At 49.5% G+C, this 47,969-nt stretch carries 44 protein-coding genes and 2 pseudogenes (1 of these 46 running past the window's edge); 27 read left to right on the top strand and 19 right to left on the bottom strand.

Annotation, left to right across the window (positions count from 1 at the left end):
* The 6 genes from DFQ00_RS22300 to DFQ00_RS22325 form a co-directional block, all read left to right on the top strand.
* Positions 1-864: the 3' portion of a FecCD family ABC transporter permease gene (locus DFQ00_RS22300; RefSeq protein WP_110898679.1), read on the top strand. The gene continues 183 nt to the left of window position 1, outside the view; only the last 864 of its 1,047 coding nucleotides appear in the window; the start codon falls outside the window, past its left edge; the stop codon is at positions 862-864.
* A 155-nt stretch (positions 865-1,019) separates the two neighbouring features.
* Complete coding sequence (locus tag DFQ00_RS22305) at positions 1,020-1,802, top strand: ABC transporter ATP-binding protein (RefSeq protein ID WP_110898726.1); 783 nt, start codon at positions 1,020-1,022, stop codon at positions 1,800-1,802.
* Between the two features lie 69 nt (positions 1,803-1,871).
* Entirely contained in the window at positions 1,872-2,948 is a 1,077-nt protein-coding gene (cobT, locus tag DFQ00_RS22310) for a nicotinate-nucleotide--dimethylbenzimidazole phosphoribosyltransferase (RefSeq protein WP_110898680.1), read from the top strand.
* Positions 2,945-3,505 carry a bifunctional adenosylcobinamide kinase/adenosylcobinamide-phosphate guanylyltransferase gene (cobU, locus tag DFQ00_RS22315; RefSeq protein WP_110898681.1) on the top strand — a complete coding sequence of 187 codons (561 nt, stop codon included), beginning with the start codon at positions 2,945-2,947 and terminating at the stop codon, positions 3,503-3,505. Before cobT ends, cobU begins: the two co-directional genes overlap by 4 nt.
* The gene (gene cobS / locus DFQ00_RS22320) at positions 3,502-4,401 is read left to right on the top strand and encodes an adenosylcobinamide-GDP ribazoletransferase (RefSeq protein ID WP_244213963.1); all 900 of its coding nucleotides are present in this window, start codon (positions 3,502-3,504) and stop codon (positions 4,399-4,401) included. The genes cobU and cobS overlap by 4 nt, the downstream gene beginning before the upstream one ends.
* A 79-nt stretch (positions 4,402-4,480) precedes the next feature.
* A complete protein-coding gene (locus DFQ00_RS22325; protein ID WP_110898728.1) occupies positions 4,481-6,055 on the top strand; it encodes a cobyric acid synthase in 1,575 nt (524 codons plus the stop codon).
* Positions 6,056-6,257: 202 nt separating this feature from the next.
* Here the strand turns inward: DFQ00_RS22325 and DFQ00_RS22330 are convergent, their stop codons facing one another.
* Positions 6,258-7,958 carry a methyl-accepting chemotaxis protein gene (locus DFQ00_RS22330; protein WP_110898682.1) on the bottom strand — a complete coding sequence of 567 codons (1,701 nt, stop codon included), beginning with the start codon at positions 7,956-7,958 and terminating at the stop codon, positions 6,258-6,260.
* 347 nt (positions 7,959-8,305) lie between these two features.
* Between DFQ00_RS22330 and DFQ00_RS22335 the strand changes: the two genes are divergently transcribed.
* From DFQ00_RS22335 to DFQ00_RS22345, 3 genes are all read left to right on the top strand, one after another.
* The gene (locus tag DFQ00_RS22335) at positions 8,306-9,703 is read left to right on the top strand and encodes an L-cystine transporter (protein ID WP_110898683.1); all 1,398 of its coding nucleotides are present in this window, start codon (positions 8,306-8,308) and stop codon (positions 9,701-9,703) included.
* A gap of 296 nt (positions 9,704-9,999) precedes the next feature.
* A complete protein-coding gene (locus DFQ00_RS22340; protein WP_110898684.1) occupies positions 10,000-10,683 on the top strand; it encodes a queuosine precursor transporter in 684 nt (227 codons plus the stop codon).
* A gap of 223 nt (positions 10,684-10,906) precedes the next feature.
* A complete protein-coding gene (locus tag DFQ00_RS22345) occupies positions 10,907-11,260 on the top strand; it encodes a hypothetical protein (protein ID WP_110898685.1) in 354 nt (117 codons plus the stop codon).
* A 138-nt stretch (positions 11,261-11,398) separates the two neighbouring features.
* On the opposite strand, the gene DFQ00_RS22350 is transcribed toward DFQ00_RS22345, so the two are convergent.
* A complete protein-coding gene (locus DFQ00_RS22350) occupies positions 11,399-12,487 on the bottom strand; it encodes a M24 family metallopeptidase (protein ID WP_110898686.1) in 1,089 nt (362 codons plus the stop codon).
* A 191-nt stretch (positions 12,488-12,678) separates the two neighbouring features.
* Here DFQ00_RS22350 and DFQ00_RS30200 point away from each other — a divergent pair.
* Positions 12,679-12,987, top strand: a pseudogene (locus DFQ00_RS30200) (PQQ-dependent sugar dehydrogenase); the annotation flags it as partial.
* Positions 12,903-13,151, top strand: a complete 249-nt coding sequence (locus DFQ00_RS30205; protein ID WP_279630430.1) for a hypothetical protein — start codon at positions 12,903-12,905, stop codon at positions 13,149-13,151. The pseudogene DFQ00_RS30200 and the gene DFQ00_RS30205, both read left to right, overlap by 85 nt.
* Positions 13,152-13,730: 579 nt before the next feature.
* Here DFQ00_RS30205 and DFQ00_RS22360 read toward each other — a convergent pair.
* A complete protein-coding gene (locus DFQ00_RS22360) occupies positions 13,731-14,468 on the bottom strand; it encodes an MBL fold metallo-hydrolase (RefSeq protein WP_110898687.1) in 738 nt (245 codons plus the stop codon).
* Between the two features lie 65 nt (positions 14,469-14,533).
* Complete coding sequence (locus DFQ00_RS22365) at positions 14,534-15,091, bottom strand: hypothetical protein (protein WP_110898688.1); 558 nt, start codon at positions 15,089-15,091, stop codon at positions 14,534-14,536.
* A 247-nt stretch (positions 15,092-15,338) separates the two neighbouring features.
* On the opposite strand from DFQ00_RS22365, the gene DFQ00_RS22370 reads away from it, so the two are divergent.
* Complete coding sequence (locus DFQ00_RS22370) at positions 15,339-16,202, top strand: SDR family oxidoreductase (protein ID WP_110898689.1); 864 nt, start codon at positions 15,339-15,341, stop codon at positions 16,200-16,202.
* Between the two features lie 132 nt (positions 16,203-16,334).
* Here the strand turns inward: DFQ00_RS22370 and thrS are convergent, their stop codons facing one another.
* The 3 genes from thrS to DFQ00_RS22385 form a co-directional block, all read right to left on the bottom strand.
* On the bottom strand, positions 16,335-18,323 hold the full coding sequence (gene thrS, locus DFQ00_RS22375; protein WP_110898690.1) for a threonine--tRNA ligase: 1,989 nt from the start codon (positions 18,321-18,323) through the stop codon (positions 16,335-16,337).
* A gap of 536 nt (positions 18,324-18,859) precedes the next feature.
* Positions 18,860-20,614: a sensor histidine kinase gene (locus DFQ00_RS22380; RefSeq protein ID WP_110898691.1), complete on the bottom strand. Its 1,755-nt coding sequence runs from the start codon at positions 20,612-20,614 to the stop codon at positions 18,860-18,862.
* Entirely contained in the window at positions 20,611-21,372 is a 762-nt protein-coding gene (locus DFQ00_RS22385) for a response regulator transcription factor (protein WP_110898692.1), read from the bottom strand. The genes DFQ00_RS22380 and DFQ00_RS22385 overlap by 4 nt, the downstream gene beginning before the upstream one ends.
* A gap of 219 nt (positions 21,373-21,591) precedes the next feature.
* On the opposite strand from DFQ00_RS22385, the gene DFQ00_RS22390 reads away from it, so the two are divergent.
* Both DFQ00_RS22390 and DFQ00_RS22395 read left to right on the top strand, forming a co-directional pair.
* Complete coding sequence (locus DFQ00_RS22390) at positions 21,592-22,647, top strand: M23 family metallopeptidase (RefSeq protein WP_208643812.1); 1,056 nt, start codon at positions 21,592-21,594, stop codon at positions 22,645-22,647.
* 168 nt (positions 22,648-22,815) lie between these two features.
* Complete coding sequence (locus DFQ00_RS22395) at positions 22,816-23,319, top strand: GNAT family N-acetyltransferase (RefSeq protein WP_110898694.1); 504 nt, start codon at positions 22,816-22,818, stop codon at positions 23,317-23,319.
* Positions 23,320-23,542: 223 nt separating this feature from the next.
* Here the strand turns inward: DFQ00_RS22395 and DFQ00_RS22400 are convergent, their stop codons facing one another.
* Positions 23,543-24,034 carry a DinB family protein gene (locus DFQ00_RS22400; protein ID WP_110898695.1) on the bottom strand — a complete coding sequence of 164 codons (492 nt, stop codon included), beginning with the start codon at positions 24,032-24,034 and terminating at the stop codon, positions 23,543-23,545.
* Between the two features lie 258 nt (positions 24,035-24,292).
* On the opposite strand from DFQ00_RS22400, the gene DFQ00_RS22405 reads away from it, so the two are divergent.
* The 10 genes from DFQ00_RS22405 (at position 24,293) to DFQ00_RS22450 (ending at position 34,220) form a co-directional block, all read left to right on the top strand.
* The gene (locus DFQ00_RS22405; RefSeq protein ID WP_110898696.1) at positions 24,293-24,712 is read left to right on the top strand and encodes a hypothetical protein; all 420 of its coding nucleotides are present in this window, start codon (positions 24,293-24,295) and stop codon (positions 24,710-24,712) included.
* A complete protein-coding gene (locus tag DFQ00_RS22410; RefSeq protein WP_110898697.1) occupies positions 24,709-25,998 on the top strand; it encodes an ammonium transporter in 1,290 nt (429 codons plus the stop codon). The genes DFQ00_RS22405 and DFQ00_RS22410 overlap by 4 nt, the downstream gene beginning before the upstream one ends.
* Positions 25,999-26,145: 147 nt before the next feature.
* A complete protein-coding gene (locus DFQ00_RS22415) occupies positions 26,146-27,105 on the top strand; it encodes a DUF1963 domain-containing protein (RefSeq protein WP_110898698.1) in 960 nt (319 codons plus the stop codon).
* A gap of 235 nt (positions 27,106-27,340) precedes the next feature.
* Entirely contained in the window at positions 27,341-27,799 is a 459-nt protein-coding gene (locus tag DFQ00_RS22420; protein ID WP_110898699.1) for a DinB family protein, read from the top strand.
* Between the two features lie 136 nt (positions 27,800-27,935).
* Positions 27,936-28,892: an aminoglycoside phosphotransferase family protein gene (locus DFQ00_RS22425; RefSeq protein ID WP_167433802.1), complete on the top strand. Its 957-nt coding sequence runs from the start codon at positions 27,936-27,938 to the stop codon at positions 28,890-28,892.
* Between the two features lie 58 nt (positions 28,893-28,950).
* The gene (locus DFQ00_RS22430; protein WP_110898701.1) at positions 28,951-29,655 is read left to right on the top strand and encodes a response regulator transcription factor; all 705 of its coding nucleotides are present in this window, start codon (positions 28,951-28,953) and stop codon (positions 29,653-29,655) included.
* A 48-nt stretch (positions 29,656-29,703) separates the two neighbouring features.
* Complete coding sequence (locus DFQ00_RS22435; RefSeq protein WP_110898702.1) at positions 29,704-30,840, top strand: sensor histidine kinase; 1,137 nt, start codon at positions 29,704-29,706, stop codon at positions 30,838-30,840.
* A gap of 119 nt (positions 30,841-30,959) precedes the next feature.
* Positions 30,960-31,670, top strand: coding sequence for a hypothetical protein (locus DFQ00_RS22440; protein WP_110898703.1), 711 nt, complete (start codon positions 30,960-30,962; stop codon positions 31,668-31,670).
* Positions 31,664-33,541, top strand: a complete 1,878-nt coding sequence (locus DFQ00_RS22445; RefSeq protein ID WP_110898704.1) for a transglycosylase domain-containing protein — start codon at positions 31,664-31,666, stop codon at positions 33,539-33,541. The genes DFQ00_RS22440 and DFQ00_RS22445 overlap by 7 nt, the downstream gene beginning before the upstream one ends.
* A gap of 133 nt (positions 33,542-33,674) precedes the next feature.
* Positions 33,675-34,220 (top strand): DUF2569 domain-containing protein, encoded by a 546-nt coding sequence (locus DFQ00_RS22450; RefSeq protein WP_110898705.1) that lies wholly within the window; start codon positions 33,675-33,677, stop codon positions 34,218-34,220.
* Between the two features lie 86 nt (positions 34,221-34,306).
* Here the strand turns inward: DFQ00_RS22450 and DFQ00_RS22455 are convergent, their stop codons facing one another.
* From DFQ00_RS22455 to DFQ00_RS22500, 11 genes and pseudogenes are all read right to left on the bottom strand, one after another.
* Entirely contained in the window at positions 34,307-34,765 is a 459-nt protein-coding gene (locus DFQ00_RS22455; RefSeq protein WP_110898706.1) for a threonine/serine exporter family protein, read from the bottom strand.
* 18 nt (positions 34,766-34,783) lie between these two features.
* Positions 34,784-35,560, bottom strand: a complete 777-nt coding sequence (locus DFQ00_RS22460; protein WP_110898729.1) for a threonine/serine exporter family protein — start codon at positions 35,558-35,560, stop codon at positions 34,784-34,786.
* Between the two features lie 274 nt (positions 35,561-35,834).
* Positions 35,835-36,140: a hypothetical protein gene (locus DFQ00_RS22465; RefSeq protein ID WP_110898707.1), complete on the bottom strand. Its 306-nt coding sequence runs from the start codon at positions 36,138-36,140 to the stop codon at positions 35,835-35,837.
* A gap of 220 nt (positions 36,141-36,360) precedes the next feature.
* On the bottom strand, positions 36,361-37,710 hold the full coding sequence (locus DFQ00_RS22470) for a DUF4179 domain-containing protein (protein ID WP_110898708.1): 1,350 nt from the start codon (positions 37,708-37,710) through the stop codon (positions 36,361-36,363).
* Complete coding sequence (locus DFQ00_RS22475; protein ID WP_244213964.1) at positions 37,707-38,222, bottom strand: sigma-70 family RNA polymerase sigma factor; 516 nt, start codon at positions 38,220-38,222, stop codon at positions 37,707-37,709. Before DFQ00_RS22475 ends, DFQ00_RS22470 begins: the two co-directional genes overlap by 4 nt.
* Before the next feature lie 223 nt (positions 38,223-38,445).
* On the bottom strand, positions 38,446-38,868 hold the full coding sequence (locus tag DFQ00_RS22480; protein ID WP_244213968.1) for an NUDIX domain-containing protein: 423 nt from the start codon (positions 38,866-38,868) through the stop codon (positions 38,446-38,448).
* A gap of 93 nt (positions 38,869-38,961) precedes the next feature.
* Positions 38,962-39,492, bottom strand: a pseudogene (locus DFQ00_RS29975) (GNAT family N-acetyltransferase); the annotation flags it as partial.
* A gap of 184 nt (positions 39,493-39,676) precedes the next feature.
* Positions 39,677-40,087 (bottom strand): flagellar basal body rod protein FlgB, encoded by a 411-nt coding sequence (gene flgB / locus DFQ00_RS22485; RefSeq protein ID WP_110898710.1) that lies wholly within the window; start codon positions 40,085-40,087, stop codon positions 39,677-39,679.
* 103 nt (positions 40,088-40,190) lie between these two features.
* Positions 40,191-41,003: an adenosylmethionine decarboxylase gene (speD, locus tag DFQ00_RS22490; RefSeq protein WP_110898711.1), complete on the bottom strand. Its 813-nt coding sequence runs from the start codon at positions 41,001-41,003 to the stop codon at positions 40,191-40,193.
* Positions 41,004-41,185: 182 nt separating this feature from the next.
* Positions 41,186-41,764: an SLOG family protein gene (locus DFQ00_RS22495; protein WP_110898712.1), complete on the bottom strand. Its 579-nt coding sequence runs from the start codon at positions 41,762-41,764 to the stop codon at positions 41,186-41,188.
* An 88-nt stretch (positions 41,765-41,852) separates the two neighbouring features.
* The gene (locus DFQ00_RS22500) at positions 41,853-42,986 is read right to left on the bottom strand and encodes an RluA family pseudouridine synthase (protein ID WP_244213965.1); all 1,134 of its coding nucleotides are present in this window, start codon (positions 42,984-42,986) and stop codon (positions 41,853-41,855) included.
* Between the two features lie 175 nt (positions 42,987-43,161).
* On the opposite strand from DFQ00_RS22500, the gene DFQ00_RS22505 reads away from it, so the two are divergent.
* The 3 genes from DFQ00_RS22505 (at position 43,162) to recQ (ending at position 47,414) form a co-directional block, all read left to right on the top strand.
* The gene (locus tag DFQ00_RS22505; protein ID WP_110898713.1) at positions 43,162-44,169 is read left to right on the top strand and encodes an ATP-binding cassette domain-containing protein; all 1,008 of its coding nucleotides are present in this window, start codon (positions 43,162-43,164) and stop codon (positions 44,167-44,169) included.
* 176 nt (positions 44,170-44,345) lie between these two features.
* The gene (locus DFQ00_RS22510; protein ID WP_110898714.1) at positions 44,346-45,242 is read left to right on the top strand and encodes a hypothetical protein; all 897 of its coding nucleotides are present in this window, start codon (positions 44,346-44,348) and stop codon (positions 45,240-45,242) included.
* Positions 45,243-45,533: 291 nt separating this feature from the next.
* Complete coding sequence (recQ, locus tag DFQ00_RS22515) at positions 45,534-47,414, top strand: DNA helicase RecQ (RefSeq protein ID WP_110898715.1); 1,881 nt, start codon at positions 45,534-45,536, stop codon at positions 47,412-47,414.
* Positions 47,415-47,969 lie beyond the last annotated feature (555 nt).

A 47,969-nucleotide genomic window follows, 5' to 3' on the forward strand; every position in this document is an offset into this window, starting at 1 on the left:
ATTATATGGAAGGTTCGTTTCCCGCGTGTGTTGCTGGCGGTGCTGGTTGGAGCTTCACTGGCGATTGCGGGGGCGGGCTTTCAAGGGGTGCTGCGTAATCCGCTGGCCGATCCGTTTACATTGGGAGTATCCTCAGGAGCTTCGGTAGGTGCTGCATTTCTGATTTTCTTCGGGCTACAGTATGCTCTGATCGGAATCTGGACGCTGCCGCTGGTAGCCTTTTTGACCGGAGCCATTACGCTATGGTTTGTCATGGCCTTGGCTCGTGAAGGGCGTAAAATTCCTACGCACAGCCTGATTCTGGCAGGTGTCGTTATGCAAAGTTTTCTGGCTGCGGTCGTTTCCTTCCTGTCGACCATGTCCAAGCAGACGATTAATGAAATTATATACTGGACGATGGGAAGTCTGGCTCTGCGCGGGTGGTCGTATACGGCCATCCTTTTCCCGTATTTTCTGCTTGGACTAATCTTCCTGTGGAGCCGCGCGCGTTCGCTGAACGTGCTGGCACTCGGTGAACGTCAGGCTGCACATATCGGTGTTGGTGTGGACCGACTCAAGCTGTCTGTGCTCGCTGTGGGCACACTGCTCACAGCCGCAGCTGTCTCCGTCTCGGGCGTGATCGGGTTTGTCGGATTAGTTATTCCGCACATGCTGCGGCTGCTCGTAGGGCCGGACTATCGGCTGCTGGTACCTCTATCCGCGATTGGTGGAGCGATCTTTATGGTATGGGCAGATACGATTGCCCGCTCCTTGCTGGCCCCGACGGAAATTCCACTGGGGGTTGTCACTGCGTTTGTCGGGGCGCCGTTCTTCGCGTACCTGTTGCACCGGAACAAAAAGCTGCAGAAGGGGATGATGCCGTGAAGAAGCAGGTGGAGCAAAAGATCAGGCACCGTGTGAGGCATGGGACCGGGCAGTATACGGAATCAAAGCCGGACCCGAACGCTTCTTCCAGAGCAGAGTCAAACCATCCTGTCAGCACATTCTCCACAAGTGATGCCGAGCATCCTTCCTCCACGATGCTGGTGTCTGTTACAGGCGCGGGGAAATCCTATGGTAATCATCGTGCATTAAAGGATATTAACTGGCAGATTGCAGAAGGAGAATGGTGGGGCGTCGTTGGTGCAAATGGAAGCGGCAAGTCAACGCTGCTGCAGCTTATAGCGGGAACGGAAGAACGCAGTACAGGTCAGATCACGATAGATGGCCGCGATATTGGCTCCTACAGTCGCAAGGATCTGTCGCGTATGATTGCAGTGTTGCAGCAGGACGGTCTGCCGGCGATCTCCTACCCTGTGCGTGATGTTGTCGAGATGGGGAGATATCCGTATCAGAACTGGCTGGGCAGAGAATCGGCAGATGGGGCCAGGGTGGTGGATAGCGTGCTTGAGGAGCTGGGACTGACGGAGCTGGCAGAACGGCCACTGGATTCTCTAAGTGGCGGACAGCGGCAGCGGGTAGCACTTGCCAAGGTGATGGCACAGGAGCCGCGCCTGCTGTTATTGGACGAGCCAACGACATTTCTGGATATTAAATATCAGATGCAATTTATGGAGCTGCTGGCTGCATGGCAGCAGAAAAACAACATTACGATTGTGGCCGTGCTGCATGACCTCAATCTGGCCGCATTGTTTTGTGATCATATTCTGGCCCTGCGGGAAGGCAGTGTGGCCGGGAAGGGCACACCTGCCAGCCTGATGACCGAGGAGCAGATTCGGAACATCTTTCGCGTTGAACCTGTGATGGTGTCCCATCCAGACCATGCCGTGCCCCAGTTGCTGCTGCGGCGGGATATCAAATAAATGTGACGTGATCAACGAAGTAAGCGAAGTGGGAGAACTCCCTATTTTGATGAAGGAAGTGCTGGTTGGATGAAGAATGAACAGATATTGAAACAATGGCTCACAAAAATTGTCGCTCCTGACCTGAACGTGGCGGCGGAAACGTCTGCTCATGTAGATGTTCTTACGAAACCACCCGGAAGTCTCGGGAAGTTGGAAGAGCTCGTGATTCGTCTTGCGGGTATGACGGGCAAAGCTCGTCCACAGTTTGATCGTAGAGCGGTGATTGTGATGGCTGCGGATCACGGTGTGGTGGCAGAAGGCATCAGTGCTTTTCCGGCCGAGGTAACACCTCAGATGGTGATGAATTTCCTGGCTGGCGGTGCTGCGGTGAATGTGCTTGCCCGTCATGCGAGAGCAGAGGTCATCTGTGTGGATATCGGTGTAAATGCTGATCTGGAGCATGCAAACCTGCTCTCCCGGAACATTCGTAAAGGCACCGCCAACATGGCCCAAGGGGCGGCGATGACTCGTGAGGAGGCAATTCAGGCGATCTTAACAGGGGTTGAGGTTGTTGCCGCAGAAGTGGCAAAAGGAACCCAGCTGTTTGTCACAGGAGAGATGGGGATCGGCAATACTACGGCAAGTGCTGCAGTGATGAGTGCACTCACCGGAATTGCACCCGCTGCGGCGGTTGGACGCGGAACAGGCCTGGATGATGCCGGCGTGCAGCGCAAAGCGGCTGTTGTTAGCCAGGCGCTGAGTGTGAACAGACCCAATCGGGAAGATGCGCTTGATGTGTTATGCAAGGTGGGCGGACTGGAGATTGCCGGACTCACGGGCGTTATACTAGCCGCAGCAGCACATCGCTGCCCTGTCGTTATAGATGGATTTATCTCCACTGTTGCGGCGCTGGTTGCGCGACAGCTGGCTCCTCTGAGTACCGCCTATATGATCGCTTCGCATACTTCCGATGAGAATGCACATGCGGCTCTGCTGCGTGAGCTTGAGCTGAAGACGATGCTGGATCTGGATATGCGTCTAGGCGAGGGAACCGGCGGGGTGCTGAGTCTGCATCTGATTGATGCGGCATGCCTCATTCTGAATGAGATGGCGACCTTCACAAGTGCTGGTGTGTCTGATGGATCAGGAGAGGGCTCCCGATGAGTGTACTGGTCACAGGTGGGGCTCGTAGCGGTAAAAGCTCGTTTGCTGAGCGCCTATGTATGCAGCGTTCCTCGGAGGCATGGTATGTGGCAACAGCTCAGGCATATGATGATGAGATGCGTGAACGCATTGCGATGCATCAGAAGCAGCGTGAGCATTCGGGTTATCTCTGGCGCACGATGGAGGAACCGCTGGCGTTACCCGCGCTGATACAGCGTATGGGTGAAGGACACACCGGGACTTCTGCACCGACGATTCTGATTGATTGCTTGACCCTCTGGCTGACCAATGTGTTATTGGCACATGAACACGACGAGAGCCATGTACTTCAGGGACATCTGGATGCACTGGTGGAAGCGGTTCGGGCTTATCCTGGTCTGCTTGTGCTGGTCACGAATGAAGTAGGCGACGGAATTGTGCCAGAGTATAAGCTGGGCCGCATTTATCGTGACCTCGCGGGGGTGCTTAATCAGCGTATTGCAGCAATCTGCGGTGAAGTGTTTCTCGTCACGGTAGGCATAGCGATTGAATTAAAAAGCAAGGAGTATCGCTTATGAAGCAGGGTGCATCCGGCCCGGTCGTGCAGCCTCGGAAGCATGCTGCCGCCGCAGCCTTTCAATTTTTGTCCCGTTTTCCTGTGAAAATGCAGCTTGATTTTGTGCCGCCACTGCTGCGGGAAAGTGTGGTGTATTATCCGCTCGTCGGTGCGGCAATCGGTCTATGTGTCTGGCTTCTGGGCGCACTGAGCGGTCAACTGCTGCCTGCTTTTCCGGCAGCGGTTCTGACCCTGACGTTATGGGTGTGGCTCACCGGAGGGCTTCATCTCGACGGATGGATGGATACGGCAGATGGACTGCTCAGTTATCGCAGCCGTGAACGTATGCTGGAGATTATGAAGGACAGTCGGGTAGGGGCTATGGGGGTTATAGCCTGCGTGCTGCTGCTTATGATGAAGGCTGCTCTGATTGCGGACTTTATTGCCGGCGGCAGCTGGGTGTACGGCGCTTTGCTGATTCTGCCCATGATCTGGAGCCGCTGGTTCATGGTGTACGCGATGTCGGCCTGGCCTAATGCACGCGGAGATGACGGGCTTGCTGTATTGTTCAAAGGGCTTGGCGAGCGCAGGGAGGTCCAGAGATCACGTCGTGCTGCTATCCTGCTTACACTGATTGCAGGGCTGGTTACACTGGCTGTAGTATGGCTGTTTAAACCGGATACAGCGATTGCAGATGCGATGGTCAGCGGGTTTGGAACACTGCCCTGGTGGTTGTACCCTGTGTCGGCTGTTATTGTAATACCTGTCGCATGTTATTATATCGGCCGCTTTGTGGCTTCGCAGATCAGTGCACGGCTTGGAGGGCTCACCGGAGATACATACGGTGCCATGAATGAACTTCTGGAGGCCGCCTTGCTGACGGTGTTAAGCGTGCTTCAAGGACTATTTTGGCTATAGTCATCGTTGTAAATAAACCAGATGCAGAGACAGGGGGAGCAGTGTGCAGGAAAAACAAAAACAATCCGCAGCTGTACTGATGCTGCAAGGAACGGCTTCGGATGTAGGTAAAAGCGTCATTACTACGGCGTTATGCCGGATTTTCAAGCAGGACGGCTTCAGGCCTGCCCCGTTCAAATCACAGAATATGGCGCTGAATTCTTACGTTACAGCAGACGGTAAGGAAATTGGACGAGCTCAAGGGGCGCAGGCTGAAGCCTGCGGAATCGAGGCTACAACCGACATGAATCCGATTCTGATCAAACCTGTGCGGGATATGCACTCACAGATTGTGGTACATGGTGTACCTTTTGCCCAGATGAGTGCATCGGATTACCGTCAGCATTTTCTGCCGGAAGCCAAACAGACGGTGATGGATGCGTTAAACCGACTGCGTGAAGCCTATGATATTGTATTAATGGAGGGAGCGGGTAGCCCGGCCGAGATTAATCTGAAGGATCGGGACATCGTGAACATGAATCTGGCAGGCTGGGCGGATGCACCAGTGATTCTGATCTCCGATATTGACCGTGGCGGTGTATTTGCGTCTATTGTCGGTACGCTTGAACTTCTGGAGCCCCATGAGGCTGCACGTGTGAAAGGCTTCATCATCAACAAGTTCAGAGGGGATCTTTCCTTGCTGCAGCCCGGTCTGGACTGGCTTGAGGAGCGTACAGGCATTCCTGTCCTGGGTGTGCTGCCATACATAAGAGATATACAGATTGAAGCAGAGGATTCGGTGGTGCTGGATTCCCTGCGTCATGGGAAAAGCGAGCAAACGGAGCTGGATATTGCGGTCATCCGATATCCGCGCATTTCTAACTTTACAGACTTTGATGCATTGCTTCGTGAACCGGATGTGAATGTGCGTTATGTGACCTCTCCAGAGGAACTGGGCAGGCCGGATGCCATTATTTTACCGGGTACAAAGGATACCATCGGTGACCTGATTTTTCTGCGGGAGTCGGGGCTGGAGCGTGCGATCCTGAACGATATGGAACGACAGGCTGTTCAATTGGTCGGCATATGCGGCGGATATCAGATGCTGGGACGTCACCTGAAGGACCCGTTTGCAGTTGAGGCCAACCAGATTCAGGAGGCAGAGGGAATCGGATTATTACCGCTGTCTACAACCTTTCTTCAGCATAAACAGACGGTGCGGGCATCGGGCACGGTACAGCCGCTGCATCCTTTCCGTCTAGGTGAAAAGGCGAATGCAGACGGAAATATAGACAAAGCAACACAAACAAGCACGGCTTCTGTACCCGTAAACGGATATGAAATCCATATGGGAGTGACCAAGTGTCATGAACCGGAGCAGGTGACGGCGCTGTTTGAGATTGCTCATGCAGGCGGAGAACCTTTTCTGGAAGGCTGGGGCACTTCGGATGGAAACGTGTGGGGCACATATCTGCACGGCTTGTTCGAAAGCGACCGATTCCGGCGCTCCTGGCTGAACGGTCTGCGCGAAGCCAAGGGACTTGCACCGCTGGAGGAAACATACAGCGCGGATGAGCGTAAGGAGATGGAGTTTGATCGGGTGGCTGCTTCCCTGAGAACGTCTCTGGATATGAAGCGAGTATACGAGATTATGGGTGTAATGCAGCGAGAATAAATAAGAGGACTTCTATAAGCCGACTTCTATAGGAATAATCATCTAATCCAAAGAACACCCCCAAAGGCGGGCAGCCCGTTCGGTTTGAACGAAGCTGCTGCTATGGGGGTGTTCTTTCGGATTCAATCATGTTCTCTAATCATCTGATCATGTGTTCTTGTTTAAATCTTTGGAAGCAAGGTTATAGATATTTGTTCATGCCCTAGTTGATCGTAAACTTCTTCATTGCCGTTTGCAGTTCGACAGCCAGCTCATGCAGGTGGCGAACCGTATTGGAATGAGAGTCCATCTCACCCAGCTGCAATTCTGCCGTAGCGGCAATCTGCTGCATGCTCTCACGTGATCTGGATGTAATCTGTGCTGTTTCCTCCACCGAAGCGCTGACCTCTTCTGCCCCAGCAGAAACCTGCTCTGTAGATGAAGATACCGTCTGGATGGTGAGATTAACATTTTGGATTAATTCATTCAGCTGCTGGAACGCCGAACCCGCCTTCTGCACAACCTCGGCACCAGAACTGATCTCCTGGGTTACGCGGTTCATTGCACTTACGGAGCGCTCGGCGTCTTCGCGAATCGTACCGAGGTAATCAGCGATTTCCTCGGTAGCCGTCTTGGATTGTTCTGCCAGCTTGCGTACTTCTCCGGCGACGACAGCGAACCCGCGTCCGTGTTCACCGGCGCGTGCAGCTTCGATGGAGGCATTGAGCGACAGCATATTAATTTGCTTCGTAATTTCAAAAATGGAATTGACAATGGTACCGATTGCGACGGAACGTTCATTCATCGTTTCAATATAACGCAGCGATTCGCTGGCCGTTGCGCCGACACGCTCCATCTGCTCAACAGCATTCTGTGCAAGCTGATTTCCGTTCGTTGCTTCTGTTGCGGCTTCGTTAATCTGTTCCGAGACTTCTGACGCGGATGAAGCGATATGCATAATACCTTGCGTGATCTCTTCCATGGCTCTTGCATTCTCGGATGCACTGGAAGCAATGCTAACGCTACCTTTTCCAGCTTCTTCTGCGGCCTGACTGGAGTTCTGTACCATGCTCGACATGGATTCTACCCGCTGAAGCAAGTCATTGGAGCCAACGACCACTTCATTGGAAGTAGATAACGCATGGCTGATCATTTCTTTGAGATTATGCGTCATGGTCTGGAAGCTTGCCGCCAGCTGGGCAATTTCGTCAGAGCCCTTCATCTTGAGCTCGGTGGTCAGATCACCTTGAGAGATTCGTTTACTGTGCTCAACGAGTGTGTTGATCGGTCTGGTAACTCTTTTGACCATACTGGTAGAGATGAGCCAGCCCAGCACAAATACCAAAGCGGTGATACCAAGGCACAGCCAGAAAATCTGGGCAATTTTATCCTGAATAAACTTGGCGTCCATACTGACGGCCATGAGCATATTACTTCCCGATATCGGGATGAACGCAGCTTTATGTATACCATATTCATCGGCATAAACGGAACTGATCGCCGTTTGTTTCTTCTCGGTCGCTTCTGTCATTGCTGGCAGGATGTCTACGACATCTCCGGCTTTCATGCCTGAGTTATTGCTTGCTACAATGACGCTCGCCTGATCATCCTGAAGGGCAACAACGTAGGCAGCATCCAGGCTGTGTTGTTTGACTTCGTCGGACAGGGAGCTTTCTAACGTCATGGCAGTACCTTCGGCCCCAGCGCCTCCGCTTTGCACCTGCAAGATTTTGGAGGAGGATGTATTTTTGTAAATATCCTGAATAGAAGTATTCAGAACTTTATCGAATTGTGGAAGCACGTAGTTTTGAATAATATTCATAGAGACAGCGTAGAAACTGATACTGAACAACAGGGAAGCAACCAGCAGCACAAGGAACAGCGTGCTCCTGATTTTGCCAGCGACGGTTCGTTTGCGAAACATACAATCATCCTTTCACGTCATAATCATTAACATTTATCCCTTTTCCTTTATCCTATGGCCTTTTTACTAGCGTACAAAGACCTAGATTACGTATTTATAAAACTTGGGAATAAGCGGATATACCTATTTTACAAAATTAACCGCGGGTTGAATACAACTTTTTTCATAAAACTGCAATTATTTTCATGAAACATGCATTCATAACACCAATATTACATAATATCAATTAATACCTACCAGAATAGTTTGATATGTGTTATATTGATCATTGTCACTTTTGTGGGAAGCATATTAATCGAAAAATCGGTGCTAAACCGGTTAACCATGTCTGAGGAGGATATGAGGTAATGAATACATTTTTATTGATTGTGAATGTCGTAGTCATGCTGGCACTGCTGGGTGTGCTCTACTGGATGCAGAAGAAACATATCTCTTTTACGAAGCGTGTATTTGCGGGGCTGGGTATGGGGGTTGTGTACGGTGTTATTCTGCAATTGATCTACACATCGGGTTCGGATGTTATTGCAAAATCAGTCGATTGGTTTAATCTGGTCGGCTCTGGATATGTTCGTTTGTTACAGATGGTTGTTATTCCGCTCATCATGGTGTCGATTATTTCGGCGATCATGAATCTGAAGGGCAAGCAGAACCTTGGTAAAATGAGTGTTTCGATTATTGCAATTCTGTTGATTACAACAGCGATTGCTGCCGGGGTCAGCATCGTTACAAGTCTGGGCTTCAACCTGACCTCCATTGAGATTCAAGGGGGAGATCGGGAAAATGCTCAGATCCAGAAGGTAGAGGAACGTCTGGCTGATGTGAAGGATCAGACGATTCCGCAGCAGGTGCTGGAGTTTATTCCGACGAATCCATTCGCGGATATGACAGGTGAACGCCGTACGTCCACCCTTGCGGTTGTGATTTTCTCAGCCTTTATCGGTGTGGCTGTACTAGGGCTGGATCGCAAAAAACCTGAGCAGGCGGAAACGTTCCGCGGGATGGTAAATGCCGTTTATGCTGTTGTCATGCGAATTGTTACGCTGGTGCTGAGGCTTACGCCTTACGGGATTTTAGCATTGATTACGAAGGTCACGGCGACAACCAATGCGGAAGAGATATTAAAGCTCATCAAATTTGTGATTGCGTCTTATGTCGCGCTGGCGATTATGTTTGTTATTCACCTGATTATTATCTCCCTGTCTGGCTTTAACCCGGTTACGTACATGAAGAAGGTGCTGCCAACGCTGGTATTTGCTTTTACCTCCCGTTCAAGTGCTGCGGCGATTCCGCTGAATGTGGAGACACAGACGAAGAAGCTCGGCGTATCGGACGGTATTGCAAATCTGTCTGCAAGCTTTGGGGCTACGATTGGGCAAAACGGCTGCGCCGGGGTCTATCCGGCCATGCTGGCGGTGATGATTGCTCCTACGGTCGGCATCGACCCGCTGAGCTGGGACTTTATCGTGACGTTGATCCTGGTCGTTATGATCAGCTCGTTTGGTGTGGCTGGCGTCGGCGGCGGGGCGACCTTCGCCTCCCTGATCGTATTGTCCACGATGAACCTGCCTGTGGCGCTGGTCGGACTGCTCATTTCTGTGGAGCCGCTGATCGACATGGGTCGTACAGCGCTTAACGTGAACGGGTCGATGACATCAGGACTCGTAACGAGCAAAATTTTGAAGGAAAACGATCGGGACACGTTTAACGATCAGAGTCGTGAGCTGGATTCTGCGGCTCACGCGTAAGCTGGCTGGGGCGTGGTTTTGCGCCACAGCTCCTGCATTAGATAAGCAGAGACTCGGCAAAGTGAGCGTTCTGCAATACAGATGGCGCAGAGCCGCCCTTCGGAATTTATCGGAGGGTGGCTTTTGCGCATGTCATTACGCCAGAGGTGCGGAGGGGCGCACGGGGGCGGAAGTCTTATTTTCCAATAGACAAGGGGGGAGGAGATGTGATAGAGTATTCATGTTTTGGCCCTGGGCCAAGCCGCGGTTCGTAACCATCCCGCGTAATCAAAACTAGGAAGGCAGTGTATGTATTCATGTTTAATTTAGGATGGGGAGCGGTATTCGTTCTCGTGACGTATGGCTTTTTCCTCTTGTGTTACCGCTTGTTTGGCAAAAAGGGTCTGTATGCCTGGATCGGCGTGGCAACGGTCATTGCCAACATTCAGGTAACCAAAACGATAGATATTATGGGCATTGTGCTGACGCTGGGCAATACGATGTATGTCAGTATGTATCTGACAAGTGACCTGCTCAACGAGAAGTATGGATCGGGTGAAGCGCGGAAAGCGGTGTGGTTTGGCTTTTTCACACTGATTATGACTACGGTTCTGATGCAGATGGTGTTGGCCTTTGATCCGGCACCGACGGATTTTGCCCAGAGCTCAATGAAAACGTTGTTTGGTTTGCTGCCTCGGTTGGCACTCGGAAGTCTCTCTGCTTATTTTATCAGTCAATTTCTGGATGTGCGGTTGTTCAGCTGGCTGCGCAAGGTTGCTCCGGGACGTAATCAGCTATGGATTCGCACGAACGGCAGCTCGATTATTAGTTCTTTTGTGGACACGCTGGTTTTCTGCACGATTGCGTTTGCATTCATCTATCCATGGGACGTATGGCTGGAGATTTTCCTGACCACGTATCTGATCAAGTTTGTGCTGACTGCGGTGGGAACGCCGTTCCTTTATGCTGCACGCAGCTTTAAGTTCAAAGATGAGGCTTAATTAATATTTTAATGAGCATCATGCAGGATTCCCCTCTGCGCAGCCCTTTGCAATTGGACTGTGCAGAGGGATTTTTGAATTAGATCGCATTATTCATCGAAACAAGAAATAATCCTTTTTACATTTTTATGGAAAAGTTATAATATAAACAACCCGTCGTTAAGAGCGAGCTTGCAGCATAAGTGGGCAATGACTTCATACCAAGGGCAAAGGGGAATTGGACATGTACTCGACACTGCGTTATACACTGGAAAGCGATGGCACGACTTACGAGAATGATGGTATTAATGCCTCGTTATTGGTGGAGTTAATTACCAACCTGGAATTGCAGGAATATGTGGTGCTTGAGCCTTCGGAGCTCGTGGAGGGAAGTATGTATATGCAGGCTGCTGCGCTTGGGGAACCCGGGCAAATGGTGGCAGAGATTCGATTGCAGGAAGGTGAGCACGGTTTCCGGCATTACAGCTATACTACAGCAGATACAACGATGGTCATTCAATGGTTTCTGGATTACTGGGGGAAGCAGCAGCTGCCACAGCTGGAGTCCTGGAAGGATATTACGCTGGAATTGAGTTAATTATAAGCAGTTTCATTGTAATTGAGGAAATTAAAATCATTAAAAATCCCGCAAACCATGCTGTCATGGAATGCGGGATTTTGTTTAGTGTATGTGTCTGTGGCCTGTTTTGTATCCGTATCTGTATCTGTATATAGACTAGTCCGTCAGGATTTGAAGTTCTTTCGGATACGTCGTCAGCACCTCTACACCTGTCTCGGTTACGAGCACATCATCCTCAATGCGCACGCCACCTGCCGCCGTGTAGATCCCCGGCTCAATGGTAAAGACCGTTCCAGCCTGAAGCAGGTCCATATTCTCGCCATGAAGGGACGGATATTCGTGCACATCAATGCCGAGTCCATGTCCAACACGGTGCATAAAGCGCTCGCCATAGCCTGCATCAATCGTCACCTGACGGGCAGCATGGTCTACCGAAGCACAGGCAATGCCCGGTTTAACCACCTGAATAGCGGCTTCGTTGGCAGCGAGTACCGTGTTATAGATGGTGCGCAGTTCCGGCGAGATGTCTCCAAATGCAAAAGTTCGCGTAATATCGGATGCATATCCCCCGGCGTACACGCCCATATCAAACATCAGCAGATCCCCGTGTTGCAGTTCACGATCTCCAGGCGTACCATGCGGCAGGCCGGTTTTGGGCCCGGTCAGGACCATGGTGTCGAAGGAAGGGCCATCCGCTCCCAGCTTTTTCATCTGATACTCCATCTCGGCAACCAGTTCGATCTCCGTCACACCTGCACGTACATGGGTAAGACCTTGGCGCAGCGTTTCTTCAATAAGATAGATGGCGTGGCGAATGCGAGCGACTTCATCCGGTGTTTTGTTGACACGCAGCGCGCGCAGCAAAGGACCGACATCTTCAAAGCTTGAACCCCCCAGTGCGGAGGTCAATTGCTCATAGCGGGAGATGGTGACGTATTCTTTTTCCAGACCAACCCGGCCCAGGCGTCCCTGATATCGGTCAAACAAAGCATAAGGATTGTCAGTGTCCGAATGCGTTGCAATGTTGGATACGGAGGAAGCGGCTGCCGCAGCATCGGCGTCCAGTGCGGGTACAATCAGCAGAGGGTCTTCACCACGCGCCAGCATCAGGCCCATGAAGCGTTCATGCGGATTGCTGGCATACCCGGTGAGGTAATAAATATGTTTGGGATCAGTAATGAGCATAGCGTCTAGTCCTTGCCGGGACAGATCGGCATCGAGTCTTGATAAAGGAGTTTGATTCATAATGGGATGTATCCACCTTTCCATATGTGCTGCATAGGTTCAAATTTGTTGTACTGTTTCTATTATAGAAGATGTTCATAGAATTCCCAATCACAAGTCCGTCAGAATGTGCATGCAATTTGAAAGAAATGGCTGCATAGGTGAGCATCGGAATGCGAGTTGTTATCGTTTAAGCGGGGAGTGAGGACCAGAACAGCCTTGGTGGAAAAGTACTGCGTATTGGTCTCGATGGCTCGATCCCTTCAGATAACCCTTGGCCGAATTCCCCTGTATACAGTATGGGCCATCGGAACGCTCAAGGGCTGGCATGCAACCCGGATAACGGGGATCTCTATGCCACCGAGCACGGTCAACGCAATCATGACGAGATTAATCGGATTGCTGCCGGGGAGGACAGAATTACGGCTGGCCCGAGGTGGAGGGCGATGACGATGGTAGTGGCGCCTATCAGGCCCCGCTTGCGCATAGTGGCAATGAAACATGGGCCCCCTCGGGCGTAGCATATATTACGGAAGGCCCGTGGGCCGGGTCGTTAGTAGCCGCCAACCTGAGAGGGGAGCAGCTGCTGCGGGTGGTATTGTCCGAAGACGGTACAAAGGTCGAGCAGGTGGTTCCTTTTTTAAAAGGGGAGTGGGGATGTATCCGCAATGTGAGTGCCGGTTGAAGATGGCAAGCTGTACGTACTCACGAACAACCGCGATGGGGGCGGCTCACCGGGTGACGGGGACGATTAATTAATCGTGCTTACTCCAGAAGCGTGAGGGGAGATAGACAGCCTATTAGCACCGCATGAAGGACATGAGGGTATTCCCTGGAATCGTCAGAGCCATCAGGGCAGAGTGAGCTACAAGGCATGCTAACGATCAAAGGGAAGCCTGTTTCCGTTTTTTTCGGGCATTTGAAAGTGAACGATCCCCAGAAACGCGATGTTGGTGAAAAAGTGCATTAACAGGAGATTTCAGAGGCCATTCGAGCAAATAAGCTTTCTGGTGATTGTTCGAACATGAAAGGGGGAGAATTCGGTGGAATAAGGCTTCTGGGGATCGTTAAAAATCTGCAAGCATGAGAGGAGCACATACGCTCGTTGCATACACAAAAAAAAGCAGCTAGCCCCGCCAGTCTTCTGACGTGGGAGAGCTGCTGGATGGATGATCATAGCTAGTGATTGAGGCTAAGTGCTGTGATTACTGCGCCCAAGCAATTACAACGCTCAGCAATCACCCTGCCCAAGCCGTTATCATGCTCAGGCTTCCTCGGGATTGTCGGCAAGCTCGGCGATCCGCTGCTCAGGCTCCTTCGTATATTCTCCCCCGTGGTAGCAGAGGACTTTATCCAGCTTCAAGCCGGTGAGCTTCTTCAGACTGCGCAGTGCTTCAGGCATGTCCGGTGTTGCCGGAGGTGCCGGGCCGACTAGCTCGTCGTCAACGACACGAAGCTCATCAGCAGCAAGCAGGAACTGTTGCTCGCCAAAATATAAACACAGGTGACCTGGCGTATGCCCCGGTGTATGAATGACCTGTGTCCCGCCTTGGAGCGGGAGGATATCCCCGTCTGCGAGTGTTCTGCTGATGTTAATCTCAGGCAGCTGCATCAGCAGCTGATCAGCAAGTGCCAGGATCGGGGCGGGCAGCATGGCACGACGCTCCGGCGTGAATTTGATTAGAGGCTGTGCACCTGTGAGATAAGGGATCTCATCTGCATGAGCCCATACTTCCAGACCCGGAATGGCGTCCAGCAGTGCACCCAGATTACCGATATGGTCAATATCCTGATGGGTAACGATCACTCGTTTGATGTCGGAGAGAGAAACATTCATTCCTTCAAGTGTGGACTCAAGCTCGGCGAATTGGCCAATCATGCCTGTGTCAACGAGGGTGTACCCGTCTTCGTCTCGAAGCAGGACGGGATGGATCGGGCTCTTGCCTGTTGGTGTTGGAATATGCAACGGTAACACGGTAATGGATGGGTTCGTTGGGTTCATAAATTTTCCGGAACTGAATCCGGAGCACCTCCTTGAATAGATCTTGTTGTATTCACATCTAAACCTTAGACTTCGTTCACTTGCGCCAAGTCTGCATATTTCAGATGTTTTCTGTATTTTTTCACCGTCTGCAATATTGCTTCGAACGTCTCTTCCTCATTGCTTCCGTCTTTGACGACAGCTACGAACGAGAAGTTTTCGTGAATCAGCCGGTTCCTGGTTTGGAATGCCTGATGAAGCGCAGGACTGCAGGACTCTTTGCCCGGCTTTAGAACAATATGCTGTTTGCCAAGCTCGGCCTCAAGCATTTCCATGTTAGAGCGTGCCCGGTAGGCAGGATTTTTCATGAGCTGGGTCGAATTAAACTTCTTCTGATACGTACGTTTGTAGAGCTGAAGCAGCATCTGCTCCATAATCGAACATAACTCCACGGTTAGTGAAGCATATCTCCTGTTTTTGTGTTTGCGGACAAGCTCGTGCGTTTGTTCTTCATCCAGCCATTCATATGGTTCATATATAGCGGGATCGACATGGTTTCGAATATCGTGATATTCCTGTTCGAGCAGATGAATCTCAAGCTTGGCGAGTTTCTTCACGTGTTTGAATTCCTCTTGGGTCAGCATACAACTTGTCCTCCCATGAATACCGAGATGTGAATGGATAACGATCTGATGAAACGGATGTTACACAAAAAGATTACCTTCACTATGCTCATTAAAGGATCGCCGTAACTTCAGTACATGGAGTGATCTCTACGAGGATAGCTGTTAAAGGATCGTTTTATTATCTCATATTCTGGAACAAAATACCGCACTCGCTTTCGGATCACAAATAATTCACGGAGCCTCCGGTTCAGAAGGGAAGGAAATTATGTCCATTCAGACAGCAATTGTTACAGGAGCCAACTCAGGTATGGGCTTGGCAACCACCATTGAGCTTGCAAAGCAAGGGTATCAAGTCATTATGGCCTGTCGTAGCGAAAAGAGAGGACAGGAGGCGCTTCATCGGGCTTTGCACCAGTCCGGCTCTTCCCGGATTGAGCTGATGCTCTGCGATCTCGGTTCACTGGACAGCATACGCCAGTTTGCTCGCCGCTTCCGTGAGCAGCATGACCAGCTCGATGTACTGGTGAACAATGCCGGCGTAGTGATGATTAAACGCAAGGAGACCTCGGATGGCTTCGAGCAGAGCATCGGCATTAACCATCTGGGACACTTTTTGCTCACCTTGCTTCTGATTGAGCCATTGAAGGCTGCAAAGCAGGGGAGAATTGTAAATGTCTCTTCTGGCGCGTATAAAGTCGGAAAAATTCATTTTGATGATCCGCATTTCCACAAAGGGTATAACCCGATCAAAGGCTACGCCCAGTCCAAGCTGGCTAACGTGTATTTTACCCGCTCGCTTGCACGCAGGCTTGCGGGAACTTCCGTTACAGCCAATTGCCTGCATCCGGGCGCGGTAGGAACCAGTATCGGGGTAAACCGAAGCACCGGATTCGGCACCCGTATCATGGCTTTTGCAAGCAAGCTTCCGTTTTTCTTGACGCCGGAGGAGGGGGCCCGGACCGCAATCTATCTGGCAACGAGTCCAGATGTCGCCGGGGTGACCGGACAGTATTTCTATCAGCAGAAGCAAGAGCAGCTGAAGCCCCATGCTCTGGATGATGCGGCTGCCGAGCAGTTATGGACGTGGAGTGAGGAGCAGGTTGGGCTACAGCCTGACGAAAGGCTGTAACAAGTTCATCGGGGTGTCTGATTATAAGGGCCCATCATGCTACTTGAAGCCAAGTTATGTCCCGTCATCTCGAGTCACCCCAACCCCACGCCACGCCATGTCGTACCATGATCCGGCAAGAAGCATCCTTGCTTAAGCTTTGTTCTTCACGGCTTGCTGAATGATTTCGATAAAAGCATCAACACGCTGCATGCCTTGCTCTCCCTGACCGTAAGCGCGGACAGAGGCGGAGGAGGCATCTTTTTCTTGTTCCCCCAGCACCAGCGAATAGGGCACCTTCTGCAGCTGGGCTTCGCGAATTTTGTAACCGAGCTTTTCACTGCGCAAATCAGTCTCCACGCGTATTCCGGCCGCCCGCAGCTGGTTCTGTACCCGAAGTGCATAATCTGCATAATGATCCGATACGGGAATCAGCTTCACCTGAACAGGAGCCAGCCAGAGGGGAAATGCCCCAGCATAATGCTCTGTCAGAATGCCGATGAAGCGGTCAATCGAGCCATAAATGGCTCGGTGGATGACAACCGGGCGATGCCGGAGGCTGTCTTCACCGATGTATGTCAGATCAAATTTCTCGGGCATTTGAAAATCAAGCTGGATTGTTCCGCATTGCCAGCTGCGCTTGAGCGCATCGAGAATGTGGAAGTCAATCTTCGGTCCATAGAAGGCGCCGTCGCCCTCGTTAACCCGGTATTTCACACCACGGGCATCCAGCACGTTACGCAGTGCCTGCTCCGCCTGATCCCATAATTCTTCCGAGCCCATGGAGTCCTCGGGGCGTGTGGACAGCTCGATTTTATAATCAAATCCGAAGATGTCATACATGCGTCCAATGAGGGAGATGACCCGGTTAATCTCGTCTTCAATCTGTTCAGGCATCACATAGAGATGGGCATCGTCCTGACAGAACGTCCGCACCCGCATCATGCCATTCAGGGCACCTGAAAATTCGTGACGATGGACCTGACCAAATTCCATCATGCGAATGGGCAATTCGCGATACGAATGCAGTGTATTTTTGAAAATCAGCATATGTCCGGGGCAGTTCATCGGTTTCAACGCAAAAGTAGCATCATCCACGTCCGCAAAATACATGTTGTCCTTGTAGTGCTCCCAGTGACCCGACTGTTCCCACAGACGGTTGTTCATCATGAGCGGAGTGCGAACTTCCTGATACCCTTCCTGCAATTGCATTTCCCGTGAGAACTGCTCCAGCTCTGTGCGGACAGTCATGCCTTTGGGCAGGTAGAAGGGCATGCCGGGGGCTTCTTCCGAGAACATGATCAGCTCGAGCTCTTTGCCCAGCTTGCGGTGATCCCGCTTTTTCGCTTCCTCCAGCATATGAAGGTGATCCTCCAACCGGGCTTTATTCGGAAAAGCAGTGCCGTAGATTCGCTGCATCATTTTGTTGTCCGAATTCCCGCGCCAGTACGCCCCGGCAACATTCAGCAGCTTGAACGCTTTGATACGTCCAGTTGAGGGAAGATGAGGGCCGCGGCACAGGTCGAAAAACTCACCTTGCTCATATATTGACAACTCAGCATCCTCCGGCAGATCGCGAATCAGTTCCAGCTTATAAGGGTCCTGAATGTCTTCAAAGCGCTGAACGGCCTGCTCGCGACTCAGCACTTTGCGGCGGATCGGAAGATTTTCCTGAATGATCTTGTGCATTTCACGCTCAATCACATCAAGATCGCTGATGGATAGAGATTGTGGCAGATCCACATCGTAATAAAATCCTTCCTCGATAACAGGGCCAATGCCGAGCTTCACCTGGTCTGCCCCGAACAACCGCTTCAGTGCCTGTGCCAGCACATGAGCTGTGCTGTGACGATACCTGTGCACACCTTCCTCGCTGTCCAAAGTGACGATAATCAATTCGCAGTTCTGCTCCAGTGTTTCGTTCAGATCAGCATTGCGGCCATTCACGATTCCGCCGATAGCCTGCTTGCCAAGACTTGTGCTGATGGAAGCAGCAACCTCTCCAATTGTAATGCCCGCTGCATAAGAGCGTATTGCTCCTCCTTGCAGCTGAATTTCAATCAACGCCTGAGGTATTGCAGCTTGCGGATTACCTGAGGGTGCAGCGTTGTTTTCGAATTTCGGTTTGTTCTCTTGACTCATGTGAACCACTCTCCAATATGTGTGATGGAAGCGCAAAAAACACCCGTCCCGGAAAAGGGACGAGTGCGCTTGGCTCGTGGTTCCACCCTAATTTGGTTATGGTGCATTCCGCTCTCGGCCCGCCGCCGCAAAACAGGAAACATCATAACCCTCATTGGAATCCGTTAACGGGGATCAGGCGGTGAGCTCTACTGACCGCGTATGCTGATAATATCCCGCGAGGGCAGCGATTAAACGGAGGTTCGAGACCACGGCTGCAGAGGGGTAACTTCGGTCCGTTCGCTGAAGAAGGTCTCACCAATCCCCTCTCTCTCTGGGCAGCACGCAAACGAAATCATGTCTCTGGTCATTGCCAAATATGAAAGGACCCAGCGAATCTAAATTTTCGTTGCAATTCAGATACGTTGATCCGTAAATGTACGACATTCATATTACCATTAGGAACAGGTGTTGCTTGAGTGTCGATTATATAGACTGCCAATGGAAAGGTCAAGAGGCAGGTTGGAACATTATTGTTTTCATGTATTCATCATAGATCAACCGGCATACGCATCCCAGATCAACCGGATAATCGTTCCTTCATCTGGAGCAGAATCGACCTCAATGCGGCCCTTCATCGCCTCGATCAGACCTTTGGTCACCGCCATGCCCAGCCCGGACCCCATGTCAGAAGTACCTGTATCTGTACCGCGATAATACCGTTCAAACAGCTTCCATACCATCTCGGGACTCATGCCTTGACCATCATCAGCGAACTCAATCGTGAATTCACCGTCCCTTTCACCGCTCAGCACACGAACAGCAAGAGTAGCTTCGGGCGGGTTGTGGAGCAGTGCATTCGCGGTAAGATTATCTACGATTCGTTCAAAAGAAGGAATGTGCACCAGCCCGTATACAGGCTCGTCAGCAGGTTGAAACAGAATGCGCCTCTCACCATAGGCAGGATTACGTTCGGCCCGTTGCACAAGATCATGAAGTAACGTATTCACGTCAGTTCTTTCCACTTCAGGCTGGTATCCTCCACTCCGTAGCCGGTAGGTCATCGCCAGATCATTCACAAGTCTGTCCATGTACATGGATTTGTCTATCATAATACCTGCGAATTCCCGTACTTCCTCTGTCGTCCAGCTGTATTTGTCCGTTTCTAGCATATGAGCGTAGCCCTGAAGGGAAGAAAGAGGTGTCTTGAGGTCGTGCGTGATTCCAGCGATCCATTCCTCCCGAAGAGAATCCGTCTGTTTCCGTTGTGCTTCATCCTGCTTGAGTGTATGGGATAACGCCTGCATCGAATGAAGCACCTCACCATACACCTGATATTTACGCTTCCATTTTCCGTTGCGTCGCTGGCTCCGGGGAATTCCCGCAGCCCCTGTAGGCTCCTCGTAATGCCCTTGCTCCAGACGCTGTAGCCACTGCAGCATATGCAGCATGGGGGAGCCGAAGCGATTCGCATACCATAATGCCAGCAACACCAGCAGCACAATGATGGACAAAATCAAGATAATCAGTGCCGGCTCCAGAATGAAAGCGTAGGGATTGGTTTTCTCGGTCATGGATGGATGAACCGGTACACTGAGCAGCCAGGTCGTTTCATGTTGTCCGTCATACCAGGTTGACACGGTTATGCCTGAACGATTGGGATAACGGACCTTGAGAACAATATCCTGAATGCTGTACTCGCTGGGCACTCCCGCAGCTGGTTTATTATAGGAAGTGATCTCCTTCCCGTAGGTATCCAGAACTTGAATATAAGCATTCAACTTCCGAATAGCCTCCTGTTCAGCCGGCTTTACTGTGAGCTTACCCCGGTCATACAAGAGTTGTGCACGGATCTGATCCAGTAATGACTTGGCTACATTTTTTTCACCATATAACAGTGTGAAATTCTTCCCGTCTTTCTCTCTGATCAGCATGGCAAGTTGATACGGGAACGCTTTTTCCGCCTGCCAATAGGCAATTAATTCACCGGGTTTGTAGTGGTTCGGGACATCGGACGGGACGTGATAATCGTCAATAACAGCGCCTCTTTCATCCAAAACCTGTAGCCAGCCCTGATTTTTATCGACCTGCTTCAACAGTTCAGGATCGTAGCGTATGGTATTATCCGGCATGATCTCGGCAGTATTAATGAGCTGATCCAGTCCATTGTTTACAAAGTCATCTACAAGGTTTACTTCATTGACTTTCTGCAGAACCCAGAAGGTGGCGAGTGATCCTAGCATAATAATCAGGATCACGGTGCCGGTGAGCATGCCGATAAAGCGGGTCATTAATTTTCGACGAATACTCATGTCGGCAACACACTGGAAGCCTGAACCAGCTTGTAACCCAGACCGCGTACATTGATGAGAAATACCGGATTGGACGGGTCGGCTTCGATACGCTCCCGAATACGGTGAATATGCACCATCACGGTGTTATCATCGCTGATGGCTTCCGAGCCCCATACACGTTCATACAGTTCCGATTTCGTGAAGATCCGATTAGGATGTTTGCAGAAAAAGAGCAGCAACTGGAACACCAGTGCCGGACAGGGCACGGCCTCTCCTTCGACACGAAGCTCTCCAGCCAGCTCAAGCACCTGAAAACGACCGTAATCATATACCCCCTGAGTTGTGTTAGGAGATGACGTTTTTGCGTAATCGGAATTGTTTTGTCGAGCGTTTAAGGCTTTGGAAGGCAGGTAACGATTCAGCAGCGACTTGATGCGTGCGACCACCTCTAGTGGATTGAATGGTTTGACTACATAATCATCACCGCCAACGGCGAAGCCTGTAAGCTTGTCATAGTCCGTTGTTTTGGCGGTCAAAAATAAAATAGGTGCATCGGTAGCTTGCCTTAGAAAAGGGCAGATTTCCAGCCCGCTTCTACCCGGAAGCATGATATCAAGCACGATACAATGATACGTTTTATTGTTGCAGGCCTCGAGTGCAGCCTCACCTGTAGTCACCGTGTCAATATCAAGAAACTGTTCTTTGAGCAGCACGGTTTTGAGCATATGCAGAATTGCTTGTTCATCATCAACAAGCAGCAGCGAGACGTTATCCATTGTATTGAACTGCCCCCTCTAGTTACTTTCCAGTATTATTGTTCATCATATCATTCTTGAGACAGCTTGGAAGATATGGTGTCTTAACAGAACCTTAATTATTAAGCTTAAGGGTGGTAGTAAATTTAACTGGATGTAAGGGAGGGTTAGATGAAACATAAGACTCATGATGTAGATTTGATATAGGGAAGCACAGACAAACAGAGAGGGTGTTGAATGATGAATAAGAAATGGAAGCTGCTTTTCCTGACCATGTCAGCTTTTGTTTTATTGACTGCTTGTACAAGTAACAAAATCACCTCCGATGAAGCAGAGCAGGCAGAAAAGCAGGCTTCAGAACAGGCGGCTGGTCAAAAGGATAATAGCGACACTTCGAGCAAGGAAACGAATCCGGGTGTGGAAGATCATAAACAGGTAACACCAGAGAACCTCATCGCTACAATGACAAATGGTTCCAAGGATGCGATCTATAATCAGTTTACTCCCGAGATGAAACAAGCGGTGTCACTGGAGGATTTCAAGTTGTCTGCGGACGGCTTTTTGCAAGGGACGAACGCTTGGAAGCAAGTGGTTCATGCCGAGATCAACGGTTTGAAGGAATATGCATGGATAGACGATTCAGGTACCAAGGGAATCCGGGCTTATTTTACAGAAGATCACCAGATTGGCGGGCTGAACATAACTCCGCTGGAGTCATATCCCGATACAGATAACAAGCTGACCCAAACCGAGTTCCAGTTCCCGATGAAGGGAGATATGTTTATTTTCTGGGGCGGTCACAGTGTGCTGGAGAACTATCATTACGAGCATGTGACACAGCGTTATGCATTGGATATTGTTCGCAAGGTAGACGGGGCAAGTTATCAGGGGGATGCAAAAGTAAACGCCAACTATTATGCTTTTGGTCAGCCGCTCTATGCGGCTGCAGACGGTACGGTTGTAGAGATCAAAAACGATATTGAGGATAATGTGCCGGGCGTGATGAATCCGAAAGAGCCGGCGGGCAATTACGTTGTGATCAATCACGGGAATGGAGAGTACAGCATTACAGGGCATATCAAAAAGGGAAGTGTAGCGGTGAAAAAAGGAGATAAAGTCAAACAGGGTGACCTGATCGGGGACCTGGGGAATTCGGGTAACTCCAGTGAAGCCCATCTGCATTTTCAGGTGTCGGATGGTCCAGATCTGTTCACTTCCCGTTCGCTTCATATTCGCTGGGCGGATCAGAGCCAGAATTTGACGAGAGGCAATACGGTTCAAGGCTTGCCGGAGTAATCTGGACAAGGGTTATCATCTTACAGATTCATTTGTCGTGTGGATGTCGGGGTATTCTACATGCTGTACGCCAGCTTCCGTTTTCCATTATAATAGCCTCTATATATTTAAGCTTTGACCTGGGCGTATTATAATATTTGAACGATATAAGTTGATGGAGGAATCGGAATGGAACTGGAAAAGGTACAGATTGAATACGCGCGTCTCGAAGACTTGCCAAGCATTGTAGCCATCTATAATTCAACGATTGAAAGCCGCATGGCAACGGCAGATTTGGAGCCAGTGACGGTGGAGCAGCGTTTGCCATGGTTCAATGAGCATACACCGGATCGTCGTCCGTTGTGGGTGATGAGGCTGGATGGACAGGTGGTGGCGTGGGCTAGCCTGAATTCCTTTTATGGGCGCCCTGCGTACAATGGTACGGTAGAAGTGAGTGTATATGTGGATCAGCATTGCCGGGGAATCGGCGCAGGAGGACGTATGCTAAATACGGTATTTGACGCATGTCCTGCACTGGGGGTATCAACGATTCTGGGTTTCGTCTTTGGACATAATGAGCCAAGTCTGGGGTTGTTACGTAAGCATGGCTTTGAACAGTGGGGCTTCTACCCTGAGGTGGCTGTGCTGGACGGTGTGAGCAGGGATCTGGTCATTCTGGGTAAAAAAATCTGACAGGAGCCGCCTGCATGCGGCTTCAGCGTAAGGCATAGGAAAACCTCCGTAGCCATGATGACATGGCTTACGGAGGTTTTATTTGTGTTTATCTCCAGTTCCAGACTCCAGCATGATTAAGGTTGAATTGAAGCTTGCAACATATCAGGAAGTGATTTAAAATCGCATGCTTCGGGAGATCATATGATTCAGGATAAGAGGCTGAGCCTGCGTACGCTGAGTATTACAATCCAAGCTGATGCTTGATCTCCTGAATCTGTCCCAGATGGCGTTCCTCATGGTAGCTTGTGAAATCAATCCATTGCGCAAGGTCCATCTCGCCGAATACCGGGTGCGGGAAAGACTTGCTGCGAAGCTGGCTCGTCTCATGCTCCTGTGCAAACTGCTCCAGAGCGCGATGAGAAGCCTCCAGATCGCTGCGGATATCCGCGAGCGATTCGGGTGCAGCCAGTGGCTGGAGATGGGGCGGTGCCTCGACAGATCTGCTACGGTCCAGAGACAGTTCATAAGGCTTCTTGTCAATGGACACGTTCTCTTCATTTTCCAGGGAACGACGAGCTTGCGTTGTAATCAGATTTTCCATCAGATTGAGATGGCGCAGCACCTGAATGATGCTCCATTGCTCCGGGGATGGCTTCTGATTTAATTGATGCTCATCCAGTCCCGAAATGGCTTCCCAGATTTGGTTGCGTATATGGTCGTTGCGTTCAAACATGATTTTACTCCTCTCTTTATTTTTTATGTTTGTTGATACATATATGACCTAGTGTAAACAGCATAGAGCATTGAAATGGAAATTGCGAATATGAATCATGAATTTCGTTGTTACATGAATTATATGAAAAACAAAAAAACATACCTGCTGATCGGGCATGCTGAGTGATTGAGAAATCGAAAAAAAGATTGACGGGCACCCCCCGGCAAACTATAATCGGTAACAAGTAACTTGATATGTGAGGAGTCCTGACATGATATGTTAGTAATCGACGAGGTGTATCACCATACAGCATTGCAAATATCATCGTCCGATCTATTGTACCTTATCGAACGGTTGAAGGTCAAAAAAGAAAATGAGATTGATACGCTCAAACAGAAGATTGAACAGTTTGATCAAAAACGACGAGCCGAGGAAGTGGCTTATCAGTCCTTGTCGCCTGTACGCAAATGGTTTGCGGGGCGTCCGGCTTCTCACCACCAGGCGGTGGAATATATGGTGCAGGTGAAGGAACGTTTTCGCAAGATGGAGCAGATTCGCAGGCGCATTCGTGAGCTTGATCTGATTGTGGAACGCATTCAACTTGCCGAACAGCAGCAGCAGGAAGAGATCGAGCTTACACCCGAGACGATTCGCGAGATCAGACAGCTTAGTGAAACGGAGGATGTACAGGCATGACTTTGGAGACGTTAAGCTCCGGGATCGACACCGTCTGGGTTGTACTTAGTGCAGCGATGATTTTGTTGATGGAGGGCGGCTTTGCCCTGCTGGAGGCCGGGTTTGTACGATATAAAAACAGTGTGAACATCATTATGAAGGTGTTTGCCGACATTACGATTGGTACGTTATTGTTCTACGCCATCGGCTTCGGGCTGATGTACGGTTCAGATGCTGGCGGCTTCGTGGGTGTGACCGGATTTTTCCTGAACGGTGACCTTTCCCATCTGGACGTTCCGGTATCTCTGGAGACGTTCTGGTTATTTCAGGCCGCCTTTACCATTGCCGTGATTTCCATTGTATCCGGCGCGGTAGCCGAGCGGATCAACTTCCGTGCCTACCTGTTGTATATCATCCTGATGACGGCGATCATCTACCCGATTGGTGGACACTGGGCATGGGGTGGCGGCTGGCTCAATCAGCTGGGCATGCAGGATTTCGCAGGATCGGCAGTGATCCACGCTTTGGGCGGATTCTCTGCGCTGGCAGCAGCGATTATTATTGGGCCGCGCAAGGGGAAATACACACCGCTTGGTGTAAGTGCCATTGCACTGCCAAGCAATCTGCCGTTAGCATCGGTAGGGGCCTTTCTGCTGTGGTTTGGCTGGTTCGGCTTTAATGCGGGGAGCACATTAAGTGCAACAGATGTCAGAATCGGTCACATAGCTATCGTGACGATGCTGTCTGCGGCCGCGGGTGGAGCAGCTACTCTGCTATACACCTTGTTCCGCTTTAATCGTTCGGATGCACCCTCCGTCATTAATGGTTCACTTGCTGGATTGGTAGGCATTACAGCAGGATGTGCTTTTGTAGGCGACCTTGCGGCGATATTCATTGGCGCAGTCTCCGGTCTGTTAATGATGGCCGCAACCAACTGGCTGGATCGCATGCGGATTGATGATCCGGTCGGCGCATTCCCTGTACATGCCGTATCGGGGATGTGGGGAACGATTGCTGTAGGGCTATTCGCTACGGACGGCGGGTTGTTCATGGGCGGCGGCTGGAAGCTGCTTGGTGTTCAGGTGCTAGGTCTGACTGCTCTGGTGCTGTGGGGGTTTGCAATGACATGGTTTGGACTCAAGCTGATTGGCAAGCTTGTTCCGGTTCGCTCCACAGAGGAGGAGGAGGAGCTTGGTCTGGATATCAGTTATCACGGGGTGATGGCTGCCCACCAGTCACATGAGTTTCTGGATGGCGAGGAGCATATGCTTGCTTATCAGGATAGGTCCTCTGATTCAAATCAATAACATTAGTATATGAAGAGAGAGGGGCTGACGAAGGTCAGCCTCTTTTTTACACAAGAAAGCAGGGAAAAAAGACAAGGCGGAAGAATATACAGGTGTGAACGTGAATAAGTCTCAGCATAGGTGTAACGTCAAAAAGGGAGGATCTATATGATTAAGCCGGAACAATGTGAACGTCTGACTAGAAAAGCTCGTAAAACCCTCGAAGAAGAATACGGTCTCGCTGCTGTTGCCGATCTGGTGCTGGATGCTGGGCGCTGGGGTATTCGACTGGATGTCTCCACAACGGATCAATACCGTAGAACAGGCAATTCGCGTGTAGGCGGGTATCCTGATCTGCCGGAGGAGCTGGACTGGCCGCTGACAGAGAACGGGGTGCCGATGACTTTTCTGGCGCAGCTGAATATGGTGGATCTGACTCCATACACGCCGAATGACGGACGCGGAACGCTGCCGGAGCGGGGCATGCTGTACTTTTTCATTGGCGAGGTAGATGCGGCCTATCCGATTGAACATCGGGTGATCTATGAACCTTCAACACATAATTTGGTGAAACGCGAGCCAGAAGGAGCCACTGCACTTGGTGGAAAACCGACGGTAGCTCATGCCGTTACGGTGCTGCCTAATCTGGAGCTTCCTACATATCCATATATAGACGCGGCGGCATTGAATGGACAGGGGACTGATCCAGCGATTGAATCCGGGAAAGAAGATGCTACTGAGGCTGCCGAGGGTGGTTTGTTTGAGCGTTATCTGGAATTTGAATCGGATTGGAATCATCCGAGCCCGTTGAACTGGGGTGGAATGTTTGGTTATCCAGAGGGGCAGCAGCCCGATGCAGAGCATCAGGCATTGAGTTATATTGAGCTCGGTGAGGCTTACAATGGCGATGAGCTGGAATGTATGAGCAAGCTGACAGCGCACTATGGCGGTGATGAGGAGCGAACGTGGGAAGAGCTGTCGGATACATTGTTGCTGTTAAAAATAGATACGCATGAGGCCATCGGTTTTCAGTGGCTGGACTGCGGCGAGCTTCAATTTTTCATTCGAGGTGCGGACTTGGAGGCTGGTCAATTTGACCATACATGCTGCTCGATTTATTCAAACTGATGGGCGAGATGTATAGATTCGGTCCTCATCCACTTTCATATTCCATAAATTAGGTGAATAAACATTTAAAATTTGTAACAAAATGTCCCGAGCACCCGTCTATATGAAGGAGCAGGGACTTTTTTTATGAATAGCTGTTAGCTTGGGAAGGAGTAGGTGTATATATAAAATGAAGTTGTCATCTTGAAATGAGATCATATGTTCTGTACAATGTAATTAAAAGGAAGTGATGACGTTGATTCAGTCTGCATTTAAACATATTGATACGGCTGTTACATCTTTAATGGATATCTGTGATCAGTTAGGTGAGGAAGATTTGAATGTATCACCGATTGAAGGAAAACGAACGATAGGAGAGCTTCTCTCCCATCTGGCTCTGGTCTGCCGGGCAGACTTGTACATATCCGAAGGTGCATCCGAGGAGGAAATGGCTCATTTTTATAATGATAATCGCGTTTGTTCTCTGCAGCAGATCAGACACGCGCTCATTGAGAATCGGAACTGTCTGTATCAGCGATATATGCAGTTTACCACAGAAGAATTGCTCCAGGTAACAACATCCTATTGGGGGGCTTCTTACACTCGTTTGGAATGGCTGCTTGAGATGATGGGACATATGTATCATCACAGGGGGCAGCTCTACACGATGTTGACGCTAACAGGCAGAGAGCCTAAGACGGCAATGTTTGTTTGAACGAATACATATGACTATACATATAAACTACGTTGAATAGAATATAGGCGATTGAGAACAAGGCAAACATGGCGGTACTACTTCCATCAGGGTGAATCTGAGTTTACATCTCACAATGAGCAATGGAGGACAGCAGATGGCGGAATACAGGCTTGACCATTCTTTGTATTCAAGTGTTGGTTTGATTGAGTTCGTGAAAGGGATACCCGGGCTTCAGAATGCAGTACAGGTTGAACGTATCTCTAAAGGATACTCCCTGGATCACAAGTTTAAAGTTATTACCCCACATCAGGGGAATATGCTGTTGCGGGTGTTTCCTTACAGTGATATGGAATCCAAGCAAATAGAGGTTCAAGTATTGGACAGGGTAAGACAGATGGGAGTTATGTGCTCTACACCACTTGGCATCGGCAAGCTGGACGAGGATAACGGGTACATGATCGTGAGTTATCTGGAGGGTGAAGATGCCTCTGAAGTATTGCCCCGCCTGAATGAGCAGCAGCAGTGGTCCATCGGCATGCAGGCGGGAGCTGCGCTGAAGTGTATTCACAGGCTTCCTGTGGAGAAGCAGGCAGAGTCCTGGTACAGCCGCAAAAGCAGGAAGCATCGGCGTTACGTGGATAAATACAGAGAGTGTTCTGTGGTTATGAAGCAGGATCAAGCTATTCTGAACTTTATTGAGGACCATCTGGATTGCATGAAAGGACGTCCGGATTATTTTCAGCACGATGATTTTCATCCCGCCAATCTGCTAATAAACCAGGGTGAATTGGCTGGAGTGATTGATTTTAATCGTGCAGACCAGGGAGACCCTGTACATGAATTTCTGAAGCTGGGTTTATTTGCGACAGAGACGAGTATTCCTTATTCGATAGGACAGGTACAGGGGTACTTGGATGGTAATGAACCGAATGAAGAGTTCTGGAGAATGTACTCACTGTATATGGCCATGGCTCTGGTATCTTCTGTAGTGTGGATTCAGCACGTAAAGCCGGAAGAGACGGATGAGATGATGATGAAAATGGACCGTGTACGTGAAGATCACGAGGATTTTCGCAGCATGATCCCAAGGTGGTATACTATGAACAGATAAAAAAGTAGAACCGTTGTAAGAAGTCTTGTAACACTTGTAAACAGAAAGGAACTATACCGTGGCACAACCAGCATCCATACTGCTTGTCGATGATGAGCAGGATATTATTAAATTGATGGAAATCTATTTTGGCAACGAAGGATACCGGATTTTGAAAGCGAATGATGGAATGCAGGCGCTGGAGCTGCTGAAGACCGAAGTGATAGATCTGATTATTCTGGATGTTATGATGCCGAATATGGATGGGATCGAAGCCTGTATGAAGATTCGGGAGCAGCAGAAGATGCCCATTATTATGTTGTCAGCAAAGAGTACGGATATTGATAAGATTACGGGGCTGAGCATTGGAGCCGATGATTATGTAAGCAAGCCGTTCAATCCGCTTGAACTCGTAGCGCGGGCTAAATCACAGCTTCGCCGATATCACACTTTTAATGATGGCAGAGAAAGCAGGGAGTGCGAATGGGTCATTGATGATCTGGTGATCAACACGGATACACATGAAGTATGGGTGGATGAGAAGGCTGTTCATCTGACACCTCGCGAATTTGCTGTACTGGAGCTGCTTGCCCGTCATCAGGGCTCTGTCCTGAGCATGGAACAGATTTATCGCCAGGTCTGGAAGGAAGAATTTATGGAGTCCAACAACACTGTTATGGTCCATATCCGTAAACTCCGTGAGAAGATTGAGCCAGACAGCAAACACCCTAAATTTATTCAAACCGTGTGGGGTGTCGGATACAAAATGATGAAATCGCATTAATTTGATTTATTTATGTAGCTTGCATAACACAAGCAGGGAGTTTCTTTAATGAATTCGAAACTGATCAATACGGTACGATGGAAGTTTATTTATGCATTCCTACTGAGCGGTGTGTTAACTGCGGTGATTTTGTACGGAGTATCTAAGCTGGGCGAGACGATTCTACAAAATCAGCGCTATCCGAATTATACGATCCCGGGGCAAGCGGTTCGGTGGCTGGTCAATCATATTGGCTCTGTTCCGCTGATGATTGCTGTAGGGATCATCAGCTTTGTGCTGTTTTTCTTCTTGTTTACCCGTAAAGTCATGGTTGTGCTGGATGAGATCACGGCCGGTATTCAGGAGGTAGCCAAAGGTGAGCTTTCACATCGAATCGAGGTAAAAACTTCTGATGAATTTGGCGTGGTGGCCACGAGTATTAATCAGATGGCAGAGCAGCTACAGCGATCCTTGCAGGAAGAACGAAGTGCGGTGGCTGCCAAGAATGATCTGATTACAGGCATATCACATGATCTGAGGACACCGTTGACTTCTATCCTCGGTTTTCTTGAATATATCGAGAAGGATCGGTATCAGGATGAACTGGAGATGCGCTATTACGTCAGCATTGCCTATGAGAAATCGTTAACCTTACGCAAGCTCATTGATGATTTGTTCGAGTATACACGGGTCAGTGGGGGAAGTCTGCCCTTATCCTTAACACCGCTGAATCTGACCCCGTTCCTCATGCAGCTGGCTGAAGAATTTGCTCCCATGTTAGAGGATGCAGGTATGACTTATACCATAGCTGGAGGCCATCAGCCTTTGTGGATTCAGGCAGCCCCTGGAGAATTGGTTCGTGCCTACGAAAATCTGTTCAGCAATGCCATTCGTTACGGTGCGCAGGGCAAAGTGATGGAAATCGGACTTTCGCTTGAGGACGGAGAGGCTGTGGTGCGAATCAGCAATTACGGAGAACCGATTCCTGCTCAGGATTTGCCGCATCTGTTCGAACGATTCTACCGCGTGGATAAATCACGTTCCCGTGATACCGGAGGTACAGGGTTAGGTTTAGCCATTGCTAAATCAATGATTGAACTGCATCAAGGCAGCATTGCTGCACACAGTGAGCATGGACGAACCGATTTTGTCACCCGTTTCCCCGCGATTACTCCACCAGCAGTGCATGCAGTAGACGCAGAATAGGTTTTAATTATCCGTGCGGATGAGAATTAAGAATTTGATAAGAAGTTAACAAAGTCTTCTTAAGAAGTATTCGGTATGCTACCTCTATCACTTGCTGAGCATGAGGGAGGATACCGAGTATGGATGCAAGAGTAAACACAGTTCGAGTGAAGTACATATATATCTGCGGAGCAAGTGCGGTTCTAAGCATGGTGCTTCTTTTTGTTATGTATCAGCTGACAAAATTGGCGTATGGCTTCGTGTTCCATGATGTTCCGTGGATGACTCAACTGGTGCATTGGTGTATCAACACCATTGGAAAGAAGCTGATATGTTTGGTAGTAGGTGGAGGTTTGTTTACGTTATTGTTCTGGGTTCGTTCACAAAAAATCGCTGAGGATGTGGAGCAGCTTGTGCGTGGAACGCATGAACTTGCCAAAGGCCGGATTCCTGAACCAATCCGTGTGTTGAGCAGCGGTGAACTGCGGCTGTTAAGTGAACAGATCAATGCAATTGCCACCATGCTGGCGAAGGAAGCCGGGCATACTCAGGCATCCCGTTTGAGAACGGAAAATGGCGAAGCTGACACTCATATCTATCCTCCAATGGGGGATAAACGTACGGCCTTGCCTATTGACCTTACACTGTACGGTATTCAGTCGGCACTGGAAGAACTGATAGATGGGCCAGGCAGGAAGGATCACGAAGTGTTGCATTGGGCAAGAATGGCGTATGAACAGACAAATGTGCTCCAGCATGCGCTTGAAATCGCGGAAGGGAGCAATCCTGATCGTAACAAACAGCAGGAACAAGACTTTACACATGCTCAAGCTGAGGAAACAAAATGTTAAGTGCGAAAGTCAAGCACTGGTTATATCGAACGTATGATGTTGGCGTCATTGTAGCCGTTCTGCTGGTGGTGTTATATGTTTACCTTCACACATACGGTAACATGGTAGTCCGAAGCTCATCCATAGCAATGCAGGAGACATCCTCAACGATCATTCTGGACGAGAATGGACGGGAAATCACCCGGTTGAAGACATCGGGCCAAGGTTATGCCGAGTATGCAAGTCTTCATGACATGCCCGAGATGCTTGTTCAGGCTTTTTTAGCTACAGAAGATCATCGCTTTTATCGTCATCCAGGTTTTGATGTGATTGGTGTTGGCAGAGCTATGGTGCAAAATATGATACATATGGATTGGAATCAGGGTGGAAGCTCTATAACACAGCAGTTGGCCAGAAATCTGTATCTGAACGGAAACAAGACATTGATGCGCAAAATAAACGAGTTATCCATCGCAATCGAGCTGGAAAAGAAATATTCAAAAGATGACATTCTGGAGATGTATCTCAATCAGATTTATATGGGCCAGCAGCAGTACGGAGTCAAGGCAGCGGCTTTACGTTATTTTGGTGTGAAGGATCTGAAGCAGCTCGAGCTGTGGCAGATCGCCACGCTGGCGGGTATGCCTAAAGGCCCTTCCATATACAATCCGGTTGATAACGAAAAGCTGTCCAAAGAACGCCGAAGTGTAGTGCTTTCCTTGATGCATAAAGAGGGGATCATTACCAAAAGACAGATGCAGGAGGCTGCATCTGTCGAATACAAACCTCCACGCTCAGCGTTGTCGAACATGTCATCAGCTCCAGCATCGGATGGACTCGGAGCTGCGTATATTTCAGCTGTGGATGCAGTAATACAGGAGGCTGCCCTTCTTACAGGCAAGAGTGAAGCCGAGATTCGCTCCGCAGGCTGGGTGATGCGAACGGGATTAAGCCCACGCGCACAGCGGGCCATGGAAGAAACCTTTGCTGAAGCCGTCTGGTTCCCGGATGATCGAAAGGATCAGCAGGTACAGGCCAGCATGGTGCTTCTGAATCACCATAATGGTGAAGTGAAGGCCATGATGGGCGGGCGAAATCCTGTGAAGGGAGATATCAATCGTGCATTGATTGATGCGAGACAGCCTGGCTCTGTATTTAAACCTGTGATTGCCTATGCTCCTGCATTGGAATCGGGAAAATTCACACCAGAGAGCATGCTGCCTGATCGGTCGATGAGATATGGCAATTATCGGCCAAGCAACGTGGGGGGAAGATATCGAGGAACGGTATCGTTGTCCGAAGCACTGCAGCAGTCTATTAATTCACCGGCGGTATGGCTGCTTAATCAAATCGGACTGAGCGAAGCCAAAGCGTTTGCCCAGCGACTCGGGATTGAATTACAAGCCGAGGATATGAATCTGTCCATTGCCCTAGGTGGGGTGCATCAAGGGATTTCGCCGATGAAAATGGCACAGGCTTATGCTGTTTTTGCGAATGAGGGGAAGTTTAACAAGGCACACCTTATACGTGAGATCAGAGATGCACGGGGGCGGGTAATCTATGCTCGTCGCTCTGAGCATAAACAGGTGATATCCAGACGCATAGCGCAGGAGATGACCCATATGCTGCAGCAAGTGGTTAGTCATGGGACAGGAAAGCGTGCCCGGCTGCCTCAGGAGCAGGTCGCTGGCAAAACGGGAACAACTCAAGCCTCCTTGCCGAATGCCCCCAAAGGCGCGAACCGGGATATTTGGTTTGCCGGGTATACGCGAGAGTGGACGGGTGTTGTATGGGTTGGGTTTGATTATACGAATGCACAGCATTATTTGAAGTCGGGAAGCGGGAGCGCGGCAGCTCTGTTCGCGGCGGTGATGAAACGGACGAAGAGATGAAGTGAAGAAATAAAGAAATAAAGTGATATGAGCGGTGCAGCCAATCGGTTGGGTTGTAAAAACCTTTTTATAGATTTCCATCCAGATGTTGAGATATAATAGGTGCGGCTAAATTGTTTATAAGGAGGCTGACATGAACCGTCCGAATGCTGGTTCAGAGGAAGAACAGGAGGTTTACTCGACTACAACTGGAGCACGTACAAAACGTCAGGATATTTCCGGCCTGGGCGGCTGGTTGATTTTCATCCAGATTAGTCTGTGGGCTTCGCTGGTATTTCTACTCTCCGACTTATCAAATGTCACAGTGATTATGGACCCTGCTAGGTGGGAAGGTAGTCGAGGGATTGATCTGCAAGTATATACAGAAGTGATAAGGCCAATCTTGTGGTTTGGCTTCATCAGCAGCATCATTTTGTCTGTACTGGTCATCATAAATCTTGTTCTGTTATATCGAAGGAAACGATGGTTTCCCCGCATGATGATCATACAGTACATCGTGAATGCGATCATCAGTGTGGTTACGTGGATTCTGATTGCTCAGCAGGAGATGGGAAGAGAAGTGCATGTGCTGGATGCGCAGCCTGCCTTTCAAGTGATTGTTCGATCCTTGCTTGCGTGCTGTATCTTTATTCCCTATTTTCTCAGATCGGTGCGAGTAAAGAATACATTTATTCAATAATCTAAAGTTGTGTTTCACTACGTGTGCGAAAAAAAGAGCCCCACTGTCTACCAACCTGAGCTTGCAGACAGTGGGGCTCTTTGTATTCATTTGGATGCAGATCTGAAGCGGTCTGAACGAGACAGGCTGCGAATCATCTGGTTCAGAACCTCGGATAATACGAGTCCGACAGCAATAGCACCGGACAACATTAGCGCTTTGGCAGCCATCTCCATCGCGGCACTGTAATCGTTCTGAACAAAGCTGCGCATGGCGTTATATGCAAGTCCTCCAGGCACGAGAGGAATGATGCCTGCCACGCTGAAAATGATGACAGGCGCACGAAACATACGGGAGAACAGCTGGCTGATCACACCAACAGCGACCGTTGCTGCCAGAGTAGCCGGCACAGCATCTGCTGCATATTCAAGCACAATATAGATGATCCAGCCAATCATGCCAACGAATCCGCCGTGAAGCAGCATGCGTCTGGGTGCATTGAAGATAATGCCAAACGCTGCCGATGCAACAAAACTTGTCAATGCTTGCTCGATAAAATGGAGCATTTCCTGCATACCTCCGTCTTACATCAAAAGTGAGAACACCACAGCAATACCTGTACCGATAGCAAAAGCCGTCAGAAAAGCTTCAGCGCCCTTGGATAAGCCTGACACCAGATGTCCAGCCATCAAGTCGCGTACCGCATTTGTAATCAGCAATCCGGGTACGAGTGGCATCACCGAGCCGATTATAATTTTGTCCCGTTCAAAGCCTGCTCCAATATAAACGAGCAAAAAAGCAAGCATGCCGATGACAAAGGACGCCGTGAGCTCTGCGAAAAATTTAACACGCACCCAGCGGTGAAAGAGAATAACGGCAGCATAACCTGTGCCACCGCAGATGAGTGCTGGCAGGAAATCACCCCAGCCTCTGCCGAACATGATCGTAAAGCAGGCACTGGATAAAGCAGCAGCGGCCAACTGAACTGCATATGCATAACCTGAAGGTTTCCGTTCGATCTGCAGCAGTAATTCATGTGCTTCCTGAACGGTAAGCTGGCCTTGTCCGATCCGGCGTGAGACGGCATTGACTTCAGACACTTTATCCAGATCGGTCGTCCGCTCGGAGATACGAATCAGCTTCGCTGGCTCGGTGGCATCCACCGAGAAAAAGATGCCTGTAGGCACAACATAGCTGTGTGAATGGGGCAGGCCCAGCGCTGCGGCCATACGCTTCATCGTATCTTCGACACGATAGGTTTCGCCGCCGCTTTGCAGCATGATTTTGCCAGCAAGCAGACAAATGGCAATCACACGGGAGTGCTCTACTGGTTCAGCAGCATGCTGGCTTTGGTTACTGATCTCCGGTTCGGAGTGAACGGGAGAATCGGGTTCATGATGTATGTATTTCAACCGGATCAAGCTCCGTTTCATATAAGATAAGGCATGGCATCGACACCATTGTATCACATTTCACACAATCACAAGCAATCTCGGGACACGTTGTGCAGTGAGTTGCCCGAGGTGTCATGTGCGGCGCAATAAAAGTGTAGCAGAGAGGAGTGGAGAAGGCTTCAAGACAAAACCCAAAAAGCTTCGTCCCTCTCCTTGTAAGGATGAGAGCGAAGCTTTTGGATTACATGAGCAGTGTAATTACGAGCAATTCATACAGCACCAGCGGCAGAATCGTTGGGCCAAACAAAGCTCGCGGTTCAGGATATCCGTGCATCGGTGTGACCTGAAGATATAGAATACCCCGGTCTGCGCTAATGATGACTCCTTCCCAGACCTGACCGTCAATATTCTGAACTTGTACTTTCTTGCCTACATGCTGACGAACCGTATGATGAAGCATATTCCGTACACTTTGCACCGATTGAAGCATCGGTTGGTTGGCTTGATATACAACACGGGCGGATGTCGTGGAAGATGATTCAGACATGATGCACAACCCTTCCTTGGAATAAAATCTTTCTTACTACAAGGTATGCATCTGCCTAGGAAAGGTGATTACACATATACCATCTTGAACGCTCCACCGCCCTATTCGTAGCTGGCTTGACCTAGCCCTCCATCAACAAAGATAATCTGGGGTGGGTGGTGTTCAGGATTTACATCATACCGCATAGGTACGTTTAGATCACCCAGGGCACACCTTTCAATCAAGGATTAGTATCAACAGGAATTTCAAGTGAAAATGGTGACTTTACTTTTGAAGGATAGGTCGAAATTTGCATCTGAAGTTCACCATGTAATTTTCCGCCGTTTTCGATAGTAGATGAAATTGTAGTATGATTCGGGTCTTTCCCGTGTCCGGGACTCCAGCTAGAGCCTGGAACCTCATAAGAATGGCCTGAGTTGTCCTTCACTTTGCTGAAGGCAAGTATGAAGCTATTTTCCATGCTGCCTGGCACGGAGAAATCAATGACCAGATCTTTACCTTCCACTTTGCTGCCAAGCATCTGAAGCTCAGGAGGTCCGCCAGTAATCTCATGTGTCTTCAGGTTTAGGGTGAAATCCAGCTCCTTTTTATCAAGACCCGAGAACCCGGAACCTTGCAAGGTCAGTTTTTTGGGTTTGGAGAAATACATGCTCTCGAAAAAGATGGAACGTGTATCTTCACCTATGGAGGTGTCGGTTCTCCAGGCACGTCCTTGTTCATCCACCAATTGCAGATCACTAAGGCCAAAGATTTTCTTGGTGTTGCTTGGATCAAGCTGTACATCAAGCACCAATCGGGTTGGATACATGGTGGCCTGCTTCACTTCAATCCGTTGCCCATCAACAACTAATGTCTCATGAACAGGGATAACCTTTTTCATACCCTTGGTCAGGTTTTTATCTACGGGCAGGGTTACTTTCCATACCCCTGGTGTGGCTGTGTCTCTGGATTTGAATACTACGGTTAACACATCCGGAGGGGAGGTTTCTTCGGGAAAGAAAACATCAATTAAATTTTCATACACGGGATTGTCTTTATTTGAATCAGAGTGGGGTGAGGCGTAGCTAAAACCAACCGGAAGCTGTTTGCCTTTCCCATCGAGCAGGTCGATGTTATAATCAAATTTCTCTGTATGTTTCATACCTTTCATCTTGTAAAAAATAACCATGCGTGCCTGGTCCGTAATAATACCCTCCACGGTCACAGAACCTCCATCCTGCTCGTCGGTGATTCCCACCTTCTGGAGCAGGGACTGGTCAATCGCCATCATGAGTCCCTTGTCCTGCCGGATCAGGCTGACGACACTTTCCATGCCAGGCAGCTGCTCTACAAAGGACGCAAAGGCCGGGGATACCCGGATACAGCCGGTAAACAGTAACACAAGTGCGGCCGCCGAGATGGAGCTAGTAAGCCAGCGCAGTCTGTTTTTTCGTTTACGGGCGGCTTGACGGATTCCGGCTTGTACCGCTTGGGATGCAGCCGCTTCTGGCACACTTATGGCATCATACTCATTCTTGCGTGCCTGAAGTCGTGATTCCAAGTTTTCAAATGCATTATGCTTATCGGTCATGAGGAATGTTCTCCTTTCGATTCAAGTTGATCACGAAGCTTTCCCAGCGCACGGTGGAGTCGTGATTTAACGGTTCCCGCGGGAATATTGAGGATGTCTGCGACTTCGGTCAGTGAGAAACCTTCAAAATAGCTTAGAATAATAATCTGTTTGTATTCCGGCTCCAGTGAAGAGACAGCTGCTGCAAGATCCGGGTCCTCGGGACGGTCCCAGCGGCCTGTCTCCTGAACTGTGGATACAGGGCTGAAGCGGTCTTTACGTTTTCGTTCGTCAGCACAATAATTGAGAAGAATACGGATGAGCCACGTACCGAAGTAAGAGGGTTCTTTCAGTTTTTTTAATTGGCGGTATGCGCGGTAGGTGGATTCCTGTATTGCTTCCAGTGCGTCGCCTTCATTATGCAGATACGCATAAGCGATACGGTATAGGCGGCTCTGATGCATTTCCATTAAGGCTGCAAAAGCCTCAGCATCCCCTTTTTGTGCGGCTAGGGTACGTTCGGCAGGGGTCACATGGGGCCTCCTTTCAGGATGTTGTTTCGTATTAGACAGAGAAAGCGGTCGAACGGTTCTCGTTTTTTCAAAAAAAATATTCATTCACTCACGATAAACAAGTTCATCCAATAATACAGCAAATAACCGCCATCCTCCCCAGGGCACTGCTGCTCCAATGAGAGTTTGACGGTTATGAGAGTTGCTTCAATGAAAGCGAGAAGCGTATCCTCTTCTTGTAGCTTCACTGCGGACTAGGGTTATTCGGCTTGCCTGTGTATTGCTTTTTGGCGGCCTCCAGTGCAGGAATGGCAAAGCTGGCGAGTGGAGCAGGCAGTTCATGCAGCGGGAACCAGCCAATCTTACCAATTGCCCCGTCTTCCTCCATATTGCGCGCTTCACCGTCGATAACTCTGGTGGAATAAAGCATGGAGATCCAGTGCTCCTGCTGCTCAGGGCGAATCGTTTCGGCTGTACACAGCAGATTCTCAATGGCGATATCCAGATTCACTTCTTCTTTGATCTCACGAATGACTGCTGCTTCAAGCGTTTCATACGCATCTACTTTACCGCCGGGGATACTCCAGGTGTGCTGCTCGGGTGCACGATTACGCCATGTAAGCAGCACCTCGCCCCGTTCATTCACAATCACGGCACCTACGCCGATCCGGGGAGTGCAATCCGAGCTTGGGGGATCAGCCGATTCGACAGAGGCGACAACTGCTGGCTGGAAAGAAATCGGGTGTCCGGTCTGGGCGGACCACTCCGCTGACAGAATGCTCATCGAGATCAGATCATACTGGGTACCATCTCGCAGCACAGCTGCCCGGTGTCTTCCTTCCTCGCGAAATCCGGCCTTCAAATACGCTTTTCTTGCGGCTTCGTTGTATTCAATTACATCCAGAGCAATCCGATTCAGATTCAATTCGTGGAAGGCGTACCGTAGAATAAGAGCAAGTGCATCACTGCCATAACCCTTGCCCCGATCACGCTCTTCACCAATTCCGATTGCCAGCTGTGCGGAGCGGTTGTTCCATTCAATCCGGTAAATGGCGACAAATCCGAGAAAACGGTTGTCGTCTAGAGTGCGCAGGGTAAATTCGAAATCCTGACCATTCCGAACCGATGAGCTACCTGTTTCATCCGAAGTTTGTGGAACGGCAATATCGGTATCCATATTGCGCAAATATTCATAGTGCTCCGTGAAGTGCGCAATCTGCACACGGTCCTCGGGGCACGGTGCTGTAAGTCTGACCTTGGAGCCTTGAAAAGCATTGTATTGACGAGCCATGTAGCACCTCTTTTACATAATATAAAGTTCTTCTTTTGCCAGTATACTACAGCAGGGCAGAATACCGAACCAACCTGAATGATATATCTGATTTATGAGCGACATCGGTGCAAGAGAGAGGGAAGCCAACTAACGAAGTGCTAAAGCACAAAAAAACAGCCGCAAGGGCTGTTGAGTGTACCAACTATTTTAAATCATTCAACAAATTTTTCATTTTTTTATAATGTCCGCTGACCCGATCAGCCATGTAGTTATAGAGCAGCTGATTCTCGGAGAGCATTGCCATTTCACGGTCAATATCAACGTTATTGTTGTTATTGTTCATGGCCGTTTCATTGTTCTGCATGACCCGATACTGCACGATGGAAGCGTTCGGATTGCTGATCGGAAAGTGCTTCTCATGCGTTCGCTGCATCTGAAGCTGTCCTGATTTCCCGTTCTCGATGATCCGTCTTAGCTCATCCTGAAACTCGACCGTTGTCTTTTTGTAATTAGGCGTGTCCGCATTGGCAATGTTGTTGGTGATGGCTTGATGTCTTGCGTTTAAAGCTTGTAAAAGAGATTCATTTCGTTTGGAAGTTTGAGTTTCGATCATTCCACGAGTCCTCCTTCACCGTATGCGTAGGCACTTCTCTCTAGTTTAAGAAATTCGCCTACGCACTGTCAAGCAGGATAACAAAATCAAGCCTCTGAACGCATTAAGAACGATTCATATTTTTGCCGTAATAAATCTCGTCCATCTCCAGCTTCAGCCACTCCGTAATTTCTTGCTGTTCGGCTGGGCTGAGCTTGTCCTTGGTGTACCCGAACAGATAATTGTCGAGATCAAAGTCCTTCAGCTTGCATTTCGTATGGAAAATGTTCTCCTGATAGACGTTCACGTCAATCATATCAAAGCCGCTTTTGATCTCATCTGGAATATAATTCTGGATTGAACTGATCTCATGGTCAATGAACAGCTTGCGTCCGCTTGTATCACGCGTAAATCCGCGCACCCGATAATCCATAATCATAATGTCCGTATCAAAAGAATGAATCAGGTAATGCAGCGCTTTGAGCGGCGAGATCTCACCACAGGTCGAGACGTCGATATCTGCACGAAAGGTGCTAATGCCTTCGCTGGGGTGGAATTCAGGATACGTGTGTACCGTAATATGACTTTTATCCAGCTGCATCACGACGTTATCCGGCAGGGGGCCAGGTGATTCGTCGAAGGATGCCTCGGGAATCTCCACGATGGGGCCTTCCGATACCAGCATCGTTACACTTGCGCCCTGCGGTACATAATCCTGTTGTGCGACGTTCAGGACGTGTGCTCCAATGATGTCCGATACATTGTTCAAAATATGAGTTAGCCGATCTGCATTATATTGTTCATCAATATACTCGATGTAGGCTTCACGTTCTGCTTTGGTTTTAGTGTAACAGATATCGTACATATTAAAGCTGAGCGACTTGGTGAGGTTGTTAAACCCGTGCAGCTGAATACGCTGCTCTGGCGTTAAAGTCATGGTTGACGTTCCCCTTTGTCCCATACGACATAAAAATCGCATTTTTAATACTACTTATACCCAACCTTTCCCGAAAAAAAACATCGACCTGTGCAATCTGCGATACGGCTTCTTTCCCGCACATGCAGCTCACTTCAGCTCGATGTCAATGTAAATATCCATAGGCATTTTAATAATGCATGTCAATAAGGCAGGCCCTCATCATAACTGTAATCGTTCATGCGCTCTTCCTCCGCAACAGACTGAATGTCCTCCGAAGTCACCGTGATGATCGGGTAGTGCTCATTCTGCTGTTTTTTGATCGCTTTTTCCTTCACAAAACGGGGGCTGCCCTCGCCAGCATCCTCGTCATAGACAAGCAGCAGACCGTCACTTTTGCGCAGCAGCAGATCATCACGCGCGGTAAATTGCCACGGTCCGATATACGGCTGCTTGCTAATTGCACCATAATAATCCACCCCCGACAGGATGGAGCGGTAGTATTCCTGCTTGTCTTCCTTCCATTGCTCCTCTGGGTTCTGAAAAGCGGTAATGATCGACAGCTTCAGATGCGGATAGTTCTGCTTCAGCTCCAGCACAACCTCACAGGCCCACAGATCAACGCCGTATTGACCGGGAGTGAGCACCCATTCCAGCCCGTCCTCGACGAGAGGAGTGAGGCGGGAAGCGATCGCTTTTTTAATGAAGGGAATGCCTTCATGCTTCTGGCCGAAAATCTGCAGTTCATGGGCGCGATACCCGGTAATCAACAGGTTTTGCAAACGTGATGACCTCCTTTAAGACGGACGGCGTTAGCTGTAAGTAGCCTGTGTATTCTGTCCGATTCTGTCTGTCTTCGAAATGAGCACGTTATTGTGCAGATGTAGTCTCTCCGCGGAACGGATACAGGAAGGGCTTCGGAATGTCCGTCTCAAATGTCATTAATTTTCCGGTTGTGGGATGGATAAATGACAGCACGCGTGCATGCAGTCCCAGACGTCCGAGGTCTCTTGTGCGCGCGCCGTATTTACGATCCCCGGCAATCGGATGCCCCAGATCTTCCATATGCACACGAATCTGATTTTTGCGGCCCGTTTCCAGACGAACCTCCAGCAAGGAGAATTCGCGATTCGACTTCAGACGTTTGTAGTGTGTAATGGCATGCTGTCCATCGTTCGGACGGGAACTGGAGTACATCTTCAGCGTTTTGGTTTCCTTGAGCCAGGAGGAGAGGGTGCCTTCTTCTTGAGCTACTTTGCCTTCAACGAGAGCGACATAGACACGTTCCTGTACATTTTCCTTCCAGTTGTTTTGCAGAGTTTGCTGTACCTCTTCACTTTTGGCAAACATCATCACACCTGATGTATCCCGGTCCAGACGATGTACGACGAATATCCGGTTAAGTGCATCCGTGCGGCGCACATGCTCGGTCAACTGACGATAGGCGGTTAGATCGTCGCTTTTGTCAGTGGCGATGGACAGCAGTCCTGCTTCCTTGCGAATGACAATAATGTCGTCGTCTTCGTGCAAAATGTTAATGCCCGTCAGGGAAGGCGCGGCAACTGCTCCTTCCTTGCTGATCGAAACGATCTGTCCAGGCTGGAGCGGCTCGTTAAACTTGGTCACGACTTTCTCATCTATAGATACTTGTCCACGTCCCAAAATGGACTTCACAGCGTTGCGTCCAGATTTCAGATGCTCCAGCAGGAAGCTGAGCAATTCAGCCGGTTCAGTAACCTTGTACTGGCGTGGCGGTTCGGACTTGCGGTAATGCCCATTGCCCGGACGCTTGGATGCCGCGGCTGGTTGGCCACCCTTGCCACGGCTTTTTGCAGTGGCCGCAGGCGAATGAGAGGCTGAAACGTTCTTGGCAGCATCTCCTTGGCGAGCAGTACGGGCTCCTGAAGATGAAGCATTGGACCGGCCGGAACGTGGCTTGGAAGAGCCTCCGTATGATTTTCCTTTGGCAGGTGAACTGCCTGTTGAGCGTTTGCGTTTATTCATTGTATATATCTCCTTCTGAACAGCCTGTATCCTTTGTGTGCATACGATCCGTTCATTACGTTCTGCAGTTCAATATACCATTAACCGCACGGAATTAAAAATGGTTCATCCATACCGTAGCGAGGGGGTGTCTGCGTACCCAAGGTTTGCGGCAGTTCACGGGGGAGGAATTCAAATGTGCATTCATATCTTCTTTCATAACATCGCACCTTCCTTATTGCAGCTTGGTTTAGAGCACAGCTTGTTTCGCGGGAATATAAATGTCGAGTTCGTCGTAATGCTCCTCTGCCAGACTGCCGTCGATTCGTTCAATGTTTTTGGACTGGCCCAACTGGCAGCGTTATTTCTGATCGCAGCAGCGGCAGCGAGGGGAGCGTTGTCCCCAGGCATGGTTGTTGCGAGCAGTCTGCTGTTCGAGCTTGTAGTCTGGCCTGTGCTGGGACTATCCAGCCAGTGGAGCCAGATGCAGGTGAGTATGGGGGCATTTGCGCGTATTATGACATGGTTGAAGCTGGACCAGCGTATCGAAGCGGAGCGGGCTAATCCAGAACAAGCAAGCTCAAAATATATAGGCACGCTGGAAAATAACCCACCGATCCTTACACTTCAGCAGGTAACCGTATGTGATGAGCGCAGTGGCCGGACAATTCTGAATCAGATTACATTGGACTTGCTTCCGGGTGAACTGGTCGCTCTGGTGGGAAGCAGTGGATCGGGTAAATCGACCTTGTGTCAAGTATGTGCGGGACTGATTAAGCCAGCGGTTGGACGAGTGATGCTGGGCAGCGAGGATATGGAGCAGATCGTGAGGAGGGATAATCCATCCCGCCTGACGTATATGCCACAGACACCGGCTTTTTTTACAGGAACGATCGAAGAAAATATTCGTCTGGGCGGTAAGGCTGGAGTAAACGAGGTGAGACTTGCGGCAGAGCGGGCGGGTTTGCATGCATTTATTGAAGCTCAGGAGGGACAGTACGATGCGATGCTGCAAGAGAAGGGAGCTAATCTGTCGGGAGGACAGCGTCAACGCTTGTCCCTTGCCCGTCAGTGCTCCCGCATTCTGGTGATGGATCAGGGACGGATCGCCGAGGCTGGAACGCATGAACAGCTAATTCAGCAGAAGGGCCTGTACTATCGAATGAATGCGAGAGGTATGGAGACGGAGAATACAGCAATGTAGAAAGTTTGTTGCTTGAATGCCATATGATAAATAACAGTAAGCAACCGTTTGTCCTGAGTTGGCACGCGGTTGTTTTGCTTGATGCGAAACTGTACAGCAGCTTGCAGTTAAGAGAAACTTTTTATGTTTGGGCATCGTTTAAGTTATTGAATACATTTACGAATTGGAGGAGAAAGATGAAAAGTAAACATTTAACCCCATACATCTCTGTGTTCATAGCAGCCTTGTTATTGTTAACTGCTTTTTCGCAAGGAGCTAGTGCTGCTCCTGAATCTGTCAAGCAAACGCCAACATTTTTCAGTAAATCAGCTTTAAAGCAGGGGGCATTTGGTTTTGCCAATCTGGATGGAACGAAGCTGTTGGTGGATTACCCGCAGGAGAAGGAATTGAACTGGTCACAGTTCAACCTTGCCGTTGGGCACAATGGACAGCGACTTTCGATCAAATTAAAGGGCAAACAAAAAGAAAATCAAGAAAATAATAGCTTTAAACAGACGGCCTATAATTTTGATAATCTTAAGGGTGTAATTTATGAAGTCGTTGGAGGTAAGGCGGAGCCTGATGAAACTTATTATATCGTAAAGGATTCAGCTTTGACTGATCGTATGTTACTGGAATTAACTGCGATTAACAAGGAAAAGCCAACTTCGAAGATGAAGTCAGAGATCGCCAAGCTGAAAAAGCGTGCGGTGAAAAATATGTACCCTTTACAGAATATTGAGAAAATCGGAAATTTATATTTAGTTGAGTATAAGCCAAAAGGGAAAGATATGTTAGCAAGCCTGGCTTTGTTAACATCCGATGGATGGGTATTTAAGGACTACCCTGCGAAGTTCAGTGACAATAGTGCTTGGCGCATTGATGACGGGGGAAGCGTTACACCGGATATGTTCTCCTTTACATTTGCTGCTCGTTCAGAGCATGGCTTTATTCTTGGTGTGCAATGGCAGGGAGCAGAAGGAGAAATCACTTTATTTTTAGAATATACACAGGCGAAAAAAGGAAAAAATGCTAAGAAAGCAAAGATATCCGAGCTTGATGTCCGGTATGGTCGTTATACGATGCCAACCTAGTCCAGTTGCGTGATAGATGCATCATAAATAACGGAAAGCAGCCGTTTGTCCTGAATTGGACGAATGGCTGTTTGGCTTGGGCGGATAAGCTTTGGACATTTTACGGTAAAACGCGGTTGCTCATTCGGAGCTGGCCCGTTAAACTAAAGGAAGCGGCGTTTTGCTTGACGGACAAGTCATGAGAACGCCATTTTGTTGTCAAGGATGCGGTGATTATGTCGCGTTCGGATGTCAGAATCGGATCGAACCAAGCTGGTGCAGGAACACCGGTGACAAGTAAGGAGTCTTTACATGAGTGTGCAAACACCTAATTTGGAAGAAGCGCAGGGCCTCCTGCAAAAATATTATGGCTACCCCGACTTTCGCGAGGGTCAAAAAAAGATCGTCTCCAGCCTGCTCGAATATGAGGATACGCTGGGCATTATGCCAACCGGGGGCGGGAAGTCGATCTGTTATCAGATTCCCGCTCTGTTATATCCGGGGCTGACACTGGTGGTCTCCCCGTTAATTTCATTGATGAAGGACCAGGTCGATGCACTGACGACCGCGGGCATTGCTGCCGCTTATATTAATAGTACGTTAAGCGGCCGTGAAGTGAATGAGCGCATCCGCGCGGCGCAGCGCGGTGAGCTGAAGCTGCTCTACGTCGCGCCAGAGCGACTGGAGCTGGACTGGTTCCGCGATGAGATGGGGCAGCTGCCCATCTCCTGCGTGGCTGTGGATGAGGCCCACTGTGTGTCACAGTGGGGCCATGATTTTCGGACAAGCTACCTGGCGGTAGCGCCGTTTGTGGATAGCTTGCCGGAGCGGCCGGTGGTTGCGGCCTTTACGGCGACGGCGACGCCCGAGGTCATGGGCGATATTCTGCGGCTGCTGCGTTTGCAGGACCCGCAGACGTATGTGACCGGACTTGGGCGGGATAATCTGGCGTTTAGCGTGCTGCGCGGCGAGAGCAAAAAGGATTTTGTCTTGAACTACGCGCGCGAGCATGCGAGTGAGCCAGGTATAGTATACGCTGCGACCCGTAAGGACGTGGACGATCTGCATCAGCGCCTGCTGCAGGCAGGTTTGCCGGCAGGCCGCTATCATGCAGGTATGACGGATGATGAGCGGGCGCAGAGTCAGGAAGCTTTTTTGTACGATGACATCCGGGTGATGGTTGCGACGAACGCGTTCGGGATGGGGATCGACAAATCCAACGTGCGTTATGTGCTTCATTACAGCATGCCGAAAAACATGGAGGCATATGTACAGGAAGCCGGACGTGCGGGTCGGGATGGCGAGCCGAGTCAATGCATTTTGCTTTTCGGAGCGCAGGACATTATTACCCAGAAGTTCCTGATTGAGCAAAACCCGATGGAGGGTGACCGCAAAGCCAACGATTATCGCAAGCTGCAGCAGATGGTCGATTACTGTTATACGACCCGTTGTTTGCGCAGTGCGCAGCTGGATTACTTCGGTGAGGTGCATGAGGACAAGCCATGCGGCATTTGCAGCTCCTGTACGGACGACCGTGAGCTAGTAGATATGACGATTGATGCGCAAAAAATATTCAGCTGCATTCACCGCATGCGTGAACGCTATGGTGTATCTCTTGTGGCTTCGGTGCTCAAAGGTTCGCGTGCCAAAAAGGTGCTGGACTACGGCTTCGATTCCTTGCCGACATACGGGGTCATGGGCAATCGCACGGAGCGTGAAATTGCGGAGATCATCAATGTCATGGTGTCTGAAGGATATCTGATGCTGTCTGAAGGGCAGTATCCGGTGGTGCGTTTGCAGCCGCTGGCGGTGGAAGTGCTGAAAGGTCAACGCGAAGTCATGCAACGTGTCGTACGTAAAACAGCTGCCACAGCTTCCGGCACAAACTACGGCGGACGCCGTGGACGTGATGCGATGCCTTCGGCTGTGAACGAAACGGTGTTTGAGCAGTTGCGCCTGATACGCCGTGATCTGGCTGCAAAAGAACATGTTCCGTCCTACATTATCTTCAATGATGCCACCCTGCGCGAGATGAGTGTGGTATGCCCGCAGACAGAACGTGACATGCTGAGTATTAAAGGGGTCGGGGAGGTCAAGTACCGCAAGTACGGTCTGCCGTTCCTGGAATTCTTCCAGAGACAATCGGGTGAAGAAGTGGACACGGACGATGATGCTTTTTATGAATATGAGTGATATATGATAGTGATATGTCATGAGTGATCATGATAAATGACAAGAGACAAGTGATATCTGATCTGTAATCAGTGACTGATGCCTGAAGACCAATGCTAAACCTGAAACCAGAGCTTAAAGGAGATTACATCCAGTTCTAGGGGATAGAGATATACTAACGTTGAAGAGATAGTTAGTAGCTACAGATAGAGTTATGGACACGACATAAATAGAAACTATTTAAATTGAACCAAAGAAAAGACATTATGTCGTTTAACGGTCCATGATCTAAAGAAACGCTGTAATGGGGCAAGAATACCAGCCGTGGCATGCTGCTCAATTTGAAGCTGGAATGCTAACGATCTCCATGGAGCTTATTTGCGCTGAATCGGGGACATTTGAAATCTAGCTATGATGAACGTAAACAAGGATAGCCCCCACATATTGCTGAGCATCGTAGGTTAAAATGGAAAGTGTCAATACCACCATTTCAGAGCTACACAGCAAAGGAGAGCTATCACTATGCAGTCTACCACAAAATTCATCGGTTTAGATGTGTCCAAAGAAAAAATTTCG

Origin of the sequence: Paenibacillus barcinonensis, from assembly GCF_003217495.1 — a bacterium.
Lineage (GTDB): Bacteria > Bacillota > Bacilli > Paenibacillales > Paenibacillaceae > Paenibacillus > Paenibacillus barcinonensis.

Bases quoted from the DNA above. Each gene is read 5' to 3' on its own strand.
- DFQ00_RS22445 (WP_110898704.1), top strand. From the start codon at position 31,664: ATGTTAAGTGCGAAAGTCAAGCACTGGTTATATCGAACGTATGATGTT.
- thrS (WP_110898690.1), bottom strand. From the start codon at position 18,323: ATGAGTCAAGAGAACAAACCGAAATTCGAAAACAACGCTGCACCCTCA.
- DFQ00_RS22345 (WP_110898685.1), top strand. From the start codon at position 10,907: ATGTACTCGACACTGCGTTATACACTGGAAAGCGATGGCACGACTTAC.
- DFQ00_RS22400 (WP_110898695.1), bottom strand. From the start codon at position 24,034: ATGTTTGAACGCAACGACCATATACGCAACCAAATCTGGGAAGCCATT.
- DFQ00_RS22435 (WP_110898702.1), top strand. From the start codon at position 29,704: ATGAATTCGAAACTGATCAATACGGTACGATGGAAGTTTATTTATGCA.
- DFQ00_RS22405 (WP_110898696.1), top strand. From the start codon at position 24,293: ATGTTAGTAATCGACGAGGTGTATCACCATACAGCATTGCAAATATCA.
- DFQ00_RS22450 (WP_110898705.1), top strand. From the start codon at position 33,675: ATGAACCGTCCGAATGCTGGTTCAGAGGAAGAACAGGAGGTTTACTCG.
- DFQ00_RS22380 (WP_110898691.1), bottom strand. From the start codon at position 20,614: ATGAGTATTCGTCGAAAATTAATGACCCGCTTTATCGGCATGCTCACC.
- DFQ00_RS22305 (WP_110898726.1), top strand. From the start codon at position 1,020: ATGCTGGTGTCTGTTACAGGCGCGGGGAAATCCTATGGTAATCATCGT.
- DFQ00_RS22330 (WP_110898682.1), bottom strand. From the start codon at position 7,958: ATGTTTCGCAAACGAACCGTCGCTGGCAAAATCAGGAGCACGCTGTTC.
- recQ (WP_110898715.1), top strand. From the start codon at position 45,534: ATGAGTGTGCAAACACCTAATTTGGAAGAAGCGCAGGGCCTCCTGCAA.
- DFQ00_RS22360 (WP_110898687.1), bottom strand. From the start codon at position 14,468: ATGAACCCAACGAACCCATCCATTACCGTGTTACCGTTGCATATTCCA.
- speD (WP_110898711.1), bottom strand. From the start codon at position 41,003: ATGACTTTAACGCCAGAGCAGCGTATTCAGCTGCACGGGTTTAACAAC.
- DFQ00_RS22365 (WP_110898688.1), bottom strand. From the start codon at position 15,091: ATGCTGACCCAAGAGGAATTCAAACACGTGAAGAAACTCGCCAAGCTT.
- DFQ00_RS22340 (WP_110898684.1), top strand. From the start codon at position 10,000: ATGTTTAATTTAGGATGGGGAGCGGTATTCGTTCTCGTGACGTATGGC.
- DFQ00_RS22425 (WP_167433802.1), top strand. From the start codon at position 27,936: ATGGCGGAATACAGGCTTGACCATTCTTTGTATTCAAGTGTTGGTTTG.
- DFQ00_RS22465 (WP_110898707.1), bottom strand. From the start codon at position 36,140: ATGTCTGAATCATCTTCCACGACATCCGCCCGTGTTGTATATCAAGCC.
- DFQ00_RS22410 (WP_110898697.1), top strand. From the start codon at position 24,709: ATGACTTTGGAGACGTTAAGCTCCGGGATCGACACCGTCTGGGTTGTA.
- DFQ00_RS22350 (WP_110898686.1), bottom strand. From the start codon at position 12,487: ATGAATCAAACTCCTTTATCAAGACTCGATGCCGATCTGTCCCGGCAA.
- flgB (WP_110898710.1), bottom strand. From the start codon at position 40,087: ATGATCGAAACTCAAACTTCCAAACGAAATGAATCTCTTTTACAAGCT.
- DFQ00_RS22390 (WP_208643812.1), top strand. From the start codon at position 21,592: ATGAATAAGAAATGGAAGCTGCTTTTCCTGACCATGTCAGCTTTTGTT.
- DFQ00_RS22455 (WP_110898706.1), bottom strand. From the start codon at position 34,765: ATGCTCCATTTTATCGAGCAAGCATTGACAAGTTTTGTTGCATCGGCA.
- DFQ00_RS22505 (WP_110898713.1), top strand. From the start codon at position 43,162: ATGTGCATTCATATCTTCTTTCATAACATCGCACCTTCCTTATTGCAG.
- cobT (WP_110898680.1), top strand. From the start codon at position 1,872: ATGAAGAATGAACAGATATTGAAACAATGGCTCACAAAAATTGTCGCT.
- DFQ00_RS22385 (WP_110898692.1), bottom strand. From the start codon at position 21,372: ATGGATAACGTCTCGCTGCTGCTTGTTGATGATGAACAAGCAATTCTG.
- cobS (WP_244213963.1), top strand. From the start codon at position 3,502: ATGAAGCAGGGTGCATCCGGCCCGGTCGTGCAGCCTCGGAAGCATGCT.
- DFQ00_RS22370 (WP_110898689.1), top strand. From the start codon at position 15,339: ATGTCCATTCAGACAGCAATTGTTACAGGAGCCAACTCAGGTATGGGC.
- DFQ00_RS22470 (WP_110898708.1), bottom strand. From the start codon at position 37,710: ATGACCGATAAGCATAATGCATTTGAAAACTTGGAATCACGACTTCAG.
- DFQ00_RS22415 (WP_110898698.1), top strand. From the start codon at position 26,146: ATGATTAAGCCGGAACAATGTGAACGTCTGACTAGAAAAGCTCGTAAA.
- DFQ00_RS22325 (WP_110898728.1), top strand. From the start codon at position 4,481: ATGCTGCAAGGAACGGCTTCGGATGTAGGTAAAAGCGTCATTACTACG.
- cobU (WP_110898681.1), top strand. From the start codon at position 2,945: ATGAGTGTACTGGTCACAGGTGGGGCTCGTAGCGGTAAAAGCTCGTTT.
- DFQ00_RS22440 (WP_110898703.1), top strand. From the start codon at position 30,960: ATGGATGCAAGAGTAAACACAGTTCGAGTGAAGTACATATATATCTGC.
- DFQ00_RS22500 (WP_244213965.1), bottom strand. From the start codon at position 42,986: ATGAATAAACGCAAACGCTCAACAGGCAGTTCACCTGCCAAAGGAAAA.
- DFQ00_RS22510 (WP_110898714.1), top strand. From the start codon at position 44,346: ATGAAAAGTAAACATTTAACCCCATACATCTCTGTGTTCATAGCAGCC.
- DFQ00_RS22395 (WP_110898694.1), top strand. From the start codon at position 22,816: ATGGAACTGGAAAAGGTACAGATTGAATACGCGCGTCTCGAAGACTTG.
- DFQ00_RS22335 (WP_110898683.1), top strand. From the start codon at position 8,306: ATGAATACATTTTTATTGATTGTGAATGTCGTAGTCATGCTGGCACTG.